58 protein-coding genes and 2 pseudogenes (1 of these 60 running past the window's edge) are annotated in these 57,671 nt (G+C 48.2%); 4 read left to right on the top strand and 56 right to left on the bottom strand.

The genetic code is table 11. The features are described 5' to 3' along the window. The 12 genes from ACDC99_RS12915 to ACDC99_RS12860 form a co-directional block, all read right to left on the bottom strand. Nucleotides 1–966, bottom strand: partial view of a MutS N-terminal domain-containing protein gene (locus ACDC99_RS12915; protein ID WP_005816257.1) — the start only. The gene continues 1,491 nt to the left of window position 1, outside the view; the window shows 966 of its 2,457 coding nt (coding positions 1–966); the start codon lies at nt 964–966; its stop codon lies off the left edge, out of view. 82 nt (nt 967–1,048) lie between these two features. Further along, complete coding sequence (locus ACDC99_RS12910; RefSeq protein ID WP_005816255.1) at nt 1,049–2,848, bottom strand: hypothetical protein; 1,800 nt, start codon at nt 2,846–2,848, stop codon at nt 1,049–1,051. 9 nt (nt 2,849–2,857) lie between these two features. Next, complete coding sequence (locus ACDC99_RS12905) at nt 2,858–3,130, bottom strand: hypothetical protein (RefSeq protein WP_007897422.1); 273 nt, start codon at nt 3,128–3,130, stop codon at nt 2,858–2,860. 32 nt (nt 3,131–3,162) lie between these two features. After that, nucleotides 3,163–3,984, bottom strand: a complete 822-nt coding sequence (locus ACDC99_RS12900; protein WP_005816253.1) for a M23 family metallopeptidase — start codon at nt 3,982–3,984, stop codon at nt 3,163–3,165. 15 nt (nt 3,985–3,999) lie between these two features. Further along, the gene (locus tag ACDC99_RS12895) at nt 4,000–4,662 is read right to left on the bottom strand and encodes a hypothetical protein (protein ID WP_005816251.1); all 663 of its coding nucleotides are present in this window, start codon (nt 4,660–4,662) and stop codon (nt 4,000–4,002) included. A gap of 93 nt (nt 4,663–4,755) precedes the next feature. Further along, nucleotides 4,756–5,439, bottom strand: a complete 684-nt coding sequence (locus tag ACDC99_RS12890; protein WP_005816248.1) for a hypothetical protein — start codon at nt 5,437–5,439, stop codon at nt 4,756–4,758. Nucleotides 5,440–5,456: 17 nt separating this feature from the next. Beyond that, the gene (locus tag ACDC99_RS12885; RefSeq protein WP_005816246.1) at nt 5,457–6,158 is read right to left on the bottom strand and encodes a hypothetical protein; all 702 of its coding nucleotides are present in this window, start codon (nt 6,156–6,158) and stop codon (nt 5,457–5,459) included. Further along, nucleotides 6,139–6,624 (bottom strand): PH domain-containing protein, encoded by a 486-nt coding sequence (locus ACDC99_RS12880; protein ID WP_005816244.1) that lies wholly within the window; start codon nt 6,622–6,624, stop codon nt 6,139–6,141. The genes ACDC99_RS12885 and ACDC99_RS12880 overlap by 20 nt, the downstream gene beginning before the upstream one ends. Beyond that, nucleotides 6,621–7,763, bottom strand: a complete 1,143-nt coding sequence (locus ACDC99_RS12875; RefSeq protein ID WP_005816242.1) for a toprim domain-containing protein — start codon at nt 7,761–7,763, stop codon at nt 6,621–6,623. Before ACDC99_RS12875 ends, ACDC99_RS12880 begins: the two co-directional genes overlap by 4 nt. Nucleotides 7,764–7,793: 30 nt before the next feature. Further along, nucleotides 7,794–9,389, bottom strand: coding sequence for a hypothetical protein (locus ACDC99_RS12870; RefSeq protein ID WP_005816239.1), 1,596 nt, complete (start codon nt 9,387–9,389; stop codon nt 7,794–7,796). Nucleotides 9,390–9,426: 37 nt separating this feature from the next. Then, nucleotides 9,427–9,651 carry a hypothetical protein gene (locus ACDC99_RS12865; RefSeq protein ID WP_005816237.1) on the bottom strand — a complete coding sequence of 75 codons (225 nt, stop codon included), beginning with the start codon at nt 9,649–9,651 and terminating at the stop codon, nt 9,427–9,429. 23 nt (nt 9,652–9,674) lie between these two features. Further along, a complete protein-coding gene (locus ACDC99_RS12860; RefSeq protein WP_005816235.1) occupies nt 9,675–10,436 on the bottom strand; it encodes a DUF4099 domain-containing protein in 762 nt (253 codons plus the stop codon). 220 nt (nt 10,437–10,656) lie between these two features. Between ACDC99_RS12860 and ACDC99_RS12855 the strand changes: the two genes are divergently transcribed. Beyond that, on the top strand, nt 10,657–11,286 hold the full coding sequence (locus ACDC99_RS12855) for a M23 family metallopeptidase (RefSeq protein ID WP_007837448.1): 630 nt from the start codon (nt 10,657–10,659) through the stop codon (nt 11,284–11,286). Between the two features lie 162 nt (nt 11,287–11,448). On the opposite strand, the gene ACDC99_RS12850 is transcribed toward ACDC99_RS12855, so the two are convergent. The 6 genes and pseudogenes from ACDC99_RS12850 to ACDC99_RS12825 all read right to left on the bottom strand — a co-directional run bounded on the left by ACDC99_RS12850 (nt 11,449) and on the right by ACDC99_RS12825 (nt 15,895). Beyond that, complete coding sequence (locus ACDC99_RS12850) at nt 11,449–12,006, bottom strand: DUF4411 family protein (protein ID WP_005816230.1); 558 nt, start codon at nt 12,004–12,006, stop codon at nt 11,449–11,451. Continuing rightward, the gene (locus ACDC99_RS12845) at nt 11,997–13,139 is read right to left on the bottom strand and encodes an ImmA/IrrE family metallo-endopeptidase (RefSeq protein ID WP_007897423.1); all 1,143 of its coding nucleotides are present in this window, start codon (nt 13,137–13,139) and stop codon (nt 11,997–11,999) included. The genes ACDC99_RS12850 and ACDC99_RS12845 overlap by 10 nt, the downstream gene beginning before the upstream one ends. Nucleotides 13,140–13,373: 234 nt before the next feature. After that, complete coding sequence (locus ACDC99_RS12840) at nt 13,374–13,562, bottom strand: hypothetical protein (protein ID WP_005816226.1); 189 nt, start codon at nt 13,560–13,562, stop codon at nt 13,374–13,376. Further along, a pseudogene (locus ACDC99_RS12835) lies at nt 13,559–14,323 on the bottom strand (SIS domain-containing protein); the annotation flags it as partial. The pseudogene ACDC99_RS12835 and the gene ACDC99_RS12840, both read right to left, overlap by 4 nt. After that, nucleotides 14,320–14,634: pseudogene (locus tag ACDC99_RS12830) on the bottom strand (hypothetical protein); the annotation flags it as partial. The pseudogenes ACDC99_RS12835 and ACDC99_RS12830, both read right to left, overlap by 4 nt. Before the next feature lie 127 nt (nt 14,635–14,761). Continuing rightward, complete coding sequence (locus tag ACDC99_RS12825) at nt 14,762–15,895, bottom strand: sensor histidine kinase (protein ID WP_018452643.1); 1,134 nt, start codon at nt 15,893–15,895, stop codon at nt 14,762–14,764. Nucleotides 15,896–16,112: 217 nt separating this feature from the next. Here ACDC99_RS12825 and ACDC99_RS12820 point away from each other — a divergent pair, with 217 nt between their 5' ends. Then, on the top strand, nt 16,113–16,910 hold the full coding sequence (locus ACDC99_RS12820; protein ID WP_270530567.1) for a sugar phosphate isomerase/epimerase family protein: 798 nt from the start codon (nt 16,113–16,115) through the stop codon (nt 16,908–16,910). A gap of 67 nt (nt 16,911–16,977) precedes the next feature. Here ACDC99_RS12820 and ACDC99_RS12815 read toward each other — a convergent pair whose 3' ends face one another. After that, complete coding sequence (locus ACDC99_RS12815) at nt 16,978–17,724, bottom strand: tyrosine-type recombinase/integrase (RefSeq protein ID WP_005938300.1); 747 nt, start codon at nt 17,722–17,724, stop codon at nt 16,978–16,980. Between the two features lie 228 nt (nt 17,725–17,952). Here ACDC99_RS12815 and ACDC99_RS12810 point away from each other — a divergent pair, with 228 nt between their 5' ends. Together ACDC99_RS12810 and blaOXA are read left to right on the top strand one after the other, a co-directional pair. Further along, on the top strand, nt 17,953–18,816 hold the full coding sequence (locus tag ACDC99_RS12810; RefSeq protein ID WP_003013318.1) for an aminoglycoside 6-adenylyltransferase AadS: 864 nt from the start codon (nt 17,953–17,955) through the stop codon (nt 18,814–18,816). A gap of 177 nt (nt 18,817–18,993) precedes the next feature. After that, nucleotides 18,994–19,851 carry an OXA-1327 family class D beta-lactamase gene (gene blaOXA / locus ACDC99_RS12805; RefSeq protein WP_005938297.1) on the top strand — a complete coding sequence of 286 codons (858 nt, stop codon included), beginning with the start codon at nt 18,994–18,996 and terminating at the stop codon, nt 19,849–19,851. A 207-nt stretch (nt 19,852–20,058) separates the two neighbouring features. On the opposite strand, the gene erm(F) is transcribed toward blaOXA, so the two are convergent. The 37 genes from erm(F) to ACDC99_RS12620 all read right to left on the bottom strand — a co-directional run bounded on the left by erm(F) (nt 20,059) and on the right by ACDC99_RS12620 (nt 57,453). Then, on the bottom strand, nt 20,059–20,859 hold the full coding sequence (gene erm(F) / locus ACDC99_RS12800; RefSeq protein ID WP_002682030.1) for a 23S rRNA (adenine(2058)-N(6))-methyltransferase Erm(F): 801 nt from the start codon (nt 20,857–20,859) through the stop codon (nt 20,059–20,061). A 35-nt stretch (nt 20,860–20,894) separates the two neighbouring features. After that, nucleotides 20,895–22,253, bottom strand: a complete 1,359-nt coding sequence (locus ACDC99_RS12795; protein WP_195564244.1) for an efflux transporter outer membrane subunit — start codon at nt 22,251–22,253, stop codon at nt 20,895–20,897. Then, nucleotides 22,254–25,367: an efflux RND transporter permease subunit gene (locus ACDC99_RS12790; RefSeq protein WP_195564245.1), complete on the bottom strand. Its 3,114-nt coding sequence runs from the start codon at nt 25,365–25,367 to the stop codon at nt 22,254–22,256. Beyond that, nucleotides 25,364–26,485, bottom strand: a complete 1,122-nt coding sequence (locus ACDC99_RS12785) for an efflux RND transporter periplasmic adaptor subunit (RefSeq protein WP_100263566.1) — start codon at nt 26,483–26,485, stop codon at nt 25,364–25,366. Before ACDC99_RS12785 ends, ACDC99_RS12790 begins: the two co-directional genes overlap by 4 nt. 43 nt (nt 26,486–26,528) lie before the next feature. Then, the gene (locus ACDC99_RS12780; RefSeq protein ID WP_032939761.1) at nt 26,529–27,068 is read right to left on the bottom strand and encodes a GNAT family N-acetyltransferase; all 540 of its coding nucleotides are present in this window, start codon (nt 27,066–27,068) and stop codon (nt 26,529–26,531) included. Nucleotides 27,069–27,744: 676 nt separating this feature from the next. Next, nucleotides 27,745–28,953, bottom strand: coding sequence for a putative resistance-associated DNA invertase (locus tag ACDC99_RS12775; RefSeq protein WP_005816149.1), 1,209 nt, complete (start codon nt 28,951–28,953; stop codon nt 27,745–27,747). Nucleotides 28,954–29,041: 88 nt separating this feature from the next. After that, entirely contained in the window at nt 29,042–29,539 is a 498-nt protein-coding gene (locus tag ACDC99_RS12770) for a lysozyme family protein (protein ID WP_005816141.1), read from the bottom strand. Nucleotides 29,540–29,592: 53 nt separating this feature from the next. Then, nucleotides 29,593–31,782 carry a type IV secretory system conjugative DNA transfer family protein gene (locus tag ACDC99_RS12765; protein ID WP_005816140.1) on the bottom strand — a complete coding sequence of 730 codons (2,190 nt, stop codon included), beginning with the start codon at nt 31,780–31,782 and terminating at the stop codon, nt 29,593–29,595. Nucleotides 31,783–31,862: 80 nt separating this feature from the next. Further along, on the bottom strand, nt 31,863–32,771 hold the full coding sequence (locus ACDC99_RS12760; RefSeq protein ID WP_005816138.1) for a fimbrillin family protein: 909 nt from the start codon (nt 32,769–32,771) through the stop codon (nt 31,863–31,865). 66 nt (nt 32,772–32,837) lie between these two features. Further along, nucleotides 32,838–33,491: an Lcl C-terminal domain-containing protein gene (locus ACDC99_RS12755; RefSeq protein WP_005816136.1), complete on the bottom strand. Its 654-nt coding sequence runs from the start codon at nt 33,489–33,491 to the stop codon at nt 32,838–32,840. 8 nt (nt 33,492–33,499) lie between these two features. Then, a complete protein-coding gene (locus ACDC99_RS12750) occupies nt 33,500–33,973 on the bottom strand; it encodes a hypothetical protein (protein ID WP_425285375.1) in 474 nt (157 codons plus the stop codon). Nucleotides 33,974–34,044: 71 nt separating this feature from the next. Then, the gene (gene traN, locus ACDC99_RS12745) at nt 34,045–34,890 is read right to left on the bottom strand and encodes a conjugative transposon protein TraN (protein ID WP_005816133.1); all 846 of its coding nucleotides are present in this window, start codon (nt 34,888–34,890) and stop codon (nt 34,045–34,047) included. 69 nt (nt 34,891–34,959) lie between these two features. Further along, nucleotides 34,960–36,102: a conjugative transposon protein TraM gene (traM, locus tag ACDC99_RS12740; protein WP_370756939.1), complete on the bottom strand. Its 1,143-nt coding sequence runs from the start codon at nt 36,100–36,102 to the stop codon at nt 34,960–34,962. Continuing rightward, nucleotides 36,086–36,505 (bottom strand): hypothetical protein, encoded by a 420-nt coding sequence (locus ACDC99_RS12735; protein ID WP_005816127.1) that lies wholly within the window; start codon nt 36,503–36,505, stop codon nt 36,086–36,088. Before ACDC99_RS12735 ends, traM begins: the two co-directional genes overlap by 17 nt. Before the next feature lie 12 nt (nt 36,506–36,517). After that, nucleotides 36,518–37,132, bottom strand: coding sequence for a conjugative transposon protein TraK (gene traK, locus ACDC99_RS12730; RefSeq protein ID WP_005816126.1), 615 nt, complete (start codon nt 37,130–37,132; stop codon nt 36,518–36,520). 3 nt (nt 37,133–37,135) lie between these two features. Continuing rightward, nucleotides 37,136–37,537, bottom strand: a complete 402-nt coding sequence (locus ACDC99_RS12725; protein WP_005816123.1) for a hypothetical protein — start codon at nt 37,535–37,537, stop codon at nt 37,136–37,138. Nucleotides 37,538–37,602: 65 nt separating this feature from the next. After that, a complete protein-coding gene (locus tag ACDC99_RS12720) occupies nt 37,603–38,733 on the bottom strand; it encodes a hypothetical protein (RefSeq protein ID WP_005816122.1) in 1,131 nt (376 codons plus the stop codon). Then, nucleotides 38,733–39,134 carry a hypothetical protein gene (locus ACDC99_RS12715; RefSeq protein WP_005816121.1) on the bottom strand — a complete coding sequence of 134 codons (402 nt, stop codon included), beginning with the start codon at nt 39,132–39,134 and terminating at the stop codon, nt 38,733–38,735. The genes ACDC99_RS12720 and ACDC99_RS12715 overlap by 1 nt, the downstream gene beginning before the upstream one ends. A 15-nt stretch (nt 39,135–39,149) precedes the next feature. Beyond that, nucleotides 39,150–39,980 (bottom strand): phage antirepressor, encoded by an 831-nt coding sequence (locus ACDC99_RS12710; protein WP_005816120.1) that lies wholly within the window; start codon nt 39,978–39,980, stop codon nt 39,150–39,152. Between the two features lie 43 nt (nt 39,981–40,023). After that, a complete protein-coding gene (locus ACDC99_RS12705; RefSeq protein ID WP_005816119.1) occupies nt 40,024–40,788 on the bottom strand; it encodes a DUF5045 domain-containing protein in 765 nt (254 codons plus the stop codon). A 27-nt stretch (nt 40,789–40,815) separates the two neighbouring features. Continuing rightward, entirely contained in the window at nt 40,816–41,541 is a 726-nt protein-coding gene (locus tag ACDC99_RS12700; RefSeq protein WP_005816118.1) for a hypothetical protein, read from the bottom strand. Nucleotides 41,542–41,555: 14 nt separating this feature from the next. Next, nucleotides 41,556–44,096, bottom strand: a complete 2,541-nt coding sequence (locus ACDC99_RS12695) for a hypothetical protein (RefSeq protein WP_005816117.1) — start codon at nt 44,094–44,096, stop codon at nt 41,556–41,558. A 220-nt stretch (nt 44,097–44,316) separates the two neighbouring features. Further along, nucleotides 44,317–47,022 carry a TraG family conjugative transposon ATPase gene (locus tag ACDC99_RS12690; protein ID WP_008021336.1) on the bottom strand — a complete coding sequence of 902 codons (2,706 nt, stop codon included), beginning with the start codon at nt 47,020–47,022 and terminating at the stop codon, nt 44,317–44,319. A 122-nt stretch (nt 47,023–47,144) separates the two neighbouring features. Beyond that, nucleotides 47,145–47,444 (bottom strand): DUF4133 domain-containing protein, encoded by a 300-nt coding sequence (locus tag ACDC99_RS12685; RefSeq protein WP_005816074.1) that lies wholly within the window; start codon nt 47,442–47,444, stop codon nt 47,145–47,147. 48 nt (nt 47,445–47,492) lie between these two features. Further along, nucleotides 47,493–47,858, bottom strand: coding sequence for a DUF4134 domain-containing protein (locus ACDC99_RS12680; protein WP_007837354.1), 366 nt, complete (start codon nt 47,856–47,858; stop codon nt 47,493–47,495). A 58-nt stretch (nt 47,859–47,916) separates the two neighbouring features. After that, a complete protein-coding gene (locus tag ACDC99_RS12675) occupies nt 47,917–48,249 on the bottom strand; it encodes a DUF4134 domain-containing protein (protein WP_005812854.1) in 333 nt (110 codons plus the stop codon). Continuing rightward, nucleotides 48,246–48,698, bottom strand: coding sequence for a hypothetical protein (locus tag ACDC99_RS12670; RefSeq protein WP_005812857.1), 453 nt, complete (start codon nt 48,696–48,698; stop codon nt 48,246–48,248). The genes ACDC99_RS12675 and ACDC99_RS12670 overlap by 4 nt, the downstream gene beginning before the upstream one ends. Nucleotides 48,699–48,919: 221 nt before the next feature. Next, nucleotides 48,920–49,690 carry a metallophosphoesterase gene (locus ACDC99_RS12665; protein WP_007837351.1) on the bottom strand — a complete coding sequence of 257 codons (771 nt, stop codon included), beginning with the start codon at nt 49,688–49,690 and terminating at the stop codon, nt 48,920–48,922. Further along, on the bottom strand, nt 49,687–50,466 hold the full coding sequence (locus ACDC99_RS12660; RefSeq protein ID WP_005812861.1) for a hypothetical protein: 780 nt from the start codon (nt 50,464–50,466) through the stop codon (nt 49,687–49,689). Before ACDC99_RS12660 ends, ACDC99_RS12665 begins: the two co-directional genes overlap by 4 nt. Further along, nucleotides 50,454–51,425, bottom strand: coding sequence for a hypothetical protein (locus tag ACDC99_RS12655; protein ID WP_005812863.1), 972 nt, complete (start codon nt 51,423–51,425; stop codon nt 50,454–50,456). Before ACDC99_RS12655 ends, ACDC99_RS12660 begins: the two co-directional genes overlap by 13 nt. 156 nt (nt 51,426–51,581) lie before the next feature. Continuing rightward, entirely contained in the window at nt 51,582–52,481 is a 900-nt protein-coding gene (locus ACDC99_RS12650; protein WP_005812865.1) for a toprim domain-containing protein, read from the bottom strand. Nucleotides 52,482–52,681: 200 nt separating this feature from the next. Then, nucleotides 52,682–53,788, bottom strand: a complete 1,107-nt coding sequence (locus ACDC99_RS12645; RefSeq protein WP_005812867.1) for an AAA family ATPase — start codon at nt 53,786–53,788, stop codon at nt 52,682–52,684. 2 nt (nt 53,789–53,790) lie between these two features. Beyond that, the gene (locus tag ACDC99_RS12640) at nt 53,791–54,132 is read right to left on the bottom strand and encodes a helix-turn-helix transcriptional regulator (protein WP_005812869.1); all 342 of its coding nucleotides are present in this window, start codon (nt 54,130–54,132) and stop codon (nt 53,791–53,793) included. A gap of 43 nt (nt 54,133–54,175) precedes the next feature. Beyond that, nucleotides 54,176–54,544 carry a helix-turn-helix domain-containing protein gene (locus ACDC99_RS12635; protein WP_004320284.1) on the bottom strand — a complete coding sequence of 123 codons (369 nt, stop codon included), beginning with the start codon at nt 54,542–54,544 and terminating at the stop codon, nt 54,176–54,178. Nucleotides 54,545–54,677: 133 nt separating this feature from the next. Next, nucleotides 54,678–55,232, bottom strand: coding sequence for a hypothetical protein (locus ACDC99_RS12630; RefSeq protein ID WP_021935591.1), 555 nt, complete (start codon nt 55,230–55,232; stop codon nt 54,678–54,680). Nucleotides 55,233–55,642: 410 nt separating this feature from the next. Beyond that, the gene (locus ACDC99_RS12625) at nt 55,643–56,890 is read right to left on the bottom strand and encodes a site-specific integrase (protein WP_022231470.1); all 1,248 of its coding nucleotides are present in this window, start codon (nt 56,888–56,890) and stop codon (nt 55,643–55,645) included. Then, the gene (locus ACDC99_RS12620; RefSeq protein ID WP_005812876.1) at nt 56,887–57,453 is read right to left on the bottom strand and encodes a hypothetical protein; all 567 of its coding nucleotides are present in this window, start codon (nt 57,451–57,453) and stop codon (nt 56,887–56,889) included. The genes ACDC99_RS12625 and ACDC99_RS12620 overlap by 4 nt, the downstream gene beginning before the upstream one ends. Nucleotides 57,454–57,671: the final 218 nt, after the last annotated feature.

Genomic DNA, 57,671 nt, shown 5'->3' with positions numbered 1-57,671 from the left:
CTTCAGCGCACCGTTCACCTCACTCTCGATGGCATCAATCAGACAAGGGTCTTCCTTCAGTTCCCTCGTCCAATAGTCCACCATGCTAAGGCTGTCCTTTGACAGACGGGCAGGCAGTCCCAGTTCGAGCATCTTCACGCCCGAAGCTATCTCAGTGATGAGTCGTTCCTTCTTCACGGCATCCTCCGACGGGGCTTTGCCGTTCTTCATGACCATGCCCTCACGTGCCAACCGCTGCTGATGACCGGTGGCAGACACCAACTGACGCATCATCTCCTGTACATAGTCATTGTAGTGCTCGAAGTCACGCTGCCGTGGCAGGTAGATGACATCCTTCTCGGTGTCGTAGTGCGCCACACCCGTGCCGTCCTGACGTACATTCACGAGGTTGTCCTTCATCTTCTGAAGGAATCCGTTGACGCACCCATGCAGCTGCTTGTCCTCCTTGTCGCCATAACCTCTATCCTCCACCGTGCCATCCTTCTTCAATGCCGTAGTGTAGGCTGTTTCGTTAGCCATAGGCAGTAGCGTCTGGTCGATATTGAACAGCACACGGATCTCACGGTTTTTCACTCCCTTGTACTGCTGTTTGTCCTGTTCCGACAGTTCTGCGTATGCCTCCTTGGTGATGACATCGTCGGGATTGTTGCGGTTGACGTACTTATTCCAATTGTAATACAGGAACGGCACACCTTTCTCATGCTCCCTCACGCTCTCACCCCGTGCCTTCGCTTCGGAGAACTGCGTAAACAGATTGCTCTTGCAACCCTTGGCATCGGAGTCAAGGGCAAGGACAAGGGCATTGAACGGACTGACCGAAAAGCCCTTGGGATAGAGCTTCGGATAGAGTTTGCCGCTTGCATTCAACCAATGTCCCTTGGCATCCACCGCACTCGTCAGTGCCTCAGTGAGCAGCGACACCTGCTTCTCCGCCGTCCGCTTCTCAAATTCTGATTTCTCTTTCATGCTTTTATCTTTTTGTTTATCTCAATCACATTCTATAATTGGCTTACCAAGCCACCGTTCCCGACAATTTTGTTGTCGGGCTTCACTGTATTCCCCTCGGTCGCACCACGCTCTCCCGTGCCTGCTCTTCGTACTGCATTGCTGCCATCTGTCGCATCTGGTCGTTCTTGGCAAGTATGGCGTTAGCCAATGTATTCAGCGGCAATGCCCCCGACTGATGCGCCCCAATCACACTGTCAGGCAGTTGAATGGTACAAGGCACATGGTCAATGTTGGCAACGAGACACCGCCCTTGCAGCATCGGGTTGCTGATACGAGGATTGAGTGGTTCATCAGGATATTGGCGGTACTGAATGCGAGATGCAGCAGGACTAACTGTAGGTGCAATGCCTTCCTGCTGTTTCCTGCCCAGCACCTCATGTCCCGCTTTGTTGAGCAGATTGGCACCTCCCATACCCATCAACAGCATCTTCAGTATAGGATTCTTCACGAACATTCCAGCCACGATAGAGGCCAAAGGAAGGAGGCTATTGTCCATATTCAGCGATTTTGTCTTGCCAGTGAACAGTCCCACCAGTACATCGGGCAGCATCGCCAACACATAACCAAGGTTCTTGCCGATGTCTGAAAAGCCGTTCAGTCCAAAACTCTGCAACAGCCCGTCCCATCCATTTTCGTTTGTTTGTAAGGCTGTTTCCTCCTGCTGGACTACAGATGGTGTTGCCTCTTCAGTCGATGAATCAGGAGTTTCTTTCGGTTCTGCCTTCTTCTCCTTCTCAGCCTCTGCATCCAGTCTCGCCTTAACCTCCAGATACTCGTCTTCCTGTCCAGGCGCAACTATCAAGGGCACATCCTTGTACTTGCCTGTACGTTTGGTTGCTTCGTTTCTCTGAGGGTCAAGGAACGTACCTTTGTTCCAAGGAAAAGAGGTCTGCTCGGTTTGTTTCGTCCAATCCATAAAAGTGATATTGCTCGTGGGAATCTTGTTCTTGAAATGGCTGTTGGTAGCCTTGATATAGCTGTTCTCGTGGTTCTTGATGACTTTTGCCTGTTTGCGGAATGAGGCGAAGACGTTGGTGCCCGTACCGAAAACTCCCTTGCTGATACACTCCTCGACACAGACCTCTTGGCTGCTACCTTTCTTGCTTAGGTGCTCCATGCCGACATTCATCACCATATCGATACCGACAAACTTGGCGAAGGTTGCCCATGAGCCAATCCCTCCCATGGCCACGACATCGGCACCCGCTCCGGCTGCCCATCCCGCTGCCTTCTCTGTTCGAGAGGGCTTATAGGCTGCCTCTCCTTTGGCTTCTATCTCTGCGGCAAGGGGTGACTTGTTCAGTTCGTAGGGCAGACCGAACAGACTGCTTTGTGCCGCCTTGCGGATGATATAGTCGGCAGAAGATGTTGGCATACGGTCTTTCACCATTTTTTCTATCATCAGCTGCTCCATGCGGTGATCGATATAGGCGTATGCCAAATCACAACCGAGTTGTTTAGAGAGTGCATCGTACCGCTCTCGTCCTATCTCCGTCACCACCGCCTTGCGCCATTCCTCAGCCATCACGGCAAGGTCACGCTGCATATCCTTGTTGCCGACAATAGCCTCCTTGCACATCGCCAGATAGTCTTCGGTGGTCTTGCTGTTCCACTTGCCTGTAATCTTCAGCGTGGCGTATGGGTCATCACCAGGCATATTGGCAGTGGCCAATGAGCGTAGGATGCCAGCCGTACTGTTGGAGTAGGCTCGCATCTCGTCTGCCTGTCTGTTGGACAAGTCCCGTTGCACCCTGCCCATCACGGGGGCAAGGTGACACCCGAAGTAGTCGCCCATCAGACGCTCTATCTCTGCGAATCGCTGACTGTTCTTAACTGCCATATACCTTGTTTATATATTATACTGCTGTAATATCTGTTCCTTTGTCTGCTCGATGGCATTGTGATATATCTCCATCTGCTTAGGATAGTGTTCCTCCAACCATGCGTCCTTGTCCACTTGGCAGTGGATGAACTGCACGGCCATACGTTCCTCAATCTCCACGGAGGGTTCCCCCTCTTCCTTACCATTGAACCATGCCTTTGTCCACCATCTCACGCCAGCCCGGTCGGGATAGACGCTCACTATCCTCGGAATGTCGAAGCTCTGGATATCCACGTCCAAGTCGGCAAGAGGGTCGATGATGCCGTCATGCGTCAGGGCTTGCTCTTGGAGTTTTTTTTTAACACCTCGTCCATCGTGGAGAGATATACCTGATGTCGCATGGCAAGATAGTTGAGAAAGTCGGCAATGAGCAGGTTCTGCACCTTAGTCGCCAAAGGCATACAGCGGTTGCCGATGCCCAAGGGATTAGCCATGCTCGGCATGGTCTCGTAGAAATAATGCTTGCTCGCTCCCAACGAGAAGATGTTTCTCAACGACTGCTCCGTATGTTCGGGCAGAGAGTATGCTCCTTGTTGAAGGTCCTCGAAGTAGGAGGGAAGGAAGCGGAGCATCAATGCCTCTATCTCCTGACGGTCGGTGTCGTAGGGTGAAGGGATGTTCATGTCCAGTTCATTGATGCCCATTTGGGAATTGTGCTCCAATGCCTTGATATTGCCGTAGAGCATGGTGAGGAACTCCAACGGATTGATTTCCTCTCCGTCAAACCTCACCTCCATGTGCAGCAGGTCGCCACTGATGGCGATGGTCTGACCGGCCTTGACGCTTTGGGAGAAGTTGGCGAAGACATTGGAGAGATGCCTGTAAGTCACTTCGTATTTGCCGTAGCGGATGGTCTGGTAGATGCCATGCTCCGCGTCCGACCCAATGGCAGAGACGGTTCCCGTTGCCACCGCCGACAGCAGGTAATGGTTCACTGAGAAGTCTATGCCGTGATGGAAGAATGTTTCTCCCGTCACGGGATTTTTCTGCTCTCCGTAACCCAAGGACATCTGCACGTCCTGCTTTATAGGCTCCTCAAACGGCATACAGTAGCCGCTCGATGAGCGCAGTATCATTTCTTCTGTATATCTCATATCACTGTATATTGGTTATCGTTTCATCCCTCTGCTTTGGGTCTCTGCTTCTTTCATGTTCTGCCCATGTGAAGACGTACCGCCTCTGTTAGGCAGAGTTTGCGCCACCTTAGAATTGTTCCCGATGATCATCGCTCCAAGCAGGGCACCCGCAATCTTGCTCATCCAACCAAAGCGTCCGAATACCATGAAGGCGGCAGCCACCAGTCCGACGATGCTCATACCCGACACGTTGCCCTTGCCGATATTGCCAAAGAGATTGCCTATCATGTCGCATCCTACGCCTCCGAACATATTCCTAAAGAAATCACTGATGCCGCTGAACTGGGTGTCCATCTTTCCGGCTACAGTGTTCACCGCATCAACGGCTTCACCAGCCTTGCCCGTCAGACGTTGCACATCGTTGGCGGTTTGTGCCACCGCTTCCGTGGCATTCTCGCCGATGACAGCATCACCTACGATGCGTGCCACGCTCTTGTCTGTGGTCAGCTTCTCCCATGTCACATAGCCTGCGGCACTACCCACTGCGGCCGTCTGCATAGCCTTGCCGGCTCCCATAAGGGTGCGTTGCGGGTGGAGTGCCGCACTGCCTAAGGTCTTTCCAGTTACTCCGATGACATGGCCAGTACCTCGTGCCGCCTTGCCACCATATTTCAATAATGAACTCCAAAATCCCATATCTTATCGTTTTTTAATCACGGTTTGACTTCGTCTTCTTCTGTCACGACTCGGCATAGCTCGAACAAGTTCGGCTCTGCTCTCGCTGCTCCATCAGTTTACGTTCTTGCCCACCTGCTTCCACCGCCTCTTGGCAGCCGCTGCTATCTCGGCTTTGTTCGCTTTGGTGGGTCTTGCCCCTTCGTCTATCTCCATCCAAACATCGCCCATGGTGGTGTATTTCACCGCCCTCGTCAGTCGCTTCAACTGCTTGTTCATCTTCTTCAGTTTGGGTCGGATGCCGAAGACTATCTCCACACGCTCCTTCTCGGTCATCTTGTTGCCCGACAGGCATACCGTGCGTATGTCATTAACTATCTCGATGCTGTTCATAATCAGCTCGCGGTATATCTTGTTGCGCTTGGCTGACAGGGCTACGGCAAGTCCGTTGGCAGGATGGGCATCCAACTGCGCCACCAATCCACCCATATTGTCCACCAACTGACCTATCTCGTGATAGAAACCATATATCTGTGCGGCATAGCTGACGATGGAACGGAAGGAGTCCAGATAGTTGTTGAACTCCCGCTGCAGGTCGGTAGTGGCTTCCACTTCCTCCTTGGTCCAGATATGGCCGGTGGATTGTAGCAGCATCACTTTCTCCTGATTCTTCAGTTCTTTCTCCGCCTTGTTGGTGTACATCAGAATCATCCCCGCAAGAGTCGGGTCGTTCTGCGCCCGCACTCCTGCAAAAGATGATATAAACATAAAAATGGCAATTGATATGAAATACTTCATGACTGATTCCTTTATCGTTAATCACTGATGGTCATACGTCCTGCTCTGCGCCATCTGCTAAGGGCTTGGGTGGCTATCTCTCCATTGCTTCGGTCTATCATCCCTGCCGTCACGCCGTTCCACACATCGGTCATGGTGTAATATCGTATAGACAGATAAAGACGATGCAGCTTCTTGCTGAAGGCACTCAGCTTGTCGTTCAGTGCCCACAGCGTCTTGCTCCTTTCCGCACCAGTCAGCATGTTCTCTTTGCCTCCTTTGGCGACTGCATCTTTCAGCAGTGTGAAGACGGACACCAATTCCGTGGCGGTCTCCATATACAGGTTGTTCATCGAGAGGGTGGCAACGATGCCTTGCGGATTATTGTTGATGGCCTTGCGCATCTTACACAAGGTGATGAATATCTTCACTCCATCGTCGTACAGATAGGTACAGGCTTTGAGGGAAGAGGCATAACCACTGGCGGTTTTCAGATAACTGTTGTACTTCTTCTCCCATTCGTGTATCTTGGTGAACTCTGCGGCGATGGTATTCTGCAACAGGGCAGTCTTGGTCTGACCTTTGATTTCCTTCTCTATCTCACCGTTGATGGCTTCGTTGCCCTCTGCTAATGCCATCCATTCCAAAGGGTTGGCAGTCACAATCTGTGCATGGGCTGACGGCACGCTCAGTACCAATGCCACGACAATGAACCAAATCTTATCTATTCGTAATCTCATATACGCCCTTTCTTCGTTTGTTCGTTTCTACTCTTGTTCGTATCACACTCACCACGTCATAGCTGTTGCTGATGCCGGTCATTTCCAGTTTCGGTGTCGTTCTATCCATCGACAACACGGTCACGCTTTTCAGTCCGCATAACTGTTGTATCAATGTCTGATGCTCGGCAAAGTCCACCACTCGGTACAACTCCATGTAGTTCACGCTCCGCTGAAACACTCCGTGCTCACAGATGAGTTGCTCGCTCCCGATATGGTAGCGGATACTCCTCAGATAGATGAATCGGTAGAGTAAACAGAGGGAGAACAGGAGGCTGAAGACAAGCAACAGGGTACTATATGCACAACCGGGCAATCCTCCGATTAGGAGCATTGCCACGCACAACAGCAACAGAGGCAGTTCGTTGATGAAAAACTGTCCGATGCTGGGGCACAAGGTGATGATGCTATTATCTTCTTGTCTCATACGCTTCTATGATATGTGTTCTTTTCTTCTTTTTCCCTTTGTTTCTCTGCCTTGCCGGCTGCGATAAACTCGGCATAGTCGAAGGTATCTGGTTCGCCCTTGGCAATCAGTTCTGCTGATTTCTTGTTGAGCAGCGCATCGTTCCAGTCCTTGTAGCAACCCAATGGATGATAGGCTTGCACATGCTCGTGACGGAAGCCCATCTCTGCTGCCACCTTCCTGAAGTTTGCAACAAACTGCCGCCCTGCATCGTCCTTGTCAAAACCCAAATAGTGCCGTGCGTTGGGAGTAACGGACAGAAGTCCTCGCATCTGTCCCTCGGTGGGTGTGCCGCCCGTAGATACATACACCATCTTTACAGGATTTATCTGATACTCTGCCATGGCATCGTAGGCACTCTCAAACCATACAATTTCGCTTGCTTTATCCAACGGCTCGCCCGTGAGGTTGGCAATCCACAGTCCTTCACTGCTGTTGCTTCCTTCTGCCTTGCCCTTGTAACCGCCGCTACCGTCCATCTTCGGTCGTCCTCGTTCCTCAAAGCCCACAGTCTTGTCGGGTGTCTTGGGCAGTACAAGCGGAAAGGCAAGGTTGGCAAAGGTAAGTCCATCCGTCCGATGCTTAGTAGCCAGACAGAAATGCCGATGAAAAGCATACTGCGTATAGAGGTCGATGCCTCGGAACTTAAAATAGGGATAAAACCTTTTCTGCGTTTCCCTGTCCTGCGGATTGAACTTGTGGATGTCGTAGTCATTCAGGTTGAATGGCTTTCCGTCCTTTCTTGGTTCTGTAATCTTCGATGGTCTGTCCTCTATGGGTTGGTTGAGCAGTCGGTTGCAGACGAGGTTGACGAGTCGGTCAGGAGACATTCCCACCTTGTTCTCTGAAAACATTTCTGGATGCTCCTTGATGAACGAAATGACATTATACACCTTCTGCTGCGGTGGTTGGAAGCAACATTTCCCATTCTGCGTGACAATGAACTTATCACCACGCACCCGTCTGCCCTCACTGTCAGTACGCACATACGACGGATAACGCAAGCCATCTCTCTTGTTCAGATGATACCCTGCGTCCACCAGTACTTCCTGTATGCTCAACCTGTCCAGAAAGTCATCGTATGTCAGTTCACTACTCATTATAAATTATAAATTGTAAATTATACATTGTTAATATCCTCTCCTTATCTCCGTGGCAACATGATTTGCTTCTGCCTCAAAGTACCTTGCCGCAATCTCCTGTGGCGAATCCACTCCCGGTTTGAAGTAAGGACGTGGACCGCCATGATGCTCTGCATAGAACTCCGGGGCTGGATGGTGATGATGGTGGCTTATGTCATGCGCCACCTCTGCTGTAACGACTGCTCCTGCCGTCAGAGCCGCCAATATCTTCGTGCCCAGTCCGGCGTTGGTTTCGGGGCGTGTCTTCATATCCACTTCACTGAAAACCTTGGAGAAGAGTTTCATGCGATGGTAGTCATCCACCGCCAAGAACTTGTCGTAGTCCTTCTGCTTGATTTCGTGCGTGATGGCTTCTCCATTGATAATGGCGGTCATGCGATACTTATCTTCGCCTTTCTTATCTCCCTCCATCGGAGGCACTTTCTCCACCATGATGTCACCGACTTTCACTTCACGCCCATGCGCTCCCTCACGATACCAACCCTTGTTCTCATTAATCAAGGCAAGGTCTTCACCTCTCACCATGGCATCGCCTTGCAACACGTCACGTCTGACAGTCTCGTCCTCTTCCAACGGAAGCAACCGTTCCTCGTCTTGTTGCTGACGCTGCTGCAACTCCTGTTCAAGTTCGGGATGCAGATGCAGGTCGATGCGCTCCTTGCTATTCAGTGTGTCCATCAGGATTTTGTCAGCAAAGTCGTCCTTGATGATGCCATTCAGCAGTTCCAAGCGTTGAACGACGGGCACTTCCTTGATGGAGTTGGAGGTGAGTTTCTTCAGTTCCTCATCTGTCAGGTCATACACCATGTCGGCATTGACGCTGTTCGACTGAATGGTCAGCGTCTTCGCATTCTCATCAATGATGATGCCATGCGATGCCAGACACTCCTGCCACTTCTCATTGGTGAAATAGACAGGCGAGGTAATCAGTTCCTTATAAGGCTTGGCTGGCTCCGTGCTTCTCGTGCGGCTGATGGAAGGCATTATGATTCCCTCCAAATCTTTCAGCACATCCTGTTGCTGAGGGCTATAACTCTGTTGCTGTCCCTTATAATAGAACCCATAACCGCCGCTCTGCAATTCGCCAGGCTTCATTCTGCCGTCCCAACGTTCAGGCACAATCGGGGCTTCGGGGAAGAACAATCGTCCTCCAACTCTGCGAAGATGGAATCCCTCCTGACTGCGTGGTGTCCAACCTAAAAAGGGTGGTGGCATATCGATGCGCCCCATCCGTCCATACTCGCCGATACCAACACGATAGCCGTGCAGCCCCATAGCTACACGACCGTTGGCATTGCGTGCATGAACGAAGTTCTTGGGCATATAGAAGTCGTTGCCCACAATGCCCGTAAAGGTATTGTAGGCTAACTTGTTGGCATGATTCGTACCCCAGTCGGTCAGAGCCAACATCTGCTTCTCGGTGATGTTATAGGTAAGCAGCGGACTGTCATGCCCTTGCACCACAAGCTGATAGCCGCTGCCATTACTCACCACATGAGCCTGCATACCATTGCGCATGAGCAAGTCACGCATCTCTGGTTGCAGGTCCATCTGTTGGGGATTCGTATTCTTTCTTATCGCCATACTTATTCTTCACTCTTCATTCTTCACTCTTCATTTATCATGCTTCACCGTTCTCTATTGCCTTCTCCAGTTCCTCATCTTTGTGATGGACAAACTGCTCCGCACTCTCTTCACAAATGCAGAGTCCGTTGTTCAGACAATAGCTCTCATATTCTTCCTGCCATTCAGCAGAATGATGGTTGACATACTCCAACCAACCGTACTCGCCGCTCTGTATCTTCTCGACGAGCACATCCTCTGGATAATATTTATTTGATGCCATATACTTATTATATTATGTGTAGATTATTTGTGCATGGAAAAAGAGGCGCGGTTGCGCTCTCCATTCTTCTTCTGCTCATTCCAAAGTTCTTCCGTGTATTCCTCTTCAGGCACATAGTCAAGATTACCGTCATCGCCCATTACCCAACAGCCATAGCACCCGAAGGTGTATTTGTCCCACTCTCGCTTGGTGTTCTCCTTCCACTTCTGACTGTCGCCTTGATTAATCCTTATGCCGGTCTTATCGTTCAGGTCAATACCCACCGTCACCTGTTCGTCCTCCATGATGAGCGTGAGCGGCTCACCCTTCTGCATCACGGTCAGTTCTGCCGAACTCAGTTTCAGTTCATCCTTCAGCACCTCCAAGTTGCGCCCGATGACAGGCGTAGGTACCGACATCACCTGATTGGTCTCCGTGTCAATCTGCACGAAAGCCTTGCTGCTCCTGCCATCAGCATCCTTAACATCGGCAAGGATAGCCTTTCCAGCCAGCAAGTCCTCCTGCTGTTCCTGAGTAAAAGCCTCCAATGGTGATTTCTCCAACTGCGGATAGAAGACCACATCCACCTTGCCGTCCTCCATACGGACCAACGCAAATCGGGTGCGGCTCTTCAATGTCTCGCCCTCATCATTATTCACCTGAATGGGCAGCAACGGTGAACGTCGTCCCTGACCAATATCTTCCAACGCCCACATGGGCAGGTCTTCAATCTTCTCTTGTGTGAGACCAAAACGAGCCAGTGTCTGATAAGGCACCTCGCTCTCTTCAAATCGTACTTGCTTCATACTTTAACTTTGAATTTGAAATTAAACTCATGCAAAGTTATATACCTATTCAGAGACAAGCAGAATTGCATAAGATAATGCGTGTTATTTTTGACGATTATTATTATTTGAGTTTGATTTCTGCTCAAAAATCAAACTCGATTGCTATATTATGTTACAATCTTCTTGTCTTCCCTTTGTTCTTTATGCCAGTCAAAGAATTGCTTGTTACTTTTGCACCATGAAACGATTTCTACTCATCACAATAGCAGCAATATTCTGTTCATCAGCAACAGTATGCGCTCAGTTCAATACCGTCACACAGACTAAGGTACACCGCAAGGCTGTGCCAAAAACGACGCAGTCCGCAACATCCGAACAACTGCCTCCGTGCTCGCCGCATCAGCGGCGAGACTCTCTTGCCTTTGCCCCATTACAAACCCAAACGGAGCAGACCGACCGCCACACGGCACTTGTCAGTCCACTCCGTCATATCTCTGTCACCAGCCCTTTCGGCTACCGCAGAGACCCATTTACAAAAAGAAAAGCCCTACACAACGGGCTTGATTTGAAGGCAAATTACGAACCCACATACGCCATGATGCACGGCGAGGTCATCAAGGTAGGCAAGGACAAACGTTCAGGCCTCTATGTCACCCTCCGTCACGGCGACTTCACCGTCAGCTATTGCCACCTCTCCCAAACTCTCGTCACCAAAGGCACCCACGTCCGTCCCGGCATCATCATCGCGCTGACAGGCAACAGTGGTCGCAGTACTGGTCCCCACCTGCACCTCACACTCAAAGACACAAAAAAAGGACGAGCCATCGACCCGTCCATTCTTCTCAATCTTATCAAGCATCCACTCTAATAGAACGCCTTGTCTTTTGTCGTTCACATCACCCCTTCCGCATTGCAATAATGTCTTAAATATCTAATCCTCAACAATTTCTATTCTTGAAAAACAAGTGTTTTATTCACGAATATAATATGATTTCGTGAAAGATGTCATAAGATGATACTAATATCTATGCTATTTGTCAATAAAGAACCCGTTTCTATGCAGATATTCTGAAACGGTTAGTGTTCCAATCCCTATCTGCTCACACAACAAAGGAAGTTTCTTGAACAACTTACCGTCATTCTGCTGCCTTGTTTCCTCCGTCATTACTTGCATCTCTTCCAGATGGATAGCGTCCGAGTGTCGTACATTCAGTGCATAAATGATAATCTTAGCATCACCTGTTTTAAGGTATTCTTCCTTTTGCTCTATGTATTCTTCTTCAGTCAGTTCCTGCTTCTTCAGTCTTACACAGAAATTGTTGTCTATCATGTTGCTGAATCTCTCTGGGGCACATGGAAATAGATCCTTTGTCGGAATGACCAATTTCTTGTCTTTGAGGAAAGGCATCTTTTCAACTGCAATTCCTTTGGAGGTGCGTTTTGATTCATCCAGAATCACATCAAGTAGCATCAAATCCTTGCGGGAGAACGCCTCTTCCAGGAATGAGTACAACTGTCCGTCCTTATCCAAGGGAAGATAATTCTTGGCAATCATCACCAATGAGCATGTATCAACAACTATCGCCATAACTCCCTCTCAAAATTTGCTGGTTTGACATTGAGTCTCGAACAGAAAGTGGTCTCGTTGACCACTCCATTGAAATAGGCATATTGCATGGTTTTCAAGAATAGCGGAGAAATGATGGGCTTTGGTGTTCGCCCGCCTCTCTTCTCAGAGTTTTTCAACTTTTCCTGTTCCTCTCTTCTTCTGTATTCCTCTGCCAATTCACTCTTGACATTGCTGTAGCTCGAATAGCTGATTTTCCTGTCGATATACATCCTTGTATATAAGGCAAGACGGCTAATGTGCGTCCGTGCACTGATAGCCTTGAAGAGGTCAATGCAGTAGTCGTTACGGGAATCTACACATGCTATGTTAGCAAGTGTTTCTGCTTCTTGTCCCATAATGAACTGATATGCAAAATCATTGCACCATCTTTCGACATCACTGTATGAAGTCTGTGCCGAGATGTCCATCATGTCCACCGACTCCACTTCTTCAATCCCCAATAGACAATGCCCCAATTCATGCGCCAGAGTGAATATTTCTCGCTTGTAATGCTTATGATGCTTAAGCACTATCACATTGGGCTTAAGGTAAAAACCGTCAATGTTGGTTTTCTCTTTCTTGTTCCATGTCTCTATGTATTCAAAGACAAAAATGCCATGATCGGCGATTTTTTCTATCATCTTCACAAGAAACTGCCTATGATTGACAGTTTCCCCGGGATAAAAAAAATCTCTTGCACGTACGGCTACTGTCTTAGGGTCATCTTGTAGGGTGTAGTGTTCTATGTCAAACTTCACATCCAGTTGCGACAGTTTGTTGTATGCATCCAAAGCGTTTTTCAGACTCTCGAATCGGTTTACAGTACGGATCGACTCCAAGTTCAGCTCTGTTCCGAATGAGGTCTTGCGGAAGAAGATACTGCTGCTTGCATTGGTTGACAACTTAGAATAGTCTTGAAAGAAACTGACTTCTTTGTCGAATATCTCACCTATACGCTTCAACACCCCCAAATCAATAGAATCTCCACTGATGTCTGCGGCTCCTGTTATCCGTTTCCTGCCTTTGTTCAGAAGAGACAACAAGTCATCCACCGACATCTTGTATAATGCCAGCAGGTATTCTAAACGTTTCTTGTTAATCTCTACTTTCATATCAGCCTCGATTGAACTATTGTTGTTTTGATGCAAATGCTTAGGCACAATTTTGCGTTGCAAAATTACACATTTTCACTTAAATGGGCGAATTTTCATGCTGAATATCACTGGAATTTATGTTTATTTTGCTAAATCGCTACATTTTGCCACCAAAAAGACACAAAAATAGGACGAATCATCGACCCGTCCTTTTGTTTTTAGCCTTTTTCGTTCTAACCACAGCCTGCAATGTTATTCATCAACTGGTTCATCACTCGCATGTCTCATTTCGTAAACTGTCCATAAGGCTAACACACATTCAATGGCTATCACGGTAATGGCCGCAGTCATGCCCCACCAGTGGGCAATAAGCATAAAGATGCCAGCCTCAATGCACAACGCAAAGAGGATGGTAACAATAAGTGATAATATTCTATTCATTCTACGGTAACTGATTTAGCAAGGTTTCTTGGCTGGTCAACATTCCTATCCTTGTTGATGGCGATGTAATAGGCCAGCAACTGCAATGGGACGGAAACAACGAGAGGTGTAAGGCATTCGGGTACGTCGGGCACTTCAAGGCAATGGTCGGCGATGTCCTTCATTGCGTCATTGCCCTTGGTAATGATGGCGACAACCGTACCGCCACGCGCCTTCACCTGCCTTACATTACTGATTATCTTGTCATACAGCGAGTCCGTTGGAGCAATGACCACCGTGGGCATCTCGCTATCTACAAGTGCAATCGGTCCATGCTTCATTTCCGCAGCAGGATAACCCTCCGCATGGATATAGGATATTTCTTTCAGCTTCAACGCACCTTCAAGGGCGGTGGGGTAGTTGTACCCACGACCGAGATAAAGGAAGTTGCGGGCATAGGTGTATATCTTCGACAAGTTCTTGATTTTGTCAGCAAGTCCCAACACATCTTTTATATATAGGGGCATGTTCTTCAACTCCCGGACAATCCTCTCTACGGTTGCATCATCCACAGTACCACGCATCTGTCCCACGCAGAGGGCAAGCAGCATCAGCACCGTTACCTGTCCTGTAAAAGCCTTGGTAGAAGCCACACCTATCTCAGGTCCTACATGGATGTATGTCCCGGAATCCGTATTTCTTGGGATAGAGGCACCCACGACGTTGCAGATGCCATACACAAAAGCCCCCTTGCTCCGTGCCAACTGTATGGCGGCAACGGTTCCGAGCGGTCATACTTCCTTTGTAACTCCATACACTTCTCAAAGGAGAAGTCGGATGCCTCAAAAAGAGGCTGGATAAGGTGGGCGCATTCGTTCAGCAGTCCCTTGACGATGTGGATGTTCATCTCGTGGCAGTTTCGGCAAATTGCACTGTTGCAGTTGATATACCGATGACTGTTGATGAAGTCATCCACATAGCGGTCATACCGCTTGCCATTCAAAATCACATCCTGAAGATAGAGTTCTCTCGCTTCTAAGAGTAACTCAAACAATTCTTCTGCTACATCCTGTTCGGTAGCGAAGTGGGTCAGGTGTTGCTTCTCTTCAAAAAAAGAGAAGACTTTTTAATTTGTTTTTGCATACTAAATTACTTATTTATAAGTTTATGACGACTGAAATATAAAAATTACACAACATGGTTCAGTATTAGATATATAATCATTTCAGCACCATCCTGAACGTGGTTCCTTTCCCAAGCTCCGATTCCTTCACAAAAATCTTTCCTTTGTGGTATTCCTCCACAATCCGCTTCACAAGCGACAGGCCAAGTCCCCAACCACGCTCCTTGGTGGTGAATCCGGGATAAAAAAGGGTTTTGAACTGTGATTTCGGGACACCTTTTCCAGTATCGGAAATATCCAAAAGCACCTTTCCCCGCCTTTCGGAAATATGGAACAAAACCGTTCCCTCGCCGCCCATGGCATCCACCGCATTTTTCAACAGGTTCTCGATCACCCAATCGAAAAGCGGCTCGCTCACGGTAACCGTCACCCCATGTTCGGGAAAATCCAGATCGATCCGCACTTTATCGGAAATCCGCTTTTCCATATAACCTAACGATCGGCGGACAACCTCGCGCAAATCTGCCTGCCGGAGATCCGTGGCGGAACCGATCTTCGAGAAACGCCGGGCAATCATCTCCAAGCGATGCACGTCCTTGTCGATTTCGGACAATAGAGCGGGATCGATATCTTTCAGCTTCAAAAACTCGATCCACGCGACCAACGATGAAATCGGCGTTCCCAACTGGTGTGCCGTCTCCTTGGACAATCCCACCCACACCCGGTTCTGCTGCGCTTTCAACGAATTGCGAAGGGCGAAGAACACCAGCGCGATGAAAAATGCTATCACCGCCAGCTGCACATAGGGAAAAACCTGCAACTGCTTGAGCGTGTAGGAATCATCGTAATAAAGAGATTGATTGAGTTCGGTGAGTTCAATGGCATTTCGTTTTTTGGAAAATGCCTCCATTTTCTTTTGAAGAAACCTGTCCCGCCCTTTGTCGGGAAGTTTGATGTTGTTGACAATGAAACTTCGGTTCGATTTGTCGTACAAAATAACCGGAATGGTGGTGTTGCCCTGCAAGATCCGCAACACAAGGTTCATGTCGCTGTTATCGGTTTCGGTGGCGAGATGCTCGGTGGCTTTTGCCCAGATTTCAATCTTGTTGCGCTCCTCGATGGTCAGTTCCCGCACCAATTTGTTGGAGAACAACAAAGAAGCCAATGCAATGGCCACTGCAAAAGCAACAAAACCGTACTTGATCCATTGATGAGAATTGAAATCAATCATGCCGACATATCCGTTTAATCCGCATGCAAAGTAACGAAAAAAGCGGGGATTTATTGAACAAAAGTGATTTTTAAATTTATTAAGGTAAATATCTATAACAAACATTTGATTCATTGCCTGCATATGATATTTAATCGTACATTTGTGTTCGTACACGTAAAAACATTTGCAAGTCATGAGAAAATTACTCCTCTTCTTATCCGCAATCGTCGTTTCGATGATGATCAGCGCGCAAGATCGACCCGATCCGCAACCGGCTGCCGACACCTACGAGAAATTCAAGGTGGGAATGGCGGGTTATACTTTCGTGAATTTCGATTTGGACAAGACCTTGCAGACATTGGAAAAATGCGATGTCCACTACCTCTGCATCAAGGATTTTCATCTGCCGTTCAACAGCACCGACCAACAGATTGCCGATTTCCACGAGAAATTGAAATCGAAGGGAGTTACCGGTTATGCCGTGGGACCGATTTACATGAAAACGGAGCAGGAAATCGACAACGCATTCGAGTATGCCAAACGGGTTGGAGTGAAGCTGATCGTCGGCGTTCCAAACTACGACCTGCTTCCTTATCTGGATAAAAAGGTGAAGGAATACGATTTCAATTACGCCATCCACCTGCACGGCCCCGACATGCCGCTCTATCCCGATGCCGACGACGTTTGGGAAAACGTGAAGGATTTGGACCCGCGCATCGGCATGTGCCTGGATATCGGTCATGACAGACGCAACGGAAAAGACCCGGTCGCCGATTTGGAGAAATACATCTCTCGCGTGTTCGACATTCACCTGAAAGATGTCACCGGAGCTTCAAAAGCGGGATATTCGGTTGAGGTCGGCCGGGGAATCCTTGATATCCCCGGATTCGTGAGGATGCTCCGAAAAACCGGCTACGACGGCGTCGTCAGTTTGGAGCACGAACGCAACATGAAGGATCCGTTCATCGGAATTGCCGAATCCATCGGTTATTTCAGGGGCGTGGTAGCCACAACGAGCGACAGACAAAAATAAAAGATAATTTCATTCTCTCTTTATCTCGAAAGGGTTTGTGTTCCGATGCGAATGCAATCCCTTTTTTTTATGACATTTGACTCGGATGCCCACTTGAGGTGGAGGTCGGGAGTTGAAAAATATTCAGAACGCATCCAGGCGTGACTCTCTTCCTGATTCCGGCTCTTGACGCGGCGTTCTTGACAACCATCTGCACGGACTTTGCCGAATATGGGCCGCCCCACTGCCCTTCAAACAGATATACATCGGGCTTATGCAGGATGTAACAGGTGCGAAGATCAGTCAGAATGGATTCCGGGAGCGTCACAACCCTGTCTTTGTTCCCCTTGGACTTGACGATGCGGATCAGCATCCTGGCAGAATCAATATCGGCTATCTCCAGATTGATCAGTTCGCTCAATCGCAGCCCCGATCCATAAAGCATTTTGATCATGCAACGGTGCTTGATGTTTTCGGTGCCGTCGATGATCCTTTTCACTTCATCTATATTCAGACAATTGGGCAACGCAAAGGTCCTCCTCGACGGATAAAGGTGTTTTATCTTTAACTCCCTGCCATAAATCGACTTGTAGAACTTGTCGATCGACGCCACTATCATGCGCTGGTGAGAACTGCCGATCCTGTGCCTCTCGATTTTCCACAGCACATATTTCTCAACCGCCAACTCGTCGATTTCAGCCGGATGCGAGAATTTCCTTTTCGCAAGATCAAGGAAGCTCCTCGCGCTGCTTTTGTAGTTAGCGATCGAGTTCGCACTGTAGCGCTGCAAGACGAGCTTCCGCTCAAATTCAAGTATCAATCTGTCAACATCCATGCCTCCGGTTATAAGTGTGAGTGGCAAAGATAACAAAACATTCGTAAATGCAAAATAATTCTATGTTTATTTTCGTGCTTATCCTTCTCTCTATCAATATCATATCAAGGAGTTCCACTTTTACTCACAAATCGGTTTACGAATGTTATATGGTTTGTATTTACGAATGTTGTATATTTGTTGCGTAAATAAGACGTTGTACGACATAGTAAAACCGAACCAAACAAAATGAAAGTCAGAGAAGAAAAGTTAAGAACAATTATAGAATGGTCGGAGAAAAACGAAGATGTAAGAGTTCTTCTTCTGACAAGTTCACTTGTAAATCCTTTAGCACTTGTTGACGAATTTAGTGATTTAGACATTGAATTTGTTTTTGAGGATAATACAAATTACATTTCAGACAAAAGCTGGACGCTTAAATTCGGAAATCCAATTGCTATGATTGAAGAAGACGAAAGTTGTTTTAACCATAAACACGCAATGAAAATGCTACTTTATGAAGACGGTGTGAAAGTAGATTTTAAACTTTACAGCAAATCAAAATTTATAAAGGAAACGCAAGAGAAAGAATTACCAGAAGATTGGGATATTGGTTATAAAATTTTAATTGATAAAGATGGTATTACAAAGCAAATGCTGAAACCAACTTATCAAATTTCCATTATCAAAAAACCGTCTGAAAAAGAGTTTCAAAATCTAATAAACGATTTTTGGTGGGACACAACTTACGTGGCAAAGTGTCTTGTGAGAGATGAAATATTCTATGCGAAATTTATGTCGGAAACCGTTATTCGCACAGAATATTTAATTCCTTTAATTGAATGGCACATTGCAAGTGAACACAATTGGAACATAACGACCAATAAATATGGACGGCTTTTCAAAAAGTATCTTAACCAGGAAATGTGGGCTAAAACAGAACAAACATTTTCAGGGAGCGATATAAAGGAAAATTGGACTGCTCTATTTTCAATGACTGATTTAGTTTCAGAAATAGGAACTGAATTGTCAAAAAAATTAGAGTACAAATACCCGGATAAATTAGAAAATGACATACGAAAATATTTAGCTGGACTAAAACCCAAAACATAACTACGTCGTACAACATCGTATTGGCAATAGGCGGGCTGAACGGCTTCGTATCAACGGAAGTGCAAAATTCAACTTCTGTTCTTCGATTAAAGTTCAGTGCTAAAAATCCCGCCCATCGCCAATACGCGGCACGTTACCTGCAAGCATAAAAAACCAAACCGTAAATTCAAGAAACTAATGAAATCAAAAAGTTTATTTTCTTTTATTGTAACACTTTTCCTTATTTATGGATGTTCGTCTAACAGACAAGCAGATGGAAAATCAAATATTTTGGCTAAGAACGACATAAATATACGGGGCGACTTCCAAAATTATTTTGACAGTTGCGGAGTTGAAGGCACAATTGCTATTTATGACATTAGAAATGATAAATGGATTGTATCGGACACAGTTGGATTAGAAATTGAAACGCTTCCAGCATCTACATTCAAGATTATAAATTTATTGATTGCTCTTGAAACTAATACTATCAAAGATGAAAACGAAATAATAAAATGGGTTGGTAGTACAGATACAGTTAAGTATGGTTATAGACCCGAAATTTATCACGATATGCCAGTCAAAGAAGCCTTTGAATTATCAGCAGGTTGGGTTTTTGTAGAACTTGCAAAGAAAATCGGAAAAGATACCTATAGAAAACACCTCGCAGAGAGCAAGTATGGAAACAATAATTTATCCCAAACTGAAGCCGATTTTTGGAATTTTGGAGACTTTGCAATTTCGCCTAAAAATCAGGTCGAATTTGTAAAATCTTTTTATGAAGAAAAATTACCCTTTTCTAAGCGAAATATTGACATTGTTAAAAACGTAATGATTACGGAACAAAATGAAGAATATACTATAAGGGCTAAGACAGGTTGGACAAGGGAAAATAACATCAATACAGGTTGGTGGACAGGGTACATTGAGACCAAAAATGGGACTTATATTTTTGCAACAAGACTTTTACAAGACAGAAAAATGAAAAGGTCTGATTTCGGAAGTTGCAGAAAAGAAATTACCAAAAAAGTATTTAAAGACTTGAATATAATTTAAAAGAATGCCAGCAGGTAACAGGCGTTTGGCTCAATGGCGGGTGACGTGGTTAATTGAACATTCTACCTCGCATCAACTTTTGTGGTGTATTGACAGTTTTGTGCTCCAAAATCCGCCACTGCGCCAAGCGCCAAACCGTTATGCGGCAGCTTAAAAAAAGACGACACCAAACCAAAAAAATCATCTTGACAACCACCCGACTTTGAACTACGAAGGATGAAATTTTTCAGGGACAACTTCCAGCATTTCCAAAAAACAGTTTAACCATTGACTTGGAGACAAACAAACAATTTGAGCATTAAGGTTTAAACCGAATTTTTCCGAAATTGACCTGACCTGACTTTTCCTGAAAATCGACTTTAAAGCTGTTTTTACAGATAAATCAGGTTTCTCTAACAGACAGGAAATAAATGCTAAGTATTTGGCTTTAAACTTAAAATCAAAAAATAAGTGTTTTCTTTTAATGTTTAACAGGGCTGATTTGACAGTTGGCGGTGGCAAGAAACTTTCAGGACCTACCTCATAGACAAGTTTCAAATCAAAAAAAGTATGATAGAAAACGGTATATGGATTGTAAAGCTTCCTCGAAAATAACTTTTGTGTAGGTTCTAATTGAAGGACAATGGAACCTCCCAGAAAATTTCCAAGACTCTCAAACATCAGGATTTTGAAAATATCGGAAGTAATGCCATAAGGAATATTTGACACCACTTTGAAAGGAAATTTCGGAACTGCAAAATTCCTAAAATCACAACCGACAACTTGAACATTTCGGGCATCAGAAAATAATTTTCGTAAATGTTCAACCAAAGCTGTGTCGTTTTCAATAGCAACAACATTGTTGGCGATTTTTAATAAATGAACAGTAAGAAACCCCTTGCCTGCCCCAATATCTAAAACCGTATCCTGATTACTTATATTTGCTTGTCTTATTGCATCTTTTATTAGCACTTTATCAATAGTAAAGTGCTGACCCGTAAAACGAACGGGCAATTTCTTTTTTGTCATTAGTAACTTCTTACAGGGTTATAATTCTTGTAAAGTTACATTCCTCCTCCCAACGCATGGTAAAGTTTAATTATACTTTGTATGCGTTCAAAACGAGTTTGTAACTGTTGCACTTCCGCTTCGAGAAGAGACTGTTTGGCGGTCAGCACTTCCAGATAGGTGGTATTGGAATGACGCATAAGCGATTCTGTCTTTCGCACAGCATCGCATAATGTTTCAACCTGTCGAGCATTGATTTCAATTTGCGATTTTGCCGTCTGCCATGCAGTCAGAGCATCGTTCACTTCTTTTCCAGCGTTCAGCAATGATTGCCGGAACAACAGTTTGGCTTCTTCCTGACGGCTTTTGGCTATCTTCAAGTTGGCGATGTTTGTGCCCCGGTTGAATAAGGGCTGTGTCAGGGAACCGATGGCATTGAGCAACCATTGTCCGGGATTTACGATTACGCCACCGCCGTTATTAGTCCATCCAAGAGTCCCCGAGAGGGTAATATTGGGATAGAAGGCGGCACGAGCCGCATTGGTGGCGTAGAACGCCTGCGCCAGTTCCATTTCAGCCTGACGCACGTCGGGACGGTTGGAAAGCAGTTGCAAAGGGACTCCAATCGAGACAGTATCGGGGAAAGCAGCCTCGGCCAGATTACTTCGTCCAATCGAGTGTGACGGCATGGCAAGTATCGCAGACAGGGCATTTTCTGTTTCGGAAATACTCTTGCGTATGGATAACAGGGATGCTTCGAGTCGCATCACGTTCGCCTTTGCCTGCAATACGCCGGCTTCGTTTGATTTCCCCACTTTTTTCAACGCTTCAAGAGTACGTACGGTAGTCCGCCAGTTCTCCAAAGTCCGGTTACTTATTGCCATTTGTGCGTCAAGCATGGCAAGGGTGTAGTAACTGTCTGCAATAGTGGCGACAAGCTGTGTCTGTACGGCCTGCCGGTAGGCACGGCTTCCTTGTAACGCGGCGGCTGCACCACGCTTTGCCGCCGTAAGTTTGCCGAAGATGTCCAGTTCCCAGCTTGCCGACGCTCCCACATTATATGTCTTTGCCGTTGCTCCGTCATGTTTATTGGCATTACCTTCGGCAGTCAGTCCCAGTGATGGAAGATATGATAGTCTGGCAGTCATCAGGACGGCTTCTGTCGCTTCCACGCGTAACCGTGCCACATTGAGGTCTGTGTTCCGTTCAAGTCCGGTTTCAATCAAGGACTGGAGTTTCGGGTCGGTAAACATTTCCCGCCACGACAGGGACGCGATGGTCGTTGTATCAATGTCCGCCGGTACGTCCCGATACAGATTCTCCGTTGAGAGGTCAGGACGATGATACCGGCTGTATGTGCCACAACCGGCAAACATCCATCCTGACAATATGATATATATTACTGTCTTCTTCATTTAATTATGCTTAACACGTTCTTGAATATATTGGAATACAATAAACAATGACGGCACAAGGAACAACAGAGCCAAAGTACCGACAATCATTCCACCGATTACACCTGTGGCAAGCGAACGGCTGCCGTTGGCACCCACTCCGTGCGCCATCATCAGCGGGACAAGACCGAACACCATGGACAGCACAGTCATCAATATAGGGCGCAGGCGGACTTTTGCCGCACTGTATGCTGCCTGTGCCAGCGTCATGCCTTCCGACCGCCGCTTGCCGGCGTATTCGGTAAGCAGGATGGCGGTCTTGGCAAGCAGGCCGATAATCATGATTAATCCGGTCTGCATGTAGATGTTGTTCTCCAGACCGAAGAGCCACGCAAACAGGAAACTGCCCATTAGTCCGCAAGGCACCGACAACAGAACCGCGAAGGGTATGAACACGCTCTCATACAAGGCGCACAGAATCAGATAGACCAGAACCATGCAGAGCAGGAATATAAGCGTGGCATTGTTGGTCGTCTTGCTTTCCTCACGCGAAATGCCGCCAAACTCGTATGTGTAATTTGACGGAAGCACTTCACGTGCCGTCTCGCCGATGGCTTCGAGCACCTGCCCTGAACTGTAACCCTGCGCCGGCGACCCGCTAATCGAGATGGCGTTGAACAGGTTGAAACGGGTGAGGTCTGACGGGCCGTTGGTCTTGGTCAGGCGCACGAACCGGCTCAAAGGCGACATGCCGCCATCGGAGGCGCGCACATACATGTGGTGCAGGGATTCCGCATTCACACGATATTCCGCCGGAGCCTGCATGGTCACATGGTAGAGCTTGGAGAACCGGTTAAAGTCGGAAACATATTGTCCGGTATAATAGCCCGACAATGTGGAAAGCACATCTGCGGGCGACACACCCGACTGCTCACATTTGGCGGCATCGATATCCACCCAGTATTGCGGATAGTCCGTGGCAAAGGAGGAATAGACTTCGCCGATTTCGGGTCGTTGCGACAAGGCTTCGACAAACTTGTCCGCCTCTTCCTTGAAAGCGGCGATGTTTCCGCCCGCCTTGTCCTGCAAATAAAGCTCGAAACCGTTTCCCATGCCGTACCCGGCAATCATCGGAGGCGACATGGCGAACACCGTGGCATCGGGAATATCTGAAGTGGCGGCATAAATCTTTCCGATGACATCATTCACCGACTGCCCCTCTCCCTTACGATCCTCCCAGTCTTTGAGTGTCACGAAATACATCGCCTGCGAGGGACCGGAACCGCTGAAAGAGAAACCGGCTACCGCACCGCTGTATTCAATCTCGCCGATGCTGTCGAGACGGCTGTTGATACGCTCCATCACCTTACTTGTCTGAGCCATGGATGTGCCGGGCTTCGTGTTCATGCTCACCATGACCGTCCCGGTGTCCTCTTCGGGAATAAGTCCCGTCTTTGTGACATTGACCAGCAGCACCAGCAACCCGAAAGAAATGCCTATGATGCTCCACAACAGCCATCGGCGATGGATAATGAACATCACTCCACGTACATAGCGTCGGCTCAGACTGTCGAAGACGGCATTGAACGCTTTACGGAAACGGGCTGCAAAATTGTTCTTAGTGTTGCCCTGCTCATCGATATAGGGTTTCAGCAGCAGCGCGCAAAGTGCCGGTGAGAGTGTGAAGGCATTGACTGCCGAGATTCCCACGGCAACAGCCATCGTGATACCGAACTGCGTGTAGAACGCTCCCGAAGTCCCGCCCATCATGGCTACGGGGAAAAACACTGCCATAAAGATTATGGTAGAGGTCAGGATAGCCGACGAAACGCCTTTCATGGCATCATCAGCCGCGAGAACTGCTGATTGATAGCCCTCATCGAACTTCGCCTGCACCGCTTCCACCACCACGATGGCATCATCGACCACGGTTCCGATGGCAAGCACAAGCGCGAAAAGGGTGAGCAGGTTGATGGAGAATCCAATCATGGACATCACGGCGAATGTGCCGATGATGGAAACGAAGATGGATATGGTAGGGATAAGCGTTGACTTGATGTCCTGCAAGAACACATACACCACCACGATGACCAGAAGTATCGCTTCCAATAAGGTGCGAAGGACTGAGTGGATGGAGGCATACAGAAACTTGTTGGTGTCGGTAAGCACCACGAATTCCGTCCCTTCGGGCAAGTCCCGGCTAAGGTCGTCAAGCACTTCGTGAATCTCCTTGATGGTACTTGAAGCATTGGACCCGGCTTTCTGGTTGATGAGCATCATGGCTGCCGGATGTCCGTTCACCTCGGAGGAGTAGTTGTAGGATTCATCGCCCAGTTCCACATCCGCAACCTCTTTCAACCGAAGCACATTGCCGCCCGGTAGTGACTTAACGACCAACTCACCGAACTCTTCCGCGCCGGACAAGCGTCCGCGGTATTTCATCGTGTATTCATTGGCGGTAGGATGATTGGCACCGAAGGAGCCGGTGGCGGCCTCGATGTTCTGTCGTGCAAGTACGGCAGAGATGTCATCGGGGATAAGCCCGTATTGCGCCATCTTGTCGGGACGCAGCCAAAGTCGCATGCTGTAGTTGGAACCGAACAACTGTGCCTTTCCCACGCCGCTGATACGTTTCAGCCTCGGCTCGACATTGATTTTCACGTAATTGTTCAGGAAGGTCTGGTCGAAGCGGTCATCGGGCGAATAGAGCGCGAAAGTCATCAGTTCGGCATTCTGCTGCTTTTCAGTGGTGACACCGGTCTTGGTGGCTTCCGCCGGAAGCTGGCTCAGCGCGCCGTTCACGCGGTTCTGCACGTTTACCGCCGCCATGTCCGCGTTGGTTCCCTGCTTGAAATAGATGTTGATGGAAGCATCGCCCGTATTCGATGCCGTGGAAGTCATATAGGTCATGTCTTCCACGCCGTTGATGGCTTCTTCCAGAGGGGTTATCACTGCCTTCTGCACAGTTTCAGCGTTTGCTCCAGGATAGGTTGCGAATACGTTGATGGTCGGAGGTGCGATGTCGGGGTATTGTTCCACCGGCAAGGAAAGCATGGAAATCATGCCCAACAGTACGATCACCACCGAGATAACGCCCGAAAACACCGGGCGGTCTATAAAAAATCGCAGGTTCATTTCGGTTCGTTTTTAGGGGTTATGCTCATGCCTTCTCTCACCAGCCCCACGCCTTCGGCGACAATGGTGTCACCGACCGAGAGCCCTTCTCTTACGATAAACCGGTTGCCGTCGTTCAGGCGGTCCACCGTGAGATAGGCAGCTTCCGCCTGTCCGTTTTTCAGACGGTAAGCGATAGTCTTGTCTTGCAGTTCCACGGTGGCGGTCATGGGGATGGTTACGGCCTCCGTTTTCGGATTTTGAAGGATGACATTGCCGATGCTGCCACTCAACAGTTCGCGGTCGGGATTGGGGAACAGGGCTTTGATTTGTACCGTTCCGGTAACAGGGTCCACCACACCGCTTACGGTTTCGATATGTCCTTTCGCCTTGTACAGGCTGCCGTCGTTGAGTTGCAGGCGCACTTCCGGCGTTCCGGCTATCATGCTGTCAATCGAGTCATAGCGAGCCGAATATCGCCGTAGCATATTCTCCGAAATGGAGAAATAGGCATACATCTCCGCATTGTCGGACACGACCGTGAAAGGCTGCGCCATATTGGGGCCGACAAGCGCACCGATACGATAGGGCAATGTACCTACCACTCCGTTGCTCGGACTTTTGATTTCCGTATAGGAGAGATTGTTGCGTGCATCCGCTTCTTGTGCCTTTGCCTGTTCGAGTTCGGCAAGCGACACTGCCAGTTGGTTCCGGGCGAGAGAAAGATCGTAGTCGGATATGACCTTCTCGTCAAACAACGCCTGCTTGCCCTGCAGCTCGATTCGTGCCGTTTCCGCTTTTGCCTGTGCCGCGCTGACATTTGCCGATGCCGTACGCAATGCGGCCAGATAGGGAGCTTGGTCGATTACTGCCAATACTTGTCCGGTTTTCACCCGTTCACCCTCTTTCACGCACAGCCGGATGATGCGCCCTGATATTTGAGGCATGATGTCCACATCCTGCCGTCCGCGTATGGCGGCGGAATAGGACTCGGAGATTTCCACCGGACTTGCCGCGACCTTTATGACCCGATAACTCTGCACCGCATCCTGCTTGCCGTCCGCCTGCCTGCATCCGGTCGGCAGGAATAGCATGAGGGCAAATGCGGCGAAATTCGTGATAATGAATTGCTTGTTCATATTTTCTTCTTGTTTTGTATTAATTCATAATAGGTTTGGTGTGTCACCACTGACGGATGGTATTCCACTCTTTTTCGAGAATGGCATAAACACAGGTATCTTCATATTTGGGGGAGCCGTCAGGATTGTTTACGAATGTCACAAACTCTTTGAAACATCCTTCGCGGCGCATACCAAGACGTTCGCATAAGCGTTTGGAACGGATATTGTCATCTTCCACAAATCCATAGATACGCCGTGCGCCCGCCTCCCGAAAAAGATAATCCAACAATCCGGCTGCCGCTTCACAAGCGAATCCTTTGCCTTCAAAACGTTTGTTGAAATGCCACCCCACATTATAAGTGTCTTCATTCTCACGCAAAGCGAACACGTCACCGATAATAAAGTCATCTTTTTTCAGACTCACCGCATAGCGCAGCATGTCTTTCGGGGAATACTGCATATATGCCCATGCCGCCTCTCTGGAACAAAGGCGGTCTCCGGCAAAGCAATTCACACGCGGATGGGAAAGATACTCCAACAACCCTTCGGCATCCTTCTGTTTGAAATTTCGAATGATAATTCGTTCGGTTTCGATATATATTTCCTTGAAAAAGACTTTCTTGCCCTTGACAGTGCGAAGGACTTTCTGCTTGGGTATGAAATACTCTAAGCCATACGTTTCATTAGAGAGCCGATCTTCGGCAGTATTCTCGTTCTTGTAGGCCCGCATGACATACCACAGTATCTTATCCTTGTCCAATACATTCACCATACTGTTTTGACATGTGTTTTTCGAGAAAAGAACGTACTCATGGTTCATCCCGATATGCGTATCGGTCTGTATATCAGCAACTTTCTATGTGTTTCAACTACAATAGTCATCTATTCTCATCTTTCTGAGTCCACCCCCTGCAAAGCCCCTCTTTACGACATAAAAATTCGGTCGGAAAAGGTATGCAAAAGATGTTTCTCTCTTTAAGAGAAATATCGTTTTGCTAAACAGTTGATATTGAGGTATCATTTTATCGTAAAAGACATATTTGCTCAACAATTGCTTGACGGAAATCAACAAATTTTAGCATTTTTGTAAAAAAGTCGCTATATAATTTGGTGAATTGGAGTTATTTTCATATTTTTGCATCCCGAAGAGTTTCTCTTAAAGAGAGAAACACCTTTTTGCTCAACAATCCCCGACTTTTTTATTATAGTTGCGGTATCACACCGCAATACAATAGTTATAAATATTGAAATAAAGGTGCAGTGAGACGCTGCACCTCCTAAAGAGAATTGATGATGAGATTGTTGGCGTTGTCAACGACAGAGGTGTCCAATGAGGAGAGGTATATCTGTGTGGTTTTCTCGGAGTCATGCCCCAATGCCTCGCTGATAGTAGATACGGGCACGTTCTTGCTCTTGGCTATGCTTGCCCAGGAGTGGCGGGCTACGTAGGTGGTCAGGGGTACGGACAGGCCTATCATTTCTCCGATTTTCTTCAACTGCTTGGTGATACGGCTATAGGCATTCTTGTACTGTCTCCAGAATATGGCTCCCTCTCCTTTTGCTATAGGGAGCAGGTAGGGAGAATCATCTGTTTTGTACTTCGCCACTATCTCCTGCATGGCAGGTTCCCATTTGATGTGCAACTGTTGTGAGGTCTTCTGACGGCGGTAAATGAGCGTACTGCCATGCAGATTGCTTGGTGTAAGTTGTGCCATATCGATGAACGACATCCCACGGGTATAGAAACTGAACAGGAACATATCCCTTGCAAGCTCCAAACGGGGGTTCAGACTCAAGTCCAGCTCTTTCAGTTGCTTGATGATTTCCAAGGGGAGTGCCCGCTTGACGGTCTTGTCGATGCCGGTATATACATGCTTGAACGGTGAGGAAGAGATGACCAGTCCGTCATCTACGGCATGATTGTAGATGGTGCGCAGGTTGCGGATGTAGAAAGAGGTGGTGTTGCGGCACAGTCCGCTGTCTTTCAGCCACTGTTCATAGCCTTGTATCGTTGTCCCATCGACTTCCTCCAATGGCACATCGCCTCCTTTCAGGTAACGCTGGAGGCTGTTGAGGGTGGTTTTGTACCTTGCTACCATCCGCTTCTTGCCGATGCGTCTCAGTTTTTCGTTCAACTCCAGCGTATAGCCGATAATGCCATGTAATTCTTTTCCCTCATGGAAGTTGTCAACGACGGTGTCTGCTGTATATGACTGCCCTTCCTTGTCCAACCGTGCAATGACCAACAGCAGTTTCTTCCTGTCAGCATCCAATGTATCTTTCAAGGAAAGAAGATAGGCTTGACGTTGTGGAGTGACGGAAGTTGGCAAAATGATGTTTGAATGGTCCGCATCCCACTCTGAGGAATAGATTCTGTACTCTGTATGGATCTGACGTGCCACACGATTGTGTATCACCTGATAATACAGGCGACCCTCTTTCTCTTGAACAGATGATGTTCTGAACTTTAATTTGATGGATGCCATAATGCTCTGACTTTAACATTGAAATTGCAATTATTACCTTTATATATAATATAAGTGACAGACAAACAGGTATAGGAGGGATGGTGCCTCACCGCTCGGCATACAACAGCTGATATTCCACCCACCTCCGTTTCCTAATGGATGCCACTGCTTTTCCCCTCCATTTGCAATAGCTCAGATAGAGTGGCAGGATGTCCCTGTCGCCACGTTCCAATCGGGTGAGCAGGGACGCTTTCGGGTATCGTCCATTGCCTAACAACTTGGCTGGTCCAATCTGGTACGAGAGGGTGGCAAGCAGATAAGCATCCCTGCCATAACGGGCATATAGGCGCAGGTGCCGGAGGAGGTCTGTCCGTAACAGCAAATCTGCACGCTGACGTGTCAGTGTTTTCGGGAAACGCTCTCCCTTCTGTAGCTGGTGACCATAGCCCACATAGCCCGGTGTGGTCTTTGGGTCGTGCCAACCCTCGAAGTGTTTGGTAATGGCTACCATCCGTTCAAACAGTGCCCTGTCAATGGTTTGGCTTTGACAGGGCACGCTACAGATGGCCAACATGCTCAATAGTACGATGATGTATCTTCTCATTACATTATTTTATATAGGAGGTGCGATGTCTCACCGCACTCTAATCAATATCACTACATCATAGTGCGGAACTGCTGAATCTCTTTAATCATGGCTTTCACGTCCTCCCCAACCTGAACGAAGTTCTTGTAGAGGATGCGCTCTCGCTCTTCTTTCGACTTGAACTTATAGAACTTAGGGAGAGGGACATACTCCGATTCCTCCTTCTTTATTTCCGTCATATCGAAGTCGGTCTTGCAGTAGAACTTGGATGTCTTGAACTCCTCGCTCTCCTGGATGTTCATGCTTCCGTTCATCCCGGTCTTGGTGACTACGAAGTCACGGGCGGTCTGTCCACATATCCAACCTGTGGGCATATCGGAGATTTTGCTTGCAGGCACCAGGCTGTCCATATTCTCATTGAGGTTGATGGAGGTCTTGTCACGGTCGATGGTCACGCCCTTTTTGAGTTGCACTACTTTACCGAAGATGTCACTCGACAGCCATTCGAGGGTTTCCTTGGCTCTTGCCGAACCGCTCACCACATTGCCCACGGTGGTGATGATTTTCTGCATACCCACCTTGCCATAATCGGCTTCCAACTGCGGAAGTTCCTGAAAGCCAAGTGCCACGCTCACCTTGTTGCTTCGGGCTGTGCCTATCAGTCGGTCTATCTTGTGGAAATACAAGGTCGGCAACTCATCGACGATGATGCTGACAGGAACGTTCTTGCCCTGTCCTGTATTCACCCTCGTTACAAGGCGGTTGAGAATCAAGGCATTCAGTGCACCGATGATGCTCTCCATCTCGGGGTCGTTGGCAATGAGCAGATAACTTGGATTCTTCGGGTCACTGACCTTCAGGTCGAAGTCATCGCCGTCCTTGTGGAATATCCAGTAAGATTCCTTGGTGGCGAGACGGGAGGTATAGACACGTAGCGTGCCAATCATACCTTCCAACTGCTCCATGGCTTTGTTGGCAAAGGCAGTCTGGAACGGGCCAAGCAAGGGGGCTACCTCGTTGTCGGTCTGAAGTACCTCGAAGATGGTCTGATAACTCTCATTGAGGAACGATAGGATATGTGGCATGTCGCTGTACTTGCCCAACCAATAAGCGGGCTGCACCTCCGCGCCCGAATGGTCGAACACCCGTCCTGTGGGTATCAGCCTTTTCGTCTTTGGGTCTTCACGCCGCTCGGCAATCAGCATCTTTCCGTCCTTGTCGTAGGGCTCCTTGCCGTAGTTGCAGAAGAAATAGATGCAGGCGGCAAGGAAGTTGACGGCAGAGGTCTGGAAGAACTGGTCGCTGCCACCGCCGCCTTCCTTCTTGCCTTTTTGCAGGGATTCAAGCAGGGTCTCGGCGGTCTCGCTCGCTGCGGCAAGGTTGTTGATGTACTTCAACTGGATGGGGTTCACACGGCGCGAATACTCCACATCCACAAAGTTGATGATGTTGAACTTCATGCCATGGGGCATCTTGCTGTCCTTGGCATTCTTGTTCTTCAAGTAATGATAGTAGAGTTTGGTGGCGAGAGTGGGAAACTTATAGTCGTACACCACCATGGCAAAGCCCTTCTCGCTGTGCTGCCTGATAAACGGCTCGATGATGGAGAAGGTCTTACCAGAACCAGGAGTACCCACAACCCATGTGCCACGGAACGGATTGACGATGTTCACCCATCCCTTGCGGAACTTGCCCTTGTAATAATAGCGCATAGGGATGTTCACGCTGTACTTGTTCTCCTGCAACTCCCTGCATTGCTCAAAGCTCTCATTCTCGAAGTTGAAGCGGTCTTTCAGCAGCCCTTCCTTCAGGAACTTAGAGATATTGTCGAGGGCGATATGCACCAATACGACACCGACGATGGAAGTGAGCATATAGAGCCAAGTGTTCAAACGGAGGGTATAGAAACAGGGCATTATCGAATGACCGAACAGCCATACGGACTGCACAATCAGCAGCACTCCCGACAGCAGCGGATAGAGCACCTGCCTGCGAGCGTCAAACTCCAGATGCTTCTTGTTGCGCGTTCCCACACAGGTGATACATATCAGCAGGAACGTAGCCACCTTGCTATACACGAGGTTGCCGTCATGGTAAATCATCCACCGCTTGATGCGAGTGTGGATATCCGTCACTACGCCGCCCAAGAAGTCCAACTGCTCCGGCTCCAGTGCGTAGGCGAAGAACTCCATCAGGATGGAGACATAAATCACCGCCCTGAATATCTTGTAAAAACCCTGTAACTCTTTGCTTTCTTCCATTTACTTTACGATGATGTTGGGTGATAATGAGAAAAGATGAAGGATGCCACGGTGGACACCCTCCAATCCTCTTATGAGTTTTATTCGTAGCCGTTGATGGTCTTCTCAGACTCTACTGTCCACGGAGAAATAGTTGCAGATATGACCTCCAAGGTGTTGCGTACAGGCTTCAATGAATAGCTGTAGGAATGACCCGCTTTCCACGTGTCGTTTGTGAGGAATACGAAGTTCTCCCCATTGCTGAGTTGCAATGTCATGTCTGGCATAACCTGTGCAGGAACATAAAGCGTATATTCCATGTGGTCACTTTGTGGGTCGCCGAAATAATAGGTCGTCACCGACTCGTCACTGCATTCTACCTTTCCGGTCTTGATGTTGAAAGTACCGCTGTCAAAATAACCGACGAACGTGAGTAGGCTTCCTGCAAAATCATTGGTGGTGAAACCGTATTCTGGTGAGGTATAGACCTTGATGATGACACGCACCATCTGATGGGTGAAGTTCAATGTAAGGCTCGGATTGGCGTATGATGCCGCTCCACTGGCAAACAGAAAATCATTGACCTTCTGCTCACTCTGTACAGCTGCCTCCGGCACTTGGAACTCTATGAGGTCGTTGGTAGGATTTGCCGTATAGGGATAGTAGGCATTGAAGGTGTGAGTGTCTGTGTCCGTGAAAAACACCTTGTTGGCTGACACAAACTGATTCGTGCCGCCGCTTCGGGTGAACTTCATATTGTTGATCATCCCTGTGGAAGAGATGCCAATCATATCATTGAGTTCCCACTGGTTGTCAACGGCTCGTGTGGAAACGGCAGGTTGCAGCATCTCCAGATTGGTGAATACCTGAAGCTGCTTGGTTGATGTGCTGTCGGTCACGACCACAGAACCTCCGCCACCGGGCAGGTAAATCTCATTGACGATGTCTTGGTCACAGGACGTGAGGAGCATGGCTCCAAGTCCCAACATTAGAAACAAATTCTTTTTCATGCTTTTTCTTTTTTAATTGTTGTACTTTGATGATGATACGGGTGATACTCGATGTCTGTATATGGGCTAATCCATAATCGTGATGATGGGTCTCGCCTTATGCGGCTGCCACTTGGGAGTCTCCTGTATGGCACCGCTTCCCAGTGAGTAAAGCCATGCCTTGGCGGTCGCTTGTCCTTCTACCTCCGTTGAAGTCCAATACCAACAGTCATCATCCTCATCGGGGATAGGTGTGCCGCCGCATTTCAGGATGTATGGGTTGATGATGTCCTTGGCATGATAGAGCAGACGCATCTGTGCCACACTGGGGATATAGGCACTTTGCCCGTAACGCCACATGTCGAAGACACGCTCAGCCAAAGGCGACTTCACATCGGTCGTGCCATAAAGGGCAAAAGTGTTCTTGTTGCCGTCGTAGGCGGTGAGGTCACAGGATGTGTCCTGTTCCACACCGATACTGTCAGCAAAGGCTTCGGGAGCGATGTCCCACAGATAGACGGCATATCCGTTTCCCTCCATTTCTTCCCTCTGATTGACGTTGAACACCACTGCAATGGCTTGCTTGCACGATTGCTCGTAGGTTTCGTAGGGCATCACCTTGCCGTCAGTGGTCAAGATATGGGTGACCTTCATGGCTGTGTCGGGAAAGTCCTGATGCTCGTCACAGGCAGTCAGCAACACCGTTGCCGCAACTGCCAAGATTGAAAACAGTTTCTTCATACGCATAGTCATTTTACAGGAAGTTTCACACCCAGGACAATACCCGTTCTGAACAGGTCTTCACCCTTGATCATCACATCGGTCTTCACCTGCCAGAAGAGCTTCCAGCCGTGTCTGAGTGTATAGTTTTGCTCATAGCCGAGGTGGATGCCACCCAAGAACCTGTCAGTATCGCTACCTGCCGATGCTCCTATGCGCATGTTGCCATGGTGGTTGCGTCCTCTTGCCACACAGGGCTTATAGGCAAAGCCGAAACCATAACTGCGGTAGTTGTTCCAAAAACTCTCAGGACAGACATGACCGCACGATGCGCACTCGTTCCACTTGATATATCCGTTTGCAAAATACTCCCACGCATTGTGGTACTTCGTCTCATACTCGTAGGACAGCGTCACGTCCAGTCCTCGCTCATACAGGCATCCGAACCCCAAGGATATGCGGTCGCTATTCTGCTGCGCCATTGCCGGAGTCATGCTTGCCATAAAACAGATGACAACGAGTAAGGTATGCACAAGCCAATTCCTCACTCCTAATTCCTCATTCCTAATTCTCATTATTCCTCCTCCAACAGTATATGGTTAAACGAATCGGCAGACAGCACATCCTCATAGTCGATGCTGAGCGAGATGGTGCGTCCACTTATCTGTTTTTCCGACAGCTCGATGGTCAGCACCTTGTCGTTGGGGAAGGTCATCTTCTTCACCACAATCACGTTGCGATAGCCATACTTGAAGGTCTTCGCATCGTCCAACACAAGAGATGGGGTCAGTTCCACTATCTGCGCATTGGTAGCCTTGCTCTGCTTCTTGTCCGATAGTTTGATGCGCATCTCGTCGATGTCGAAGCGGATGTTGGTCTTGTTCTCCACGGAGAAGTCGATGAAGAAATATTCGCCCACGCTGTAGATGTTGTTCAGGCGCATTACCATGCGGTGCATCTTCGTCGCCACGTTGCGGTATTTGGCAGACGATGACCATATCTGACGTGCATACTTGGTCATGTCGGCAGTGGACAGGCTTACAGCGGGATTGTTGTAGGCATTGCGCTCCGAGCATTCTATTTCCTTATCGGTTACTGCCTCCTGCATCCTCGTGGTATAGAGCAGTGCATACTGCGTGCGGTAGCGTTCCGTCACGATTGTCACTATCGCCAACACCTCACCGTCGGCATACACGTTGTCCTTCGGCTTCAGGCGGATGGTGTTGTTGATGGGTTGGTCGCCCACCACCTTGTCTGTGGATATATCGACAAAGCGGATGGGTTCGGAGGCGGTGATGACGGTGGTCACTTGGTCGTTGACCGTCAGCTGCTCCATCTCCATGTAGGTGGTCTGCGCCTTGGCTGAAAGCACGCTCAGCGAAAGCAATGCACAGACATTCATTTTCTGAAAACAATTCATATTAGTTGATTTTTTGATGTTTATACTCTATGAGCCACCGTTCCCGACAATTCCGTTGTCGGGCAGTGTCTATTTCCTTTTCTCTTTCCCATTTACAAGGTAAACAAACGTCCCATACTTCAGCTTCACTTTGTCCTTCTTGATAGCCTTGCTGATGGCATTGCTTGTCTTCTGGTAGGCATTGGTCACGGCTTGCATTCCCCATTGCGAGAAACTGTTGTTCGCTCCACTCTGGTCGATGTTCATGTTGCTCTGCATAGCACCGCTCGCCACATCTTTCGTGGTCTCACGGAACTGGCTGCCGGGGACATACAGTCCCTCCAGTCCGTCCGTGTCATAAAGCGAAAGCGAAACCTTTATCAGCTCGTCATCCACAAGGATGGAGTTGATGCTACCCTTCACTCGCTGCGAACCGAAACCGCTCATGGTGGCATAGAGGTACGACCCTTTCTTCACCACGGTCTCACCAATCTCAATATCGTCCAACAGTCTCAGCCGCACCCTCGACCCGTCCGTAGCCTTCACGTCCTCGTCAATGATGGCCTTGATGAGCTTTGGCTCATGCTCGTTCTGCGTCAGGGTGTTGAAATAGTCCGAAGTCACCTTCACCTTCTTCACCACCTCCTGTGCCTTGTCCTCCTCGTCCAGTGCCTTCACCGCCTTGCTGTCCTCGGCAATCTGACCTTTCACCTCAATCTGCTCCTTGGGAGGCCCAGCCTGTGTGGTATCCTGGGCCACGGGGGCAACTGCCGCCTGTCCTCTCAGCCTCGCTTCGGCGAGTGCCTTGTTGAGTGCTTCGAGTGCTTCCGCTTCTCGCGCCTTGGCATCGGCCACTTCGGCTGCATCGTCCTTCTCTTCTGCCTGACGGACGAGTTCCGCAAGGTCTTCTTCTGTGTACTTGGATTCATACGCTTCTTTCTCTTCTTCGTTGTCACGCTCAATGTTATCAACAGCCGAATAGTCTGCTATGCGACCATACGACTTCGCCATGTTCTCATACTTGCCACCGATGCCGTCACCATTCTTAATCTGCGCTCCGGGCAGGTTGGGGTTCAGAAACTCGGTGGTCTGCAGGTTCTTGTCCTGCGTTTCCGCCACCTCCGTATTGAACATGTCAAAGACAAAATAGCCTGTGGCAATCAACGGGATGTACACGATGGCTGGCAGCATGTACTTCGGCTGACGGAAGTTTATCTTATCTGTTATTCTCATCGCTGTCTGATTTTGATGTTACTGACTTGTCTCGATTCTCCTCGTTGGTTCGATGCGTCACGGGAGGAGTGATGCAATGGGCTGCATTCATCATCTGCTTCATGCGCCCTTCCTGCCGCTCGATGGCACTTGCAGCCTCCGTCCGATGACCGTAATACCGCACCATCCTGTAGATGTTGATGCCGAAGCACGTGGCGACAAAGCCGAAGACGATGACGAGAAACAGCGTCTTGTGGGCATTGGCAAAGCCTTGCACCTTAGCCGCCGCACGGTCTATCCTCGCGGTCTTGGCAAACTTGCGCCCTGCCGCCACCTCCTTCTCATACCGCTTCTTGTACTTGGGGTCGTTCTTGTCGGGCATATCCTCGCCCACAAGCATCCGTCTGATTCCTTTTACACTCATACCGCTAGGATATTAGAAGTTTGACTTCGACTTCTGCTCAATATCCTTGTTGAGCAAGGTTCTCCAGTTCGTGATGAGCAGTCCATGAGGATTGTTCTCCGTCCTCGGCACGCGCTTCACCTGTCCCGCCGTCACCAATTCACGCATCAGAATATTGCTCCTTCGCTCTATCCTTTGCCTACCGTAGTAGGTGAACTCCATCTTCTCCTTGTTGAACTTGATGCTGTCGCAAAAGATGCTGAACACGGCACTCGTACCCATGATATTGTTGTAAAAGCCCTTTTCCTTCAGCGTATTGTACTGCGCCAAACCAGTTTCATCGACCAAATACATCGCCTTCTCCATCGAATAGCGGATGTACTTGTCATCGGGAGCAAGCGTAAAGAAGTAATGGTGGAACATCTCGATATGGCTCTTTGCCTCCACATCCAGCGTTTCCTCCATCGTGGTGCGGTTCACCAGTATGGGCACGTTGCCGTCCAATACATACACCTTTTGCTGCGCGTCCGTCACCATGCAGCGCGCCGTCCAGATGCTCGACACCGAGATGATGATGCAGCCCATGAGGAACGCAGAGCAGATGATGCCCACCAGCTTGATTTTGTTTTCTAAGTTCTTGATTACCATACGTTACTGCTTGTTTGAGGTCTGATTTCTCTTCATTCTCACATATTCACGGTGCAGGATGGTGTATATGTCCTTCTCAACTTCTTCCACCAGTTTGGCGTAATACTTGATGCAAGCCTCTACGTAGATGCCTTCGTATTTCAGTTGGATCCACACCCACCAGATGTCACGTTCACGTCTCCGTCGATTTCTGTAGATTTTGGCACGATGCAAGCGATAACTCAGGTAATCTACCATAGGCACTACATACTCGTCGTTATCCTCAAAGCCTTCTGCCATCTCCTCATACTGTGGGTCGATGTAGTTGTTTTCGGAATTGAAAAACTCTTCCTTTGCACGCTTGTTGGCAAACGCCATGAATTTCTCATCTTTGAGCCAACGCTCAATTTCATTTTTTGCTTTCATTTTTCTTGATGGTTACTTTTATTTGTTTCAATAGGAGGTGCGGTGACTCACCGCACACTCACATGTTATCTCATCACGGTCGCCATGGTTCCCGTAGCCGTCATCTTGGCTTGTTGTGCCACGCCCTCGCCGAAGTTTCGGGTTGAGAAGGCGGTGTCGCCCTCTGGTATCATCCATGCCGCAAGGTCGGGCACGAGGTTCAGGCATTTCAACGCCACGATGCTCGCTGCCATCAGATAGCCTGCCGAGAAGAACGAGTTTTGCAGATAGGCTGCCATCGTCTGCTCACTGGCGGTGATGGCCGTCAGGTTCTCTACCTGTATGCAGAGCACAATATCAAACAGCAACAGGACGTAGAAACCGACGAAGTAGAGCATGGCTCCGTAGAAATGAACTGTCAAATAACGGGTTAGCCACTTCGCCCACGCTCCTTCCCACTTGGGCAGCAACGAAAATGCCCATTGTATTGGACCGAATATAGTGAGCATTCCGAGCAATATCTGCTGACAGTATATCGTCGCCCACCAACCGATGCGGAACACGATCAGGGCTATCAGCATCACTATCTTGTCGATGCCCACCACGGCCCCTGCCGTCAGTGAGGTGAACCACAGTTTGCTGGCATCCTTCTCCATGTTGGTCACTTCGTCCACGCCCGTCTGCTCCATCGTCGCCTCTATCAGGTTGGGGTCTGATGTGCCCTTATGCGCCACGTCTGCCTGTGCCTGGAGGTCAGTGTACATCGAGTCCCTGACATATACCAACTGCTGCACCTCCTCAAACTTGTCGGAAATTTGGGTCGCCTCTGCCTCATAGAGGTCGTGGGTGTAACTGCCGATGCAATTGGGAATATAGGATAGAAAATCCAATACGCACCAGCTGCTGCCGCTGTTGGTCATGCCTGTGTCAGCAGGTGGGTACCACCAACAGAGGATGATGCTCACCACCAAGGGCTTGAACAGTTTCATCACGTCCAACGGTTCGTTCTTCACCATCATCTTGTAGGCCATGCTTGCCGCCACGATGATAGAGAACAGTGCCGCCAATGCCATACACATTTGGAGGATCCACCAGAACGGCCCTTGTGAGCCTGTGAAGGTGGCATCGGTCAGGAACTCGTTGGTCTGGAATATCACATCGTCAATCTCCTCTTCGAGGATGTTGATGCCGAAATCGCTGAGTATGTTGTCTGCCATCAGTGCCTGGTTCTATTGTTGATAATCTCTTTGATAAACTCTATGCCTTTCGGTGTCCATGACAGATAGAAGTGGTAGAAGCAGCGCATCCTGCCTGTGACATATACCGCAATGCCCTTGTCCTGAAGGTCTTCACGCAGTTTCCACATTCCATATTCCTTGGTGATGATGCCTTCCTCTTTGAGGGTCTTCACAATCTTGCCGTAGTAACTTCCGACATATTTGTGAAGCTTTGACATTGAAACTACCTCTAAATCAGATGGCATATAATGCTCATCAACGATGGGTGTCCTGCCGATAACGCTGATTCGCTTCGGCATCCTTGACATCTCCAACTGCCACTTGCCGTTTTTCCTCTTGGCGGCATAGAGACGTAACTGTATTTTTGATATTGATTCCATAGCTATTTCTTTATTTTATGTTCTTTCGATAACAGGAATGACTCCCACGCTCTTCAGTTTCTCATAGAGGAAGCGGCGACCTTTCTGTGTCCATTTGGTGTTCATGCGCACATCCTCCGTACCGTCCTTGTGTTTAATGAGGTAGGTCTCGCTGGTCACATAACCGCAGTCCTTGTAGTCGGCATACAGAATCCACTGCTTGCCACGCTGATACTGGATGTTCATCTCCTTCAGACGTCGGTTGAAGCGGATGGACGACTCGCCATAGTCCTGTGCTATCTGTGTGACCAGGACACTGCTCTTCGTGGCAAGGATGATGTCAAGGTAACTCACCTTGTCCTTCATCTCCGTCACCTCCTGTTGCAGGTCATCCACCTTGGATCCCAACTCAACGATGCGTGTCCTTTGGTGTTCACACTCCTGTTCGACAAGCAGACGCTTTTGTCGTTCTTCCTTCAGATTGACTGCTAACCGTATCAGGAAGTCTGGCTCTGCCAATGCCTTCTCGATGGTCTGCTGTGTCATATAGGCACCATGCTTGCGGATAGAGGGGAGCACCTCCGATGTCACCCACTTGCGGAAACGTTTGGCTTCGGGTTTGCGACTGTCAAGGATGACATCATACAGTCCGTCTTCATTGATAAAGTTTGTAACCTGTTCTCTTCCAAGACTATCCGAGATGGGGTACTTTGAAAGTACATCATCCGAAAGTCGTTGTACCAACTTGCTGGTTTTTAGTCCAAGAACTCTTGCCACATCAGCCAAACAGAACAAGGGTTGCTCTGGTGTTCCTGTGGTTCGGACTGCTCCAAATTCCTCGTTGTTGAAAATCTGAATATCGTTCATATCTCTATGCTGTTTTGTGATTATTTCTTCTCTTCCCTTATTTCTATCTGTTCACACTTTCTTCACCCTCACCGCTGTTGGCATCATCGCCGTCAGTGCCTGTCGAGCTCCTCACGCCCTTCATGTTTTCCTGCCAACGGCTCTTGGCATCGCTGATGATGCTGCCTTTATGTACTACACGGTCGTTGGTGGCTGCCAAGAGGGCGGTAGTCTGGCTTTGGGTGTTGAGCTGCACAAGGTATTTCAGTAGTGTCTCGTTCTGTGTCGTCAGGTCGGCATAGATGCTAAGATACTGCCGCTTTCTCTGTGCATTGGGCATATAGGCATCCTTGGTGGCTTTCACGGCACACTGGTACATATTGTACAGTTCCTCCCACCGACGCTTGTCGTTGATGGTGCCTCCTGTAGGGATGATATGGTCTATGTTCGCCTTCATCTTGTCCAACTGACCGTTGATCTTGCTGCTTTCGGCAAGCCAGGCGAGGTCTATCTGTCGGTCGGCTACGTTCAAGGCTTCCACCTCAGCACGCTTGGTGAGGGCAGAGTCTATCTTCTCCGCATCATCTACTTGGTTGTAGAGGTTGATGCCGGCAAGAGTGCGGAAACCTAACTTGTTCTTCTCTGCCGCTGTCTTCTTATAGTTGTTATGTAACAGCCAATAATAGAACTCAGGGGTGAGAGAACCGCCACCTGTCTCCATCACCGTTATCTGGTTCTGCTTGGAGGAGTCGTGGTTGTAGGTCACGCTCTGGGCTGTGGCTTTGATGGTGGTTGCTACCGCCATGATGAGTATCATTGTCTTCTTCATGTCCGTTCTTCTTTTGTTTACAATCCGTCAATAGTCAAGTTTTCCTGCCACTTTCCATCGGCTGAAGGCATCTTCCAGTATCTCTTCCTTCGTCCTCGTCCGATACACCTTCTCCTTCCAATAGCCCATGCGCAGCTGCACATACCGCCATGTCTGGAAGTAGGCTTGGTTCAGATGTTTTTCTATCAGGTCCAACGAATTGTTGATATTGTCCAACACCATCAGCAGGTCGGAAGTTGAACAGGCTGCCGCTCCTGTGGCATACAACACGAGGTCGTTGACGCTATGGTAGAGTTGGCTTCCTTCGTTGTATATGTTGTCGATGGCTTTCTTGTTGATGCTGATGAGCATCGTGTCAGCCAGTTCGATGTGTTTCCGCTTGATGACCTTATCATTGAAGTCCTCCAACAGGTTCTTGTAGTCACTGATGCGGTCGCTCACCGTCTGGTAGGTGCTCTTCACGTTCAGCACCGTGCGCAACGACTGGTACATCACATCGATGATGTCGAAGGCCCGGGTGTATTTGTCCAAATCCACATTCAGTTCCTTGTATTTGCCCACCTCTTCACTGCTGTATTCATGCAGCAGTTGATTGCTGTACTCCAAAGTGCTGCGTGCCAGCAAGAGGCTGCGCTGCTTCTTGTGGTCGTTGATGTATGCTTCCACCGATACCGCATCGAATCCCCATTGCGCCAAGGCTGTATTGGGGAAGAGGGTAATCAGCAGGAGAGCTATGATGATGGTATGTCTCATTCTCCGTTCCTCCCTCAGTTTTCGTTCTCGTTATCTTCACCATTCCCTCTGTTAGGGTCTGCATTCTCTCTCCATCGCTCGTAGCACTCTTCAATGAGTGTCCTTCTGCGACCTTGGTCTGCGTCGATTGAAGGAAGAATGTCCTTCAGCACGTCAATGATGCTGCGCTTGTAGTGCATCATTTTTTCTAATGATACCAAGTCGGCGTAAATCTTGGTGATACGGCTATCTACTTCACGGGCTATCTCCAGACGGTCGCTCGACCAGAGCAGGTGTATTACATCGTCATTGTCGGCGGTCTGGGTTGCCTCGCTCTTGGCATATTCTGTGGTGATGCTGCACGACGGGAACTCCTGGGCTATCTCCGAGATACGGCTGTTCACCTGCCTCGTCTTCTCCTCGTCAGAGGCATTCGGGTCAAGGGTCAGCACATCCACCACCTGTGTGTCGGTGTATTCCGAGGTCAGCTCCCACGATATTTGCAGTATCGCACGGTGTATCTTGATGCCAAGGAAGTACTTGGGCTTCCTTGCAATGGACAGTGTCGCCTTGAAGGTGATAATGCCGTTGATGTTGGGCATGGTGGCAGTTCGGACGTAGGTGTAGCCGTTCCACGAACCGGCACCTTGCCACGTGAGATTGTAGGCTGACTTCACATCCTGCATGATGGCAGGGATGCGGTAGTAGTCATCGGTGGAGGTGGCATTGTCGTTAGCCGCCTCGCTCTTGGCATTCTGTATGTCTGCCAACTGCTGCTGCCATGTCGCCAATTCCTTCTTCAGGTTGTCTATCTTCGTCTTGTTGACATTATGTTGCTGCCGCAAGGCAGGGGCTTCCTCCACAGAGGCATTGGCTATCTGCGTGAGCAGGTTCCTGTTCTCTGTCTCCAACTGGCTTATCTGCGCCTCCAACAGGGCTATCTTGCTATTCGCCTCACGTTCCTTCTCGTCCAGTTCCGATAGGTCGAGATTATTTTCTGATACGCTTGTCCTCATGGCGCATTCCTTGCTGTGGGCATTGAGCGAACCGCCGCACTCACGGCACTTGTACTGCGTGCTGCCCTGTCCGAGGGTGACACCGTCCGAACAGGTGACGCTGATGGTCACGCTCTCCACGCCCTTCAGTTTGGCGGCATCGGTGGCTTGATAGTAACGGCGTGCGTCACTGCCGATGTAATAGACATAGCCCTCCTCGTTGTCGTTATACTCCGAGAGACGTGCCTGCAACTGACGCTTGAAGGTATTCAAGTCCATGCTGTAGGAGTCGAAGACATCCTCATACACCTCTTCCACGTTGTTCCAGCTCTTGGTAACGTGTATCTCGTAGGCGTAGGCCTTCTTGGTCTGCTTGCCGCCACGGCTGATGATGTACGACGACATCCAATAGTTCATCGTATAGGTGAAGCCGTCGCTCTGGGCGTTGAGCTGCTGCACACGGCTGCGGCTCCATCCGGCATGGTTCTCCGAGTTGGCCAGTATCTGCTCTCGCTGCGTGCTGTTAGGGTAGAAGTTGGGGTCGGAGGTGTTGATACGATACCAATGGTCACCGTTCAGAATACTGTTGTCATCGGTCGGCGGATAGTAGTCACAGAGGCTTACGCTGCCTTGGTCTCGTCGGGCAATGTACCAACGCTGTGTATAGTAGTTGCCCTGCGTCTCGCTCAGATAGTCTGTCATCCACGAGGTGATGTTGTAGTTGGAGAGGTCGAAGAGGGCTGCCACGTTGTCCTCGCCACCCACCAGACTAAGGAGTGTGCTGCCGATGCCGTTCTCTGCCTGTTCATAGAGGTCATGGTAGTTGTCATAGATGTCGATGATTTTACTCACCTTGCCATTGAAAAGGTCGTTGAAGGCACTCTGCTGCAAGAGTGCGCCTGATGCCCCGTTGATACCTGCCGTCGCCAACGATGCTCCCATATTGTAAAGCGTCTCGATGTCGGCGGTGAGGTTCTCCACGGTGAAGTTGCCGGGCACACTGGCGATGTCATCCAACAGCTGCTGCCAATCTACATTGCCTATCTCCGAGAGTTTGAGGATGGCGGCTATCTCTTGGTTGATTTCCAAGAACTGAATGTCGGCAAAGGTCAAGCTACTGTTGGTCACGACACTCTCAAACTGCATACACAGCGACTTTGTGTCGGCGCATATCTTCATCAGGTAACTGCCCCAGTAGAGGGCGGTCTGCGGACTTTTCAGCATCATTCCTGCCACCGTCCATATCTTGGGCATAATCTTGTTCGCCACCATATTGTGGATGCGGCGGTAATAGTAGTTCTCCGTGCTACTGCTCCAAATGCCGAGGTCGGTGAATGCCTTGCGCTCCAAGAACTTGGCAGCGAAGATGCCGGCAGTGGCAACCTCTGCGGCATTGTAGTGCTTCAAGATTTCGCCCACCTGCTCGTTATAATAGCTCTCTGCCATAGCTCCAGCACCGAATGCGGCAGCCATGGCGGCAACGATCTGCTTGTCGTAGTTCACGCTGTAATACTGCGCATGAACCCTTCCCACGACAAGTGTAAGACACATATATATTATAATAAGGTATAAACGTCTCATTGCTTCACTACTTTACGTTTTTACTACTTTCAGTTTCTACTATTCCACTACTTTACTACTTGTAGTATTTACTATTGGTAGTATTCACTACTAATCGTATTTACTACTAATCGTAAATACTACCCAGCCACCGTTCCCGAAAGTTTTGCTTTCGGGCATCTGGGCTTTACGTCTATTCCGGGATTTCCGTTTCCATCAATCAGCCCCCGTGCTCGCCGTGTCAGCGGCGAGTGGCTCCATCGTCCGTCAAATTGAGCACATGCCCCGCCTCATTGACCTTCTGCGCAAATGCCAACGACTTCCCGATGCCACTGGCATCCCAATCTCTGCAATACCGCTCGATAGCCTCCTGATGTCTGCACTTCAGTTCATGCTTATAGAGTTTCAATGCCTCCTTCTCAGCTCGCTCGGTGGTGTAGGTCATATAGCACTCGTGCGGCTCCTCCACACCATACACTCCGCTCGTCGATCCACGTCGGATAAACACCTCACGGAAGAAACTTCTTCCCTCCTTGTTATCCAAGCGGTTGACAGTGAATATCTTCTTGCAATCCACATCCGTCAATCCTAATATCGCCTTGATCTCGTCGAATCGCTCACGAAATTTGCTTTGGTCGAGCAGCATCACCACGTCGGAGTTGTTGATGATGGCTTCCTTCACGATGGGACTGCCGATGATGTCCTGTATCTCCTGTGTCACTACGCCCACGCTCGCCCAGAACTTTCGGGCTGTCTTGTATAGGTACTTGATGTACTCGGCCATCAGCGGCGAGGCGATGGCTTTCCATGCCTCCTCGATGACAAGGCACTTGCGGTTCTTCTTCAGGCGCATCTTCTGCAGGAACACGTCCATGATGATGAGCGTCACGATGGGGAAGAGCTGCTTGTTCTCCTTGATGGCATCCACCTCGAAGACGATGAAGGTCTCGTCGAACAAGGTGCTATCCACGTTCTCGTTGAGAATCTTGTCGTACTTGCCGCCACGGTAGAAGTTTTGGAGCATATAGGCGAAGTTGTCGCAGTCGATGGTGGTGATGTTGTTCTCGATGCAGATCTGGTCGAGACGCTCACAGGCGAACTCATAGAATGAGTCGAAGGAGAGGGTCTTCACGCTCAATGCCATGCGCCGTTCCTCCAGTCCCTTGATGAGTTTCTCCACCTTGTCGTGTATCTGCGTCAGCTCCGTGCCGCGCCGCTTCTCCATGGTGGAGAGGTTTTTTCTCAGTGTCTCCTTCTGTGAGGAAGGATAGGGCTGCACACCGTTGAAATAGAAATCGTAATACTCCGTCACCAACTGCTCCACGACACGGAACTCCAGTTCGGGTATCTGCGTCTCCGAGCCTTTCCATATCAGCAGTATCAGGTTCTTCAGGAAGTCTATCTTCTCAATGTTCAGCTCCCGCTTGCTGATGTTGAAGGGGTTCATGGTGATGGGCTTGTCCTCCGTATAGGCGATGTACTTGCCGCCCACATACTCGCAGAGTCCCTCATACGAGTTACCCGTATCGACCATGACGATGTCGGTGTTCTGCTCCCACAACTGACGCACCACGCTGTTCATGTGGAACGACTTGCCGCTGCCCGAAGGACCCAAACAAAAAAAGTTCGAGTTGTCGGTCAGCTTCTCCTTTCCCTCCTTTCCTGTGATGTCGATGGCTACGGGCACACCTTGGCGGTCGGTATAGTATATCTTCAGCGGGGTGTCCTCATTATGCACGATGCGCTCCTTGTACATCAGACAGGTGGCGGCATCGCCGAGGGTGAGGAATCGGTCGTAGTCGGCATTCATGCCATAGCAGTTGCCGGGGAAAGAGTTGACGAACAGCTCCAACTGGTTGTAGGCCCGCTTGCTGATGTGGATGCCCATGCGCGAGAAGGAGTTTTCGAGATGGTTGGTGCATTTCTGTATGTCGGTGTCGCCGCTCACTGCCACCACGAGGTTGTAGTGGGTATAGACGAGCTGCTTGCTCTCACGGGCTATCACCTCCTGCACACGCTTGATGTCCTCTACAGCCATCAGGTTGCTGGGGTTGGGCATGGAGGCATGGCGGTTTTTCTTCTTGTCGAGTAGGGCAAGCTCACGCTTCTGGTTGGGCACGAACACCATCTGGTTGAACACCACGCAGTCGGCTCCGGGCACGCTATCGACGATGCTCACGAGATCAACGGGCATACTGGTGTTGTTCACCTCGATATTTGCGTAGGGACGGATGACCGACGGCAAGTTGGCATAATCCACATCCACAAGGCTATACACCTTGCAGCTACGGTCCCCCATGCCGATGGTCTCGTCATCGACCTTGAAGTTGGTCATCGACACCACCTTGTCACGGAAGTTCATGGAGAAGAAACGGTCCACATACTCGCAGGCTTCCGTTTTGCCGAGGAATCGGGACTTCACGCCGGCATCCCTCAGCTGGTCGTGCACCTTGCGTATCTTCACCAAGAAGTCACGCCATTTCTTGTTGTCGAACGACATCAGACGGCTCTTCTTGTTCTCCTGTGTGATGGTGAGGTAGCAGACGCTGTCGGTAAAGGGTCTGCCGTTGAAATAGCGGAAGTAACTCTCGCTCAGGAACTCATGATTTCCACCGTTCTCTTCCTTGAATGCCTTCCTCACAAACACGTCCTGCTTGTGCAGCGCATAGCCTTCGCCCAAGGTCTGGGCAAGGGCGGCGAAGAGGTGGGTGAACTCATAGTAGGCCTCGATGTTGGCGGAATACTTCTGCACAGGGTTCTCCATCTTCAGAACAGCGGAGTATTCGCCCGTCTTGGTATAGAGCACGCCGATGCCATCCACTTCCTCGATGGAGAAGTAGATGTCCTGGAAGATGCGCTTGCGCTTCCCTCCCGTGCCGAATGCCTTGACACTGATGGCCATGCCCACGCAGATGGCTGAGAATATGAGTATGATGTATAGGGTCATTGTTCTTTTTCTTTTTTAATCGCAAAAAGGCGGGCGCACCCTCATGCGTGATGCCCCCACCTCCATTCACTTACAATCATTGATAGCTTTCCACTTGGACATAATGGATTCTCTTTTTTGTTTTACACTTTCTTTGAATAGGCATAGATGAATATGCCGTTGTCACTCTTCTTGCTGTGCAAGCCCTTGCGCTGCTTCATGACGATGAGAACGCCACCGACAGCTACGGCGAGGACTAGCAGCACGAGTCCTGCCACGAAACCGAAGATGCAGTAGCCGAGGATGAAACCCGCAACGGCTCCTCCTGCGGTGGCTGCCGCCCAGTAGATGTAGCGTCCCTGCAACCCGAAGAACTCCAATGGACGTTGCAGTCCCTTGAAAATGGGATAATCCGGAAAACGCTCTTGCTTTGTATCTGCCATAACTGTCAGTGTTTTAACGTTCTACATACTCACAATCTCACGCTGCGTTTAACCTCCAATGCCGAAGAACAGAGGCAGTGCCTGGGCTGCTGCAATGAGGAAAATACATGCGCCGACGACCATCATGATCTTCTTTTTCACGTCCTGTTCCTCGTTGTTCATGGCGATGTAAACGCTTATGGCTCCGACAATTGCAACGACACCTGCAATGGCATAGCAGAGCTTCACCACGATAGGTACATACTTGGCAATCTCCTCCGTCACTGTGGTAAGCGCGGTCGTTCCTGCCGAGTAGTCGCCGGCTGCGTTCTGTGCCATTGCTGCGGTGGTGCCGACAAGCAACATCAGGGCGAGCGTTTTCATGCGCTGTGAAGAGAAGAATCCCTTCACCTTCTTGTTAATCCTTTCAAACATTCTTTTTACCTTTTAATTTGTTACACTTTGAGTTATCTTATCTCGTATCACCTGTATCTCAAATCTGATAACCGAAGAAAGCGGGGAAGACGATGGTCGCTCCTATGAGGAACAGGCAGGCTCCCACCAGCATCATGATGTTCTTCTTCACTCCTTCTTCGCCCGTATTCATCTTTATATATATCTGCAAGGCGCTGACTATGACCACGATGCCCGCCACTGCATAGCACAGATAAACGATATAGAGCATCATCGTCACGGCATAGTCATGGGCACTCGCAAGTGCGTCCGCTCCCCAGCTGTAGTCCACGTTGCCACACTTAGCACTGGCCAGAGCTGGGGTTAAAGCGGCATATAATGATAGAAATGCACTTCTTGTTTTTGACATCATATCTCATTATTGAGTGATTCCACCTTGACCATGTCACGTCCATTGTGACGAAGACCGCGGGCGATGATGGTGTTGTTCAATTCTTCCGAATACATGGGGTCGGAATAGGTGGTATTCACTTCCTCCATCTTCTTCTCGATTGCGCTTTGTATCTTTTCAAGCACATGAGGCTTGCTCTCTTCCGCAGTGGCGGCTGCCTCCTCTGTAGGCTCTGCAAGCTGCTTCTCCTCGTAGGCTGTCTCATATTGGTTGTCGCCTACGCTGAAACCACCGTCGCTCTCGCTGACCGCTATCGACTCTTCCTCGTCGGTCATGTCACTGACATCAAACGACTCGCCCTGTGACTTCTCGTCCTTGGGCTTTCCGTACAGATCCTGCACGATGATGACCGTATAGTAGATGACATAGATTATGGTCACGACAATGGCGAATATTACAAATGACTTCATATTTTCAAGTTTGATTTTACTATGGTTTGGCTTATTGCCGATGCAAAGGAACTACCTTTTCTTCAATCTTAAACCGAAATGACTTTCCGCGGAGCCAAATCTTAACTCTAATTTTGATTACACTCGCAATCATACTCAAAAATCAAACTCGAAAGGCACAAAAAAAGCCCTTCCGATAGGGAAGAGCTTGTAAAGAGGGTGGATGAAAAAAATGTGGATGGCTATATGGTCAGGTACTTGCCATGGGAGAAGTCCTGATGTTCGTTAGAGAAAACATAGCCCAACTGGTTGGACAAGCATTGGGTGTTGCCTATCCTGGCATCGATGTTGGTGTGCGAATGTCCGTATATCCAATAGTCTATGCCGCTATCGGTGATATAGTCCTCCAACTCTACGGTGAACGCCACGTTTGCCTTGCTGCCTTGAAACTTTGGGTGGAGCATACGGAACGATGGTACATGATGGGTGACAACAATCTTATGGGCTGCTTGCGAATATGCCACTGCATCCTTGATAAAGGTGAGGCAACGTTCATGCTCAGCATTGAATTGGGCATGGGTCATCAGCTCACCTTTATATAATATACGGCGGAAGTCGCTTATCACTTGCTCGGTGAAGTAAGCGTCCTCCAAAGGAATCCTCGACCAAAGGGTGGAGAGGATGATGTCGGTGTCGCCAATCCTCGCAATACCGTTGTAGTGGCTGAATACATTGGGACGTACCTCCAAGAGATAGCCGTCGGGCAGTGTCGCCACATCATAATATTTGTAGAACTCATGGTTGCCCATGCAGCAATGCACCTCCTTGTAGTTCTCCGATGCCCAGTCCCAAAAGGGATGCTTGGAGTAGTTGTCATCGCCGAGATAGCCGATGTCGCCGGCAAGCAGCAGTATGTCGCCCGTCACCTCCAAGGGGTGGGCTTTCAGATACCGCCAATTGTCGGCAAACTCCAGATGCAGGTCGGATGCGTATTGTATCTTCATATTGGTCATGCTTCTATAAACAATTCATCCAGTTGATCTAACAGTCCGGTCACAAATGCCTCGTCTTGACCGAGTGACTTTGACAATGGTTCTGCGAGAGTTGACCAGTCGGCTCTGATGGAGGCGACAAACTCCCTTATACATGCCACTATTGAAGCAGGAGCCTCAATGTTGTCCTCAGTCATTATGACCACATTTTTCAGGATGTCCGAACGGTGCTTCTTGATGTCTTTGGTGTTCACATGCTTGCCGTCCCGCTTGTCTGCCATGAGATTTAGGTAGGCTCTTGCCTTCAGTGCTATCAAGGCAGCGGAATTGGCATGGCGTATGCCATCAGTCAGTTGGCTGTGTGCGATAGTAAAGTGATAGTAATCATCGTCCATGATGATGGCACTAAGACTCGACACATCTTCATCGGTCGGGATAGGTTCTATGACAAATCCCTTTGGCTCTCCAAGCACGTCGGGGTGGCGTGACAGCAGTTCTATCATCTCGGGATAGCCGTCTTTACCATCAAGGAAACGATACATTTCATACCTTGGTGGCTCACCAGCCTCCTGTTTCCTCTTTTCAGGTCGATAGCCAGCCTCCCGCACAAACTGCCAGAAGCGATTGGCGAAAGCCTCGGTCATGTTCTCTACGATGACTATCATGTCGATGTCGTGTGTGGCGCGTGGACGCACCACGGTATTGGTCATGGTGATGTCACAGGCTGCTCCGCCTATCACCACATAGTTTTCTGAGTATTCCGCAAATGCTTCACGGAACTTGACTAATCCTTCCATTTCTGTTCACTGATTATTCGTTCTACTTCTTTTTCTACTCTCGGATCATCATCATCTCTCAACGAAAGGACAAGGGAAAGGCGATCAACCCACTGGCTTTTGTCGCCCATTTTGCTGACAACAGGGTATTTCCATACCTCTATGATATAGTTGCCGTCATAGATGTTGGGATTCTCCATGACATCAGCCGACTTGACGGCACGATATTCCTTGCTTGTCATCATTATCATCTCTTCCCGGTCACGATTAAGCATGGAATAATGTGCCAGGGCATTGATGCCGCATACGGGGTATTCCGCATCCAAGCGTATGTCATCGCAAAAGATGCGGTTCTCCACAGGTGACAGCAAGACGTTCTGAGCCTTGTCCCACAGTTCCTTGCCCTTCAACTCGAAGTGTACCACCTTGCTGCGCTGTCCGTTCTGAATCTTTTGACACAGTCCTACATCTTCAAGACAGGTGACACCCAACGTGACGCTTTCGTAAGAATATGGAAGCAACGGTGCAATATCCCTTGGCGACATTCCTTCAATACTGCCCACCTGTAGGTGATAGAGTAGTATGTATTGCGCCACAGGGGTCAATACTTCGGCAATCTTCCTGTTGCTTGTCTTCTCCAATGCTATGATGCCTGGCAGATGGGCATATTCCTCGGACATGACAAAGAAGACTCCTTTGTCTGCCAGTCTGTGTCGCTCGTAGGTGGGTCCGGGCGCAAGGATAAACACCGCAGGCAGTCCCAGGGCTTCGGTCAACCGCTTGCCCGTGATGGCGCAAGTCCGTGGAGAGGGATTGCCCTTCTTGGGCTCAACGAACAGCAGGGGCGTGCCTTGGTATGTGCCATCATAGAAACGGTATGAGAGTTTCTCGCCAACCGTGATGCCTTTCAGGCTTTCCTTGGCACGAGGTTCCACCTCAAAGCGTCTGCCCAATATCCTTATTTCTTTTTTCAATTCCATTCTGCTACATTTTAATAATGTATTAAAACGATGCAAAAATAAGGATAATAATTGAGAATCAAGCATGTTTGGGCGAAAAAGTGCAGATTTGATATGTAATTTCAATGCATTTGAGCCATTTTTGCATCAAATGATGGTGTTTTCGTCTTTATAATGTCATTCAGATGCCGTTCGTTTCTTCCTCATCAGATAGTCGTTGACATCCTTGTAGTCGGCATATCTGAAGGACTCGTCCGTCACCCTGTACTCGAATACATTGCTGATGCTCTCAACCGTCTTGCGTCCTGCCTGGTCGTTGTCGAGGAAGCAATGGATGTGGGTGTAACGGTCAAGGTAATGCAATGCCTGTTTGAGGTTGGCGACTGAGTTCAGTATCATATAGTCGCAAGGGCTTTCAACGACAAACCATCGGTCTTGCTGTTTAACGAGGGTCATATAAGCAAGGAAGTCCATGAAGCCCTCAAAGACCAGACAACCGTTTTGCCACTCGTTGAACGTATGGGCAAGCAGGGTGATGTCCTTATGCCCGATGCAGCCCTTGAAATAGGGATTGCGCACCTCATGTCCTTCACTCAGATTGCCAAAGGCAATGCCATAGTAATGTTTTTGCTCAACCTTGTAGTGTATCTCCCTGCAATACATCCTGCCAATGGTGATGTCTATCCGTCGGCTACTGAAATAGGACAGCAGAGAATGGTTGCTCAGTGGGAGCAGCTTCACATCGTTCATCTTGGTTGTCGTGTATTCCTTGGCTGCGATAGCGGTCTCGATTGCCTTATCCACAGTGGCAATACTCTTGGACGCAAGGTAGGCAAGGGCATCGGAAACGGATTGTTTGTTATACATACGCTTTACCAGCTCCACAAGGTCACCGCCCTCCTTAATGGCGTAGTCGTACCACAGGTTCTCCTTCTTGCTGACCTTGAACGATGCGGTCTTCTCGTCCCTGAAGGGTGACAGATACCAGTAGGCATTGCCCTTCTTCTTTTTCAGCGTTACATTCTCCTTGTCTAAGAAGTCTATAATGCTCAGTTTCTTCGATTGTTCAATATTCATTGTACTTTCATTTGTTCGGTTTTACTTTGTCCATGGAAACAGTTTACTTTACCCTTTCTCCTATATAGGCACACCCGTAAACTAAACCATTTGCTAAACTACTTTTCCGCTTCCCAATTCAGCCTCCGATTTCGGTTTACTTTGGCCTTATTTCTTATATATAGGTACGGACGTAAACTAAACTGGTTTCTGAACTGTTTTTATTCCTCTTCATGGAACAGGTCAATCTCGGCAGGTGTATATCCGAAATAGTAATGATTATCCCGCTTCACTATGAGCTTTTGCTCGTTAATCAGGTATTTCAGCATTTTGATGATGACGCTTCTGCCACGCTTAAAGCCAATGTCTGCATAGGCTTGCGTTAATTCCTCCACCATGCGATCGAATCCTTTGATAGGTTTCTCCTTGAATGCAGCCGTCAGCGCCTCGTTATGCTGTTCGGATGTCAAGTCTTGGTAAGTAAACCTTGACGGTTGCTTGTCACCTTCTTCCTTCTCCGGCGTGTGCTCGACAATCTCTGGCAACCCTTCCTCATTGACTGTAAAGGCAAACGGCTTGAACTCCTTCTCACGGATGTGCATCGCCTTCACCTCGCTGATGTCGGGATTGGTGGTGCTCTTGGTGATGACAAGCACCGTCTCTGCCTTGTTGTTCATCTCCGTACCGATATGCCCGCGCACGTTATTGTCGCCCTTGTTCTGATGCAATACGCAATGGATGTGCAGGTCATACTTTGATGACCATTCCATCATCTTGTTGATGACCTCGACCGATTCTCCCGCATTGTTGATGTCGAGAAGCAGGTCTCTGATTCCGTCGATGATGACCAGTCCATAGCTTTGGTCTTGGGCAAGCGCATAGTCTATGACCTCTATCCTGACGGAGGGCGTGTACTCTCTCAGACAGATAAAGTCAAGGTTCTCGTTGTCGATGCTTGTAGGTAGACCAGCGAGCTTCAGGATGCGCTCCAGCACATTATGGCAGTGATAGCGGCTCTGCTCCGTATCTACATACAGTATCTTGCGTTTCCCCTCTGGCAGACTGGCGCGATAGTTCAGTACCTTGCCGTTGGCGAGGGAAGCGGCTACCAAGGCAGACACGTTGAAGGTCTTTTTCGCCTTTGCCTTACCAGTAGAAGCACTGAAGTTGCCCAATGTGGCTATGCTGGAATTATCAACCCATATAATCTGAGGAGGTGTTTTATAAGTATCTGTTGCCTTTATCAACGATTCGCTCAATATGCGATTGAGACGCTGTACTCCTTCCTCTTTTGAGTTAGGCTGTACATGTTTGTTATTTTCTTCCATTTTCATTCTTTCGGATTATCAATTTCTATTTTCGTTACCATTCCAATGACCTCTTGTTTGTTTTGGAGCAGCCACTTGTCGATTTCTTCTCTATTAAAATACAGCATTTTTCCCCTTGGCTTATAGTGTGGAACTTCTTTTGCGGCTGTAAGTTTGTATAGCAGGCTTTCAGAAACACCAATATACTTACATGCTTCGTCAAACCCCAAGACGGTTTTGGTCTGCTTGACCATCTTCTCCAATTCCTCGATTCGCTCTATTAGTTTGTCAATAGGTCCCAAAGCCTCCAAACTGTCTTCTATTGCGACAATTCGCTCATAGAGTCTAAAATGTCTTTCATTCATGTGTCACGTACCTTAATTAAATTGTTTACAGACAGTAGCACGGTTATATTAGCCGTCTATTCTTTCTTTGTGTAGATAGTACATATTCCTCTGCTTCTCTTTGAATCTCGTTCTTCGATTTGCCCTTGGTTCCTTGAAGCCATTCATCTATCTCAGATTTGAGGAACATGATGCGTTTGCCTCTCTTGTGAAACGGTATTTCCCGATTGCTTGTCCAGCAATATATGGTATGCTCTACCGGATGTGTTGGGAGATAAGCACATAATTCAGCAACCGTAAACCATGTTTCTTCTTTTTCTGATTGAACAAGTTCATATATACCATCAATCTTGTCTTCTAATGATGACAGCTTTTTCAGTACCCCCGTTATAGCGTTGGGAATATCTTCAAATCTTATACTATTTTCTTCCATGCTAATTATTTTTTATGATTTTTGATGCAAAGTTATGGGGAGACTGTCACTAAATAGAAAAAGTAACGTGATAGTAAGGCAGTATCAACCAAACTATCACGTTTTTACTTTCATTTAGCAGAATTATTGTGATTTATTCCTCTCTTAATATCTGTTCGATGGATTTGCAGATGGCATATTGACTTGCTGTCATGGAAACGTTTCTTCTTATCCTTGAAAGAGAAGAGGAAAGACAACTTGAAGTTATGAATTTCTCTGTTCCATCCTTTTTGATACTGGTTAAGAAGCGACCTTCTCCCATGACATATTGCCAATTATTGTTTATCAAATGGTATTGAGCCATAGCGTCAAACAGTACGGCTACATTACGTACATTCTTTACACGGATAGATGCGTCCAAGTCGCACTTGAATAGGCGACACAACTCGCTACGCACATCACTGTTGTCGGCAAAATCAAATATGTCGTGACTTTGGACAAGTTCTACCAACAAATCCATCTGTCTGTCTGACAATTGGCATCCCAAAGTGAGGATGGACGATTTCTTTCGGGTAAGGATTGGCAGACCAGTACCCACATGTTGAAGAAACAACTCAATAAGTTCCTGCTTGGAATAATCTTCTTTTTTCTTGATTATTGACACACACTTAGAGTCTCTAAACAAAGTACCAATAATGCCAATTGCCATCTGTCGCGAGTTCTTACAACGTGCACAATCACAGTCAATATATTGGTGACTGCGCTCAAATAGTTCTATGAAGTACTCTGTCTTCATATGATTCTTTTCAGCTTGAAGATACCAACTTCTTGCGATCTCAAACAACTCATACAGTTCTCTGTAGAAGTCTTCTGTACACTCCACATGTTTGTGGACACGCTTGCTCTCTTCAAAAAGAGAGAAGCCAAAAAAGGCTGTCTTTTTTCATTTTTATCTGTTTATTGTTATAAATGTTTGGTTTCCACGAAAGGTTAAAGTGCCAAAACAATAGCATCATTACATAGAATGTTGAAAATGAAAGGCACTAAAAACCACCTGTACAATAAAGGACTTATTGATACAAGTGGTCTTCTATACTAAGTGCTTACAAATGATAATCACTATTCATCTATGTCCAACTTAAAAGCTTCTGTAGCTTCATCTTTCTTCTTGTCAATTACTTTTGCGTAGATTTGCGTGGTTTTTACATTGGTATGCCCTAACATTTTGCTTACGGTATATATGTCTGTACCGTTAGCCAATTGTAACGTTGCATAGGTGTGGCGGAAGCAATGAAAGGTGATGTGCTTGGTAATCCCTGATGCTTTTACCCACCGTTCCAAAGGCCTAGATATCCATGAAGGGTCAGGCAGTCCGGCAAACACCAACAGTTCTCCGTCTTTCTTGCGCTCACCGCAAAGATTGTATGCCTGTGGCGATATAGGCATGTATTCAACGCCCTTAGTCTTCTGCTGAGTGAAATTGAGACGGTACCCACCATTGTATTCTTCAACCTCTGACCATTTAAGCTTTTGAATATCGCTATGTCGCATTCCTGTCAGTGCAGAGAACAAGGCTGCCCGTTTTAGTATATCATCACACGGAGTCTTTGCCAATATATTAAGTTCTTCCAGTGACAGATACTCTCTTCGAGCACTCTGAAACATGATATTTTTAGCCTTGGCAGCAATATCACAATTCAGATAGCCATCCACGAAAGCTTGTTTGAGTGCCGCCTTGAAGATAGAGAAGTACGTCGATGCCGTATTCCTTGAAATAGTTCCTTTCTTAGAACCACCCTGCGGTGCCTTTATCAAGAAGGAACGGAATGCCTCAATATACTTCATGTCAATCTGCGAGAACTGTATGTAGTCACACTTGGCAAACATTGACAACAGTGTGTGCAATCTGCGCCAGTTGACAACTATCGATTCTGACGCAGTTTCCTCTCTTTCTTTGATTAACTTCTCAATATACTCCAGAACATTGCATTTTGAGCGTTCGCTTTGTTCTGCCATTTCCATTTGCTGGTCAGTAAAGAGAGCCATGTTGTCGTACTCTTTTTGACGCAGGACTCGAACGCCATCCGCATAAAGGCAAGTTTCCATATCTTGCTTGGATTTACACTGAATAACGCCATTGTCATCTCGCTTGGGCTTGTACTTTATTCTACCAGCAACGGCTCGCTCGCTTCGTCGTTTATCCCATATAGGGGTAGTAATAGACCTCCTGAGATATTCACGCACTCGTTTGGGTTTGTCATTTCCCGTCTCATAAACAGGATAAGCTTCAAGATAGATGAACCACTCATCTCTCCACTCACTTTTCTTTAATTTGACGGAGACTTTAGTATAATCTAATCTTTTCATAATGGTTTTATATCTTTATAAAGTTTGTCTATTGATTCCTTGTGAGCATACACATAATTACCGATTTGCCGGGTCGGTATTGAGTATTTTCGTATATGAGCATACACGGTGCTGTCATCCAGATGAAATTTCTTGGAAATCTCACCTATTGTATAGCAATCCTCTGGTTCCATGCGGTACATGGTAACTGGTTTCCTTGGCTTGGTGTCAAGCGGAGACTGTCTTAACGGAAACAGATTCATTAGTTCTCCTTTGCATACAAGTCGTATTCCTTTCTCTGGCTCAATGAAGGAAATCTTTTTCATGTAGATGAGCCTATAAATGGTTGAGCGGCTTGCACCAAACATAGCATACGCTTCCGTTATGCTGATATACTCTTTAGACTTGGGCATATTGCTTACAATCTTGTCCAGTTCAAGTTGGCGTTTTTCTTCATCATGCTTACGCTTCCACGCCACCTTGGAGCATTTGGGTGAACAATACCAGGACTCCAAAGTCCTTGCGAAGAACTCTTCTCCGCACACAGGACATTTCCGTACTATCTTATACTTTGCTACTGCCATAATTCATTCATTTTGTAGTTCTTAATATCTATTCTTCTCATCATATCTACTTTTTCTTACAGGTACAAATAAGGTACAGATGTTTATAATAATAACGCAAAGATAGCAATATTATTGTGTACGGCCAAAAACAAGAAAAGCGTGTAACTCATTGAGCTACACGCTTTCCATTTGATATTGTATTCTTATTTCTCTATGTGCTTATTTCACTTCCTCGA

This window comes from Prevotella pectinovora (genome assembly GCF_041323955.1).
Taxonomy (GTDB): domain Bacteria; phylum Bacteroidota; class Bacteroidia; order Bacteroidales; family Bacteroidaceae; genus Prevotella; species Prevotella pectinovora.
This window is presented reverse-complemented; position numbering and strand designations above follow the sequence as displayed.

Bases quoted from the DNA above. Each gene is read 5' to 3' on its own strand.
- ACDC99_RS12910 (WP_005816255.1), bottom strand. From the start codon at position 2,848: ATGGCAGTTAAGAACAGTCAGCGATTCGCAGAGATAGAGCGTCTGATG.
- ACDC99_RS12900 (WP_005816253.1), bottom strand. From the start codon at position 3,984: ATGAGATATACAGAAGAAATGATACTGCGCTCATCGAGCGGCTACTGT.
- ACDC99_RS12895 (WP_005816251.1), bottom strand. From the start codon at position 4,662: ATGGGATTTTGGAGTTCATTATTGAAATATGGTGGCAAGGCGGCACGA.
- ACDC99_RS12890 (WP_005816248.1), bottom strand. From the start codon at position 5,439: ATGAAGTATTTCATATCAATTGCCATTTTTATGTTTATATCATCTTTT.
- ACDC99_RS12885 (WP_005816246.1), bottom strand. From the start codon at position 6,158: ATGAGATTACGAATAGATAAGATTTGGTTCATTGTCGTGGCATTGGTA.
- ACDC99_RS12880 (WP_005816244.1), bottom strand. From the start codon at position 6,624: ATGAGACAAGAAGATAATAGCATCATCACCTTGTGCCCCAGCATCGGA.
- ACDC99_RS12875 (WP_005816242.1), bottom strand. From the start codon at position 7,763: ATGAGTAGTGAACTGACATACGATGACTTTCTGGACAGGTTGAGCATA.
- ACDC99_RS12870 (WP_005816239.1), bottom strand. From the start codon at position 9,389: ATGGCGATAAGAAAGAATACGAATCCCCAACAGATGGACCTGCAACCA.
- ACDC99_RS12865 (WP_005816237.1), bottom strand. From the start codon at position 9,651: ATGGCATCAAATAAATATTATCCAGAGGATGTGCTCGTCGAGAAGATA.
- ACDC99_RS12860 (WP_005816235.1), bottom strand. From the start codon at position 10,436: ATGAAGCAAGTACGATTTGAAGAGAGCGAGGTGCCTTATCAGACACTG.
- ACDC99_RS12855 (WP_007837448.1), top strand. From the start codon at position 10,657: ATGAAACGATTTCTACTCATCACAATAGCAGCAATATTCTGTTCATCA.
- ACDC99_RS12850 (WP_005816230.1), bottom strand. From the start codon at position 12,006: ATGGCGATAGTTGTTGATACATGCTCATTGGTGATGATTGCCAAGAAT.
- ACDC99_RS12845 (WP_007897423.1), bottom strand. From the start codon at position 13,139: ATGAAAGTAGAGATTAACAAGAAACGTTTAGAATACCTGCTGGCATTA.
- ACDC99_RS12840 (WP_005816226.1), bottom strand. From the start codon at position 13,562: ATGAATAGAATATTATCACTTATTGTTACCATCCTCTTTGCGTTGTGC.
- ACDC99_RS12825 (WP_018452643.1), bottom strand. From the start codon at position 15,895: ATGATTGATTTCAATTCTCATCAATGGATCAAGTACGGTTTTGTTGCT.
- ACDC99_RS12820 (WP_270530567.1), top strand. From the start codon at position 16,113: ATGATGATCAGCGCGCAAGATCGACCCGATCCGCAACCGGCTGCCGAC.
- ACDC99_RS12815 (WP_005938300.1), bottom strand. From the start codon at position 17,724: ATGGATGTTGACAGATTGATACTTGAATTTGAGCGGAAGCTCGTCTTG.
- ACDC99_RS12810 (WP_003013318.1), top strand. From the start codon at position 17,953: ATGAAAGTCAGAGAAGAAAAGTTAAGAACAATTATAGAATGGTCGGAG.
- blaOXA (WP_005938297.1), top strand. From the start codon at position 18,994: ATGAAATCAAAAAGTTTATTTTCTTTTATTGTAACACTTTTCCTTATT.
- ACDC99_RS12795 (WP_195564244.1), bottom strand. From the start codon at position 22,253: ATGAAGAAGACAGTAATATATATCATATTGTCAGGATGGATGTTTGCC.
- ACDC99_RS12790 (WP_195564245.1), bottom strand. From the start codon at position 25,367: ATGAACCTGCGATTTTTTATAGACCGCCCGGTGTTTTCGGGCGTTATC.
- ACDC99_RS12785 (WP_100263566.1), bottom strand. From the start codon at position 26,485: ATGAACAAGCAATTCATTATCACGAATTTCGCCGCATTTGCCCTCATG.
- ACDC99_RS12775 (WP_005816149.1), bottom strand. From the start codon at position 28,953: ATGGCATCCATCAAATTAAAGTTCAGAACATCATCTGTTCAAGAGAAA.
- ACDC99_RS12770 (WP_005816141.1), bottom strand. From the start codon at position 29,539: ATGAGAAGATACATCATCGTACTATTGAGCATGTTGGCCATCTGTAGC.
- ACDC99_RS12765 (WP_005816140.1), bottom strand. From the start codon at position 31,782: ATGGAAGAAAGCAAAGAGTTACAGGGTTTTTACAAGATATTCAGGGCG.
- ACDC99_RS12760 (WP_005816138.1), bottom strand. From the start codon at position 32,771: ATGAAAAAGAATTTGTTTCTAATGTTGGGACTTGGAGCCATGCTCCTC.
- ACDC99_RS12755 (WP_005816136.1), bottom strand. From the start codon at position 33,491: ATGAAGAAACTGTTTTCAATCTTGGCAGTTGCGGCAACGGTGTTGCTG.
- ACDC99_RS12750 (WP_425285375.1), bottom strand. From the start codon at position 33,973: ATGGCAAGCATGACTCCGGCAATGGCGCAGCAGAATAGCGACCGCATA.
- traN (WP_005816133.1), bottom strand. From the start codon at position 34,890: ATGAATTGTTTTCAGAAAATGAATGTCTGTGCATTGCTTTCGCTGAGC.
- traM (WP_370756939.1), bottom strand. From the start codon at position 36,102: ATGAGAATAACAGATAAGATAAACTTCCGTCAGCCGAAGTACATGCTG.
- ACDC99_RS12735 (WP_005816127.1), bottom strand. From the start codon at position 36,505: ATGAGTGTAAAAGGAATCAGACGGATGCTTGTGGGCGAGGATATGCCC.
- traK (WP_005816126.1), bottom strand. From the start codon at position 37,132: ATGGTAATCAAGAACTTAGAAAACAAAATCAAGCTGGTGGGCATCATC.
- ACDC99_RS12725 (WP_005816123.1), bottom strand. From the start codon at position 37,537: ATGAAAGCAAAAAATGAAATTGAGCGTTGGCTCAAAGATGAGAAATTC.
- ACDC99_RS12720 (WP_005816122.1), bottom strand. From the start codon at position 38,733: ATGGCAGACAACATACTCAGCGATTTCGGCATCAACATCCTCGAAGAG.
- ACDC99_RS12715 (WP_005816121.1), bottom strand. From the start codon at position 39,134: ATGGAATCAATATCAAAAATACAGTTACGTCTCTATGCCGCCAAGAGG.
- ACDC99_RS12710 (WP_005816120.1), bottom strand. From the start codon at position 39,980: ATGAACGATATTCAGATTTTCAACAACGAGGAATTTGGAGCAGTCCGA.
- ACDC99_RS12705 (WP_005816119.1), bottom strand. From the start codon at position 40,788: ATGAAGAAGACAATGATACTCATCATGGCGGTAGCAACCACCATCAAA.
- ACDC99_RS12700 (WP_005816118.1), bottom strand. From the start codon at position 41,541: ATGAGACATACCATCATCATAGCTCTCCTGCTGATTACCCTCTTCCCC.
- ACDC99_RS12695 (WP_005816117.1), bottom strand. From the start codon at position 44,096: ATGAGACGTTTATACCTTATTATAATATATATGTGTCTTACACTTGTC.
- ACDC99_RS12690 (WP_008021336.1), bottom strand. From the start codon at position 47,022: ATGACCCTATACATCATACTCATATTCTCAGCCATCTGCGTGGGCATG.
- ACDC99_RS12685 (WP_005816074.1), bottom strand. From the start codon at position 47,444: ATGGCAGATACAAAGCAAGAGCGTTTTCCGGATTATCCCATTTTCAAG.
- ACDC99_RS12680 (WP_007837354.1), bottom strand. From the start codon at position 47,858: ATGTTTGAAAGGATTAACAAGAAGGTGAAGGGATTCTTCTCTTCACAG.
- ACDC99_RS12675 (WP_005812854.1), bottom strand. From the start codon at position 48,249: ATGATGTCAAAAACAAGAAGTGCATTTCTATCATTATATGCCGCTTTA.
- ACDC99_RS12670 (WP_005812857.1), bottom strand. From the start codon at position 48,698: ATGAAGTCATTTGTAATATTCGCCATTGTCGTGACCATAATCTATGTC.
- ACDC99_RS12665 (WP_007837351.1), bottom strand. From the start codon at position 49,690: ATGACCAATATGAAGATACAATACGCATCCGACCTGCATCTGGAGTTT.
- ACDC99_RS12660 (WP_005812861.1), bottom strand. From the start codon at position 50,466: ATGGAAGGATTAGTCAAGTTCCGTGAAGCATTTGCGGAATACTCAGAA.
- ACDC99_RS12655 (WP_005812863.1), bottom strand. From the start codon at position 51,425: ATGGAATTGAAAAAAGAAATAAGGATATTGGGCAGACGCTTTGAGGTG.
- ACDC99_RS12650 (WP_005812865.1), bottom strand. From the start codon at position 52,481: ATGAATATTGAACAATCGAAGAAACTGAGCATTATAGACTTCTTAGAC.
- ACDC99_RS12645 (WP_005812867.1), bottom strand. From the start codon at position 53,788: ATGGAAGAAAATAACAAACATGTACAGCCTAACTCAAAAGAGGAAGGA.
- ACDC99_RS12640 (WP_005812869.1), bottom strand. From the start codon at position 54,132: ATGAATGAAAGACATTTTAGACTCTATGAGCGAATTGTCGCAATAGAA.
- ACDC99_RS12635 (WP_004320284.1), bottom strand. From the start codon at position 54,544: ATGGAAGAAAATAGTATAAGATTTGAAGATATTCCCAACGCTATAACG.
- ACDC99_RS12630 (WP_021935591.1), bottom strand. From the start codon at position 55,232: ATGGCAATTGGCATTATTGGTACTTTGTTTAGAGACTCTAAGTGTGTG.
- ACDC99_RS12625 (WP_022231470.1), bottom strand. From the start codon at position 56,890: ATGAAAAGATTAGATTATACTAAAGTCTCCGTCAAATTAAAGAAAAGT.
- ACDC99_RS12620 (WP_005812876.1), bottom strand. From the start codon at position 57,453: ATGGCAGTAGCAAAGTATAAGATAGTACGGAAATGTCCTGTGTGCGGA.